55 protein-coding genes and 3 pseudogenes (2 of these 58 only partly in view) are annotated in these 55,214 nt (G+C 61.7%); 31 read left to right on the forward strand and 27 right to left on the reverse strand.

What is annotated here, in order from left to right; genetic code table 11:
* From glcF to yghX, 3 genes are all read left to right on the forward strand, one after another.
* Positions 1-865 carry the 3' portion of a glycolate oxidase subunit GlcF gene (gene glcF, locus AC3IX1_RS16265; protein WP_489384947.1) on the forward strand. The gene continues 353 nt to the left of window position 1, outside the view, so the window shows 865 of its 1,218 coding nt (coding positions 354-1,218); its start codon lies beyond the left edge, outside the window; its stop codon occupies positions 863-865.
* 19 nt (positions 866-884) lie between these two features.
* Complete coding sequence (locus AC3IX1_RS16270) at positions 885-1,286, forward strand: heme-binding protein (protein ID WP_489384948.1); 402 nt, start codon at positions 885-887, stop codon at positions 1,284-1,286.
* A gap of 152 nt (positions 1,287-1,438) precedes the next feature.
* Positions 1,439-2,326: a YghX family hydrolase gene (yghX, locus tag AC3IX1_RS16275; protein ID WP_489384949.1), complete on the forward strand. Its 888-nt coding sequence runs from the start codon at positions 1,439-1,441 to the stop codon at positions 2,324-2,326.
* A gap of 143 nt (positions 2,327-2,469) precedes the next feature.
* Here yghX and AC3IX1_RS16280 read toward each other — a convergent pair whose 3' ends face one another.
* Complete coding sequence (locus AC3IX1_RS16280) at positions 2,470-3,123, reverse strand: peroxiredoxin (RefSeq protein WP_489384950.1); 654 nt, start codon at positions 3,121-3,123, stop codon at positions 2,470-2,472.
* A gap of 123 nt (positions 3,124-3,246) precedes the next feature.
* Complete coding sequence (locus AC3IX1_RS16285; RefSeq protein ID WP_489384951.1) at positions 3,247-4,191, reverse strand: aldo/keto reductase; 945 nt, start codon at positions 4,189-4,191, stop codon at positions 3,247-3,249.
* Between the two features lie 129 nt (positions 4,192-4,320).
* On the opposite strand from AC3IX1_RS16285, the gene AC3IX1_RS16290 reads away from it, so the two are divergent.
* From AC3IX1_RS16290 to AC3IX1_RS16300, 3 genes are all read left to right on the forward strand, one after another.
* A complete protein-coding gene (locus tag AC3IX1_RS16290; protein WP_489384952.1) occupies positions 4,321-5,109 on the forward strand; it encodes an alpha/beta hydrolase in 789 nt (262 codons plus the stop codon).
* A gap of 147 nt (positions 5,110-5,256) precedes the next feature.
* Positions 5,257-5,886 carry a hypothetical protein gene (locus AC3IX1_RS16295; RefSeq protein WP_489384953.1) on the forward strand — a complete coding sequence of 210 codons (630 nt, stop codon included), beginning with the start codon at positions 5,257-5,259 and terminating at the stop codon, positions 5,884-5,886.
* Positions 5,887-5,905: 19 nt separating this feature from the next.
* On the forward strand, positions 5,906-6,544 hold the full coding sequence (locus AC3IX1_RS16300; RefSeq protein WP_489384954.1) for a helix-turn-helix transcriptional regulator: 639 nt from the start codon (positions 5,906-5,908) through the stop codon (positions 6,542-6,544).
* 2 nt (positions 6,545-6,546) lie between these two features.
* Here AC3IX1_RS16300 and AC3IX1_RS16305 read toward each other — a convergent pair whose 3' ends face one another.
* A complete protein-coding gene (locus AC3IX1_RS16305; RefSeq protein ID WP_150752846.1) occupies positions 6,547-7,434 on the reverse strand; it encodes a LysR family transcriptional regulator in 888 nt (295 codons plus the stop codon).
* Positions 7,435-7,525: 91 nt separating this feature from the next.
* On the opposite strand from AC3IX1_RS16305, the gene AC3IX1_RS16310 reads away from it, so the two are divergent.
* The 8 genes from AC3IX1_RS16310 to AC3IX1_RS16345 all read left to right on the forward strand — a co-directional run bounded on the left by AC3IX1_RS16310 (position 7,526) and on the right by AC3IX1_RS16345 (position 16,348).
* The gene (locus AC3IX1_RS16310) at positions 7,526-8,968 is read left to right on the forward strand and encodes an aldehyde dehydrogenase family protein (protein WP_489384955.1); all 1,443 of its coding nucleotides are present in this window, start codon (positions 7,526-7,528) and stop codon (positions 8,966-8,968) included.
* A gap of 13 nt (positions 8,969-8,981) precedes the next feature.
* Positions 8,982-9,968 (forward strand): dipeptidase, encoded by a 987-nt coding sequence (locus AC3IX1_RS16315; protein ID WP_489384956.1) that lies wholly within the window; start codon positions 8,982-8,984, stop codon positions 9,966-9,968.
* Positions 9,969-10,074: 106 nt separating this feature from the next.
* A complete protein-coding gene (locus AC3IX1_RS16320; RefSeq protein ID WP_489384957.1) occupies positions 10,075-11,628 on the forward strand; it encodes a BCCT family transporter in 1,554 nt (517 codons plus the stop codon).
* A gap of 26 nt (positions 11,629-11,654) precedes the next feature.
* Positions 11,655-13,370 (forward strand): hypothetical protein, encoded by a 1,716-nt coding sequence (locus AC3IX1_RS16325; RefSeq protein WP_489384958.1) that lies wholly within the window; start codon positions 11,655-11,657, stop codon positions 13,368-13,370.
* A gap of 1 nt (position 13,371) precedes the next feature.
* A complete protein-coding gene (locus AC3IX1_RS16330; RefSeq protein ID WP_489384959.1) occupies positions 13,372-14,094 on the forward strand; it encodes a DUF3726 domain-containing protein in 723 nt (240 codons plus the stop codon).
* 29 nt (positions 14,095-14,123) lie between these two features.
* Entirely contained in the window at positions 14,124-14,498 is a 375-nt protein-coding gene (locus AC3IX1_RS16335; RefSeq protein ID WP_150752852.1) for a RidA family protein, read from the forward strand.
* 190 nt (positions 14,499-14,688) lie between these two features.
* Complete coding sequence (locus AC3IX1_RS16340) at positions 14,689-15,549, forward strand: CAP domain-containing protein (RefSeq protein ID WP_489384960.1); 861 nt, start codon at positions 14,689-14,691, stop codon at positions 15,547-15,549.
* 388 nt (positions 15,550-15,937) lie between these two features.
* Positions 15,938-16,348 (forward strand): GFA family protein, encoded by a 411-nt coding sequence (locus tag AC3IX1_RS16345; protein WP_489384961.1) that lies wholly within the window; start codon positions 15,938-15,940, stop codon positions 16,346-16,348.
* Between the two features lie 189 nt (positions 16,349-16,537).
* On the opposite strand, the gene AC3IX1_RS16350 is transcribed toward AC3IX1_RS16345, so the two are convergent.
* Together AC3IX1_RS16350 and AC3IX1_RS16355 are read right to left on the reverse strand one after the other, a co-directional pair.
* A complete protein-coding gene (locus tag AC3IX1_RS16350; RefSeq protein ID WP_489384962.1) occupies positions 16,538-17,170 on the reverse strand; it encodes a Vgb family protein in 633 nt (210 codons plus the stop codon).
* A gap of 35 nt (positions 17,171-17,205) precedes the next feature.
* Positions 17,206-18,426 (reverse strand): helix-turn-helix domain-containing protein, encoded by a 1,221-nt coding sequence (locus tag AC3IX1_RS16355; protein WP_489384963.1) that lies wholly within the window; start codon positions 18,424-18,426, stop codon positions 17,206-17,208.
* An 84-nt stretch (positions 18,427-18,510) separates the two neighbouring features.
* Here AC3IX1_RS16355 and AC3IX1_RS16360 point away from each other — a divergent pair, with 84 nt between their 5' ends.
* Entirely contained in the window at positions 18,511-18,630 is a 120-nt protein-coding gene (locus tag AC3IX1_RS16360) for a DUF899 family protein (RefSeq protein WP_489384964.1), read from the forward strand.
* A gap of 2 nt (positions 18,631-18,632) precedes the next feature.
* Positions 18,633-18,851 (forward strand): annotated as a pseudogene (locus AC3IX1_RS16365) (DUF899 family protein); the annotation flags it as partial.
* A gap of 12 nt (positions 18,852-18,863) precedes the next feature.
* Here the strand turns inward: AC3IX1_RS16365 and AC3IX1_RS16370 are convergent.
* The 3 genes and pseudogenes from AC3IX1_RS16370 to AC3IX1_RS16380 all read right to left on the reverse strand — a co-directional run bounded on the left by AC3IX1_RS16370 (position 18,864) and on the right by AC3IX1_RS16380 (position 21,168).
* Positions 18,864-19,160, reverse strand: coding sequence for a hypothetical protein (locus AC3IX1_RS16370; protein WP_489384965.1), 297 nt, complete (start codon positions 19,158-19,160; stop codon positions 18,864-18,866).
* 33 nt (positions 19,161-19,193) lie between these two features.
* Positions 19,194-19,727, reverse strand: a complete 534-nt coding sequence (locus tag AC3IX1_RS16375) for a molybdopterin-dependent oxidoreductase (protein ID WP_489384966.1) — start codon at positions 19,725-19,727, stop codon at positions 19,194-19,196.
* Between the two features lie 77 nt (positions 19,728-19,804).
* Positions 19,805-21,168, reverse strand: a pseudogene (locus AC3IX1_RS16380) (OprD family porin).
* A gap of 335 nt (positions 21,169-21,503) precedes the next feature.
* On the opposite strand from AC3IX1_RS16380, the pseudogene AC3IX1_RS16385 reads away from it, so the two are divergent.
* Positions 21,504-21,626: pseudogene (locus AC3IX1_RS16385) on the forward strand (G/U mismatch-specific DNA glycosylase); the annotation flags it as partial.
* A 152-nt stretch (positions 21,627-21,778) separates the two neighbouring features.
* Here the strand turns inward: AC3IX1_RS16385 and AC3IX1_RS16390 are convergent.
* Both AC3IX1_RS16390 and AC3IX1_RS16395 read right to left on the reverse strand, forming a co-directional pair.
* Entirely contained in the window at positions 21,779-22,861 is a 1,083-nt protein-coding gene (locus AC3IX1_RS16390; RefSeq protein WP_489384967.1) for a sterol desaturase family protein, read from the reverse strand.
* A 77-nt stretch (positions 22,862-22,938) separates the two neighbouring features.
* A complete protein-coding gene (locus tag AC3IX1_RS16395) occupies positions 22,939-23,601 on the reverse strand; it encodes a hypothetical protein (RefSeq protein WP_489384968.1) in 663 nt (220 codons plus the stop codon).
* Positions 23,602-23,752: 151 nt separating this feature from the next.
* Here AC3IX1_RS16395 and AC3IX1_RS16400 point away from each other — a divergent pair, with 151 nt between their 5' ends.
* Positions 23,753-24,124 (forward strand): DUF3302 domain-containing protein, encoded by a 372-nt coding sequence (locus tag AC3IX1_RS16400; protein ID WP_150725365.1) that lies wholly within the window; start codon positions 23,753-23,755, stop codon positions 24,122-24,124.
* 3 nt (positions 24,125-24,127) lie between these two features.
* On the forward strand, positions 24,128-25,087 hold the full coding sequence (locus tag AC3IX1_RS16405; RefSeq protein WP_489384969.1) for an HlyD family secretion protein: 960 nt from the start codon (positions 24,128-24,130) through the stop codon (positions 25,085-25,087).
* A gap of 539 nt (positions 25,088-25,626) precedes the next feature.
* Here the strand turns inward: AC3IX1_RS16405 and AC3IX1_RS16410 are convergent.
* From AC3IX1_RS16410 to AC3IX1_RS16450, 9 genes are all read right to left on the reverse strand, one after another.
* Positions 25,627-27,135 carry an aldehyde dehydrogenase family protein gene (locus AC3IX1_RS16410; RefSeq protein WP_489384970.1) on the reverse strand — a complete coding sequence of 503 codons (1,509 nt, stop codon included), beginning with the start codon at positions 27,133-27,135 and terminating at the stop codon, positions 25,627-25,629.
* Positions 27,116-28,189 carry an aminoglycoside phosphotransferase family protein gene (locus AC3IX1_RS16415; protein ID WP_489384971.1) on the reverse strand — a complete coding sequence of 358 codons (1,074 nt, stop codon included), beginning with the start codon at positions 28,187-28,189 and terminating at the stop codon, positions 27,116-27,118. The genes AC3IX1_RS16410 and AC3IX1_RS16415 overlap by 20 nt, the downstream gene beginning before the upstream one ends.
* A gap of 5 nt (positions 28,190-28,194) precedes the next feature.
* The gene (locus tag AC3IX1_RS16420) at positions 28,195-28,539 is read right to left on the reverse strand and encodes a cupin domain-containing protein (RefSeq protein WP_489384972.1); all 345 of its coding nucleotides are present in this window, start codon (positions 28,537-28,539) and stop codon (positions 28,195-28,197) included.
* A gap of 187 nt (positions 28,540-28,726) precedes the next feature.
* Positions 28,727-29,095 (reverse strand): cupin domain-containing protein, encoded by a 369-nt coding sequence (locus tag AC3IX1_RS16425; RefSeq protein ID WP_489384973.1) that lies wholly within the window; start codon positions 29,093-29,095, stop codon positions 28,727-28,729.
* On the reverse strand, positions 29,088-30,371 hold the full coding sequence (locus AC3IX1_RS16430; protein ID WP_489384974.1) for a nucleotide disphospho-sugar-binding domain-containing protein: 1,284 nt from the start codon (positions 30,369-30,371) through the stop codon (positions 29,088-29,090). Before AC3IX1_RS16430 ends, AC3IX1_RS16425 begins: the two co-directional genes overlap by 8 nt.
* A 32-nt stretch (positions 30,372-30,403) precedes the next feature.
* The gene (locus tag AC3IX1_RS16435; protein ID WP_489384975.1) at positions 30,404-31,483 is read right to left on the reverse strand and encodes an ABC transporter ATP-binding protein; all 1,080 of its coding nucleotides are present in this window, start codon (positions 31,481-31,483) and stop codon (positions 30,404-30,406) included.
* The gene (locus tag AC3IX1_RS16440; RefSeq protein WP_489384976.1) at positions 31,476-32,282 is read right to left on the reverse strand and encodes an ABC transporter permease; all 807 of its coding nucleotides are present in this window, start codon (positions 32,280-32,282) and stop codon (positions 31,476-31,478) included. Before AC3IX1_RS16440 ends, AC3IX1_RS16435 begins: the two co-directional genes overlap by 8 nt.
* Positions 32,279-33,139, reverse strand: a complete 861-nt coding sequence (locus AC3IX1_RS16445) for an ABC transporter permease (protein WP_489384977.1) — start codon at positions 33,137-33,139, stop codon at positions 32,279-32,281. The genes AC3IX1_RS16440 and AC3IX1_RS16445 overlap by 4 nt, the downstream gene beginning before the upstream one ends.
* 82 nt (positions 33,140-33,221) lie before the next feature.
* Entirely contained in the window at positions 33,222-34,277 is a 1,056-nt protein-coding gene (locus AC3IX1_RS16450; protein WP_353741056.1) for a polyamine ABC transporter substrate-binding protein, read from the reverse strand.
* Between the two features lie 199 nt (positions 34,278-34,476).
* On the opposite strand from AC3IX1_RS16450, the gene AC3IX1_RS16455 reads away from it, so the two are divergent.
* The 4 genes from AC3IX1_RS16455 to AC3IX1_RS16470 all read left to right on the forward strand — a co-directional run bounded on the left by AC3IX1_RS16455 (position 34,477) and on the right by AC3IX1_RS16470 (position 38,635).
* On the forward strand, positions 34,477-35,409 hold the full coding sequence (locus tag AC3IX1_RS16455; RefSeq protein ID WP_489384978.1) for a GntR family transcriptional regulator: 933 nt from the start codon (positions 34,477-34,479) through the stop codon (positions 35,407-35,409).
* A gap of 100 nt (positions 35,410-35,509) precedes the next feature.
* Positions 35,510-36,793, forward strand: coding sequence for a nucleotide disphospho-sugar-binding domain-containing protein (locus AC3IX1_RS16460; RefSeq protein WP_489384979.1), 1,284 nt, complete (start codon positions 35,510-35,512; stop codon positions 36,791-36,793).
* 71 nt (positions 36,794-36,864) lie between these two features.
* Positions 36,865-38,262, forward strand: coding sequence for an NAD(P)/FAD-dependent oxidoreductase (locus tag AC3IX1_RS16465; protein ID WP_489384980.1), 1,398 nt, complete (start codon positions 36,865-36,867; stop codon positions 38,260-38,262).
* Positions 38,263-38,275: 13 nt separating this feature from the next.
* Positions 38,276-38,635 (forward strand): cupin domain-containing protein, encoded by a 360-nt coding sequence (locus tag AC3IX1_RS16470; RefSeq protein ID WP_489384981.1) that lies wholly within the window; start codon positions 38,276-38,278, stop codon positions 38,633-38,635.
* Here the strand turns inward: AC3IX1_RS16470 and AC3IX1_RS16475 are convergent.
* The 6 genes from AC3IX1_RS16475 to AC3IX1_RS16500 form a co-directional block, all read right to left on the reverse strand.
* Positions 38,632-39,699 (reverse strand): GGDEF domain-containing protein, encoded by a 1,068-nt coding sequence (locus tag AC3IX1_RS16475; RefSeq protein ID WP_489384982.1) that lies wholly within the window; start codon positions 39,697-39,699, stop codon positions 38,632-38,634. The genes AC3IX1_RS16470 and AC3IX1_RS16475 overlap by 4 nt on opposite strands.
* A 241-nt stretch (positions 39,700-39,940) precedes the next feature.
* The gene (locus AC3IX1_RS16480) at positions 39,941-40,981 is read right to left on the reverse strand and encodes an ABC transporter substrate-binding protein (RefSeq protein ID WP_489384983.1); all 1,041 of its coding nucleotides are present in this window, start codon (positions 40,979-40,981) and stop codon (positions 39,941-39,943) included.
* A 35-nt stretch (positions 40,982-41,016) separates the two neighbouring features.
* On the reverse strand, positions 41,017-42,186 hold the full coding sequence (gene argE / locus AC3IX1_RS16485) for an acetylornithine deacetylase (RefSeq protein WP_489384984.1): 1,170 nt from the start codon (positions 42,184-42,186) through the stop codon (positions 41,017-41,019).
* The gene (locus AC3IX1_RS16490; RefSeq protein ID WP_489384985.1) at positions 42,179-42,853 is read right to left on the reverse strand and encodes a DUF1028 domain-containing protein; all 675 of its coding nucleotides are present in this window, start codon (positions 42,851-42,853) and stop codon (positions 42,179-42,181) included. Before AC3IX1_RS16490 ends, argE begins: the two co-directional genes overlap by 8 nt.
* 10 nt (positions 42,854-42,863) lie before the next feature.
* Entirely contained in the window at positions 42,864-43,274 is a 411-nt protein-coding gene (locus tag AC3IX1_RS16495; RefSeq protein ID WP_003201555.1) for a RidA family protein, read from the reverse strand.
* Positions 43,274-44,635, reverse strand: a complete 1,362-nt coding sequence (locus tag AC3IX1_RS16500; RefSeq protein WP_489384986.1) for a flavin-containing monooxygenase — start codon at positions 44,633-44,635, stop codon at positions 43,274-43,276. The genes AC3IX1_RS16495 and AC3IX1_RS16500 overlap by 1 nt, the downstream gene beginning before the upstream one ends.
* A 274-nt stretch (positions 44,636-44,909) precedes the next feature.
* Between AC3IX1_RS16500 and AC3IX1_RS16505 the strand changes: the two genes are divergently transcribed.
* Together AC3IX1_RS16505 and AC3IX1_RS16510 are read left to right on the forward strand one after the other, a co-directional pair.
* Positions 44,910-46,286 carry a pyridoxal-phosphate dependent enzyme gene (locus AC3IX1_RS16505; RefSeq protein ID WP_489384987.1) on the forward strand — a complete coding sequence of 459 codons (1,377 nt, stop codon included), beginning with the start codon at positions 44,910-44,912 and terminating at the stop codon, positions 46,284-46,286.
* Positions 46,283-47,461: a trans-sulfuration enzyme family protein gene (locus AC3IX1_RS16510; RefSeq protein WP_489384988.1), complete on the forward strand. Its 1,179-nt coding sequence runs from the start codon at positions 46,283-46,285 to the stop codon at positions 47,459-47,461. Before AC3IX1_RS16505 ends, AC3IX1_RS16510 begins: the two co-directional genes overlap by 4 nt.
* Positions 47,462-47,634: 173 nt before the next feature.
* Here the strand turns inward: AC3IX1_RS16510 and AC3IX1_RS16515 are convergent, their stop codons facing one another.
* On the reverse strand, positions 47,635-48,249 hold the full coding sequence (locus AC3IX1_RS16515) for a hypothetical protein (RefSeq protein ID WP_489384989.1): 615 nt from the start codon (positions 48,247-48,249) through the stop codon (positions 47,635-47,637).
* Positions 48,246-49,688, reverse strand: coding sequence for a PAAR domain-containing protein (locus tag AC3IX1_RS16520; RefSeq protein ID WP_489384990.1), 1,443 nt, complete (start codon positions 49,686-49,688; stop codon positions 48,246-48,248). Before AC3IX1_RS16520 ends, AC3IX1_RS16515 begins: the two co-directional genes overlap by 4 nt.
* 431 nt (positions 49,689-50,119) lie before the next feature.
* Here AC3IX1_RS16520 and AC3IX1_RS16525 point away from each other — a divergent pair, with 431 nt between their 5' ends.
* From AC3IX1_RS16525 to AC3IX1_RS16550, 6 genes are all read left to right on the forward strand, one after another.
* Positions 50,120-50,971 (forward strand): putative selenate ABC transporter substrate-binding protein, encoded by an 852-nt coding sequence (locus tag AC3IX1_RS16525; protein WP_489384991.1) that lies wholly within the window; start codon positions 50,120-50,122, stop codon positions 50,969-50,971.
* Positions 50,968-51,765, forward strand: coding sequence for a phosphonate ABC transporter ATP-binding protein (locus AC3IX1_RS16530; RefSeq protein WP_489384992.1), 798 nt, complete (start codon positions 50,968-50,970; stop codon positions 51,763-51,765). Before AC3IX1_RS16525 ends, AC3IX1_RS16530 begins: the two co-directional genes overlap by 4 nt.
* Complete coding sequence (locus AC3IX1_RS16535; RefSeq protein ID WP_223503024.1) at positions 51,759-52,586, forward strand: PhnE/PtxC family ABC transporter permease; 828 nt, start codon at positions 51,759-51,761, stop codon at positions 52,584-52,586. Before AC3IX1_RS16530 ends, AC3IX1_RS16535 begins: the two co-directional genes overlap by 7 nt.
* The gene (gene phnE / locus AC3IX1_RS16540) at positions 52,583-53,350 is read left to right on the forward strand and encodes a phosphonate ABC transporter, permease protein PhnE (protein WP_489384993.1); all 768 of its coding nucleotides are present in this window, start codon (positions 52,583-52,585) and stop codon (positions 53,348-53,350) included. The genes AC3IX1_RS16535 and phnE overlap by 4 nt, the downstream gene beginning before the upstream one ends.
* A gap of 425 nt (positions 53,351-53,775) precedes the next feature.
* A complete protein-coding gene (locus tag AC3IX1_RS16545) occupies positions 53,776-54,165 on the forward strand; it encodes a hypothetical protein (RefSeq protein WP_489384994.1) in 390 nt (129 codons plus the stop codon).
* Positions 54,166-54,251: 86 nt separating this feature from the next.
* Positions 54,252-55,214 carry the 5' portion of an acyltransferase family protein gene (locus AC3IX1_RS16550; RefSeq protein ID WP_489384995.1) on the forward strand. It continues 240 nt past the right edge of the window, so only the first 963 of its 1,203 coding nucleotides appear in the window; it begins with the start codon at positions 54,252-54,254; its stop codon lies off the right edge, out of view.

A 55,214-nucleotide genomic window follows, 5' to 3' on the forward strand; every position in this document is an offset into this window, starting at 1 on the left:
GTTGCGGCAGACCGTGCCGCATCCAGAGCTGTTCAAGAGCCTGGTCAATAGCGGTCAGGTGTTCCGCGCGCTGCTGCCCGGCACCCTGCAAAGTAAATTGCCGCGCAATGTACCGCCGGCCAAGCCGCGCCCCACGACCCTGCGTGAGCGTCAGGTGCTGATGCTCGAAGGTTGCGTGCAACCCAGCCTGTCGCCCAATACCAATGCCGCGGCGGCGCGGGTGCTGGACCGGTTGGGGATCAGCGTCATCGCGAGCCGCGAAGCCGGTTGCTGCGGCGCCGTGGACTACCACCTGGACGCCCAGGCCGCCGGCCTCGACCGTGCCCGGCGCAACATCGACGCGTGGTGGCCGGGCATCGAAAAAGGCGCCGAGGCGATTGTGCAGACGGCCAGCGGTTGCGGCGCCTTCATCAAGGATTACGGCCACCTGCTCGCCAGCGACCCGGCCTATGCCGACAAGGCGAAAAAGGTCAGCGAACTGGCCCGGGACCTGGTGGAGGTGTTGCGCGACGAACCGCTGGAAAAGCTCGGCATCCACGCCTCGCAACGCCTGGCCTTCCATTGCCCCTGCACCTTGCAGCACGGGCAGAAACTCGGCGGTGCCGTGGAAGCGCTGCTGACCGGACTCGGTTTCAACCTGACCTCCATCCCCGACGGACACCTGTGCTGCGGTTCGGCGGGCACCTATTCGCTGACCCAGCCCGAACTGTCGCGACAACTGCGCGACAACAAGCTCAACGCCCTGGAAAGCGGCCATCCCGAGGTCATTGTCACGGCCAACATCGGCTGCCAGTCGCACCTCGACGGCGCGGGCCGAACCCCGGTGCGGCACTGGATCGAACTGGTCGAAGCCGCCCTGCCTTAACCGAACCCTGGAGATGCCCATGAACCGCAAAGCCGTCCTGAGCCAGACCGAAGTCAACCAGATCATCAAAGCCGCCCGCGCCGAGGCACAGGCCAATCAATGGGCCGTAACCATAGTGGTGGTCGATGACGGTGGCCACCCGCTGGCCCTCGAACGCCTCGATGGCTGCGCGCCCGGCAGTGCCTACATCGCCACCGAAAAGGCTCGCACTTCAGCCCTCGGGCGGCGCGAATCGAAAAGCTATGAAGACATGGTCAACGCCGGGCGCTACGCTTTTCTGTCAGCACCCTTGCTGACTTCGCTTGAGGGGGGCGTGCCGATTGTTTTCGATGGCCAGGTGATTGGCGCTGTTGGGGTGTCTGGTGTTAAGCCCGAGCAGGATGCGCAAGTGGCCAAGGCCGGGGCGCAGTGCCTGGAATAAGATTTTGGCATCACCATTTCCCCCCTGTAGGAGTGAGCCTGCTCGCGATCGCGGAGTGTCATTCAACGTAGGTTTCGCCTGATATGGCGCTATCGCGAGCAGGCTCGCTCCTACAGGGGTCCGTGTTAAACCAGTCGAAAGGAGTTGCAGCAATGCCCCGTCTAACTGCCAAAGACTTTGCCCCCGAACTGCTGGAACTGTACGACTACTACGCCCACGGCAAGATCAACCGCCGGGAGTTTCTCGACCGCGCGGCGTTGTTCACCTTCGCAGGTTTGACGGCTGGAGCCCTGCTCGCCGCGCTAAGCCCCAATTATGCACTGGCCGAGCAGGTCGCGTTCACCGATCCTGACATTCTTGCCGAGTACATTACCTACCCGTCGCCCAAGGGCCACGGCCAGGTTCGCGGTTATCTGGTGCGTCCGGCCAAGGCCACCGGCAAAGTGCCGGCGGTGGTGGTCGTGCACGAAAACCGCGGGCTCAATCCCTACATCGAAGACGTGGCCCGGCGGCTGGCCAAGGCCGGTTTCATCGCCCTGGCCCCGGACGGCCTGAGTTCGGTCGGCGGTTATCCGGGCAATGACGACAAGGGCCGCGAGCTTCAGGCCACGGTCGACCCGGAAAAGCTGATGAACGACTTTTTTGCGGCCGTCGAGTGGATGATGAAACACCCTGCCGCCAGCGGAAAAGTCGGCATCACCGGATTCTGCTACGGCGGTGGCGTGACCAACGCCGCTGCCGTGGCCTATCCGGAACTGGGTGCCGCCGTGTCGTTTTATGGTCGCCAGCCAGCGGCCGAGGACGTGCCCCGCATCAAGGCACCGGTGATGCTGCACTACGGCGAGCTGGATACGCGGATCAACGAAGGCTGGCCCGCCTACGAGAAAGCGTTGAAGGCCGGGGGCAAGACCTATGAGGCCTACATCTACCCGGGCTGCAATCATGGTTTCCACAACGACTCCACACCGCGCTTCGACGAGGAGGCGGCCAGGCTGGCGTGGGAGCGGACGTTGGGGTGGTTTAAAAAGTATCTGGTTTGAATAGAAGTCCTGGGCCCGCAGGACTGGCCCCATCGCGAGCAGGCTCGCTCCTACATTGGGCTTCTGTCGAACACAGATTTTGTGTTCACTGAAGTTCCCTGTAGGAGCGAGCCTGCTCGCGATGGCGGTCTCACTGCTGGTAACTACTTCGGCTGAGCCACCGTCCGCAGATACGGTTTCAGGGTCTTGAAGCCATCCGGGTATTTCTTCTTCGCGTCTTCGTCAGACACCGAGGTCGGGATGATCACGTCTTCACCCGGCTGCCAGTTCACCGGCGTGGCGACGGTGTGTTTGGCGTTCAGTTGCAGGGAGTCAAGCAGGCGCAGCACTTCATCGAAATTGCGCCCGGCGCTCATCGGGTAGATCAGCATGGCCTTGACCTTCTTGTCCGGGCCGACGATGAACACCGAACGCACCGTGGCGTTGTCCACCGCCGTGCGTGCGCCGCCGCTGGCATTGGGGTGGATCATGTCGTAAAGCTTGGCCACCACCAGGTTTTCGTCGCCGATCAGCGGGTAGTTCACCGCCGTGCCCTGGGTCTCGGCGATGTCGCCCACCCAGCGGTTGTGGTCACTGACCGGGTCGACGCTGAGGCCGAGGACCTTGGTGTTGCGCTTGTCGAATTCCGGCTTGAGTTTGGCCAGGTAACCCAGTTCGGTGGTGCACACCGGGGTGAAATCCTTGGGGTGGGAAAACAGGATGGCCCAGCCATCGCCGATCCATTGGTGAAAATTGAGGGTGCCTTCGGTGGTGTCGGCGGTGAAATCCGGTGCTTCGTCGCCAATACGGATAGCCATGTTCGATCTCCTTGCAGTGATGGACAGGGACGCCGTCAGGGCAGCGAATGCACTTCCCGCGGCATGGACGCGAATCAGTATAGGAGAGGTTCGACGACTCGCCGCAACGGGTTGAACGCCTCGCTAGCCCACCAGCGCAATCAATTGCTGACGCTGGGCATCGGTGAGCATCGGGCCGAAACCGGCGCGGGCATTTTCCGCCATGTAGCGCGGGTTGCCGGTGCCGGGAATCACGCAGGTCACCGCCGAATGCGACAGCAGGAACTTCAGCGCCAGTTGCGGCCAGCTCTTGACCCCGACTTGCGCCGCCCAGCCTGGCAGCGGTTTATCTTTCAGTTTGGCCAGCAAGCCGCCACCGCCAAACGGCCGGTTGCAGATCACCGCCACGCCCCGCTCGCGGCACAACGGCAGCAGGCGTTTCTCGACGCCGCGATCATCCAGGGCGTAGTTGATCTGCAAGAAATCCAGTGGCTCGGCCTTGAGTACCGCTTCCACTTCTTCATGGGCCGACGCCGTGTAATGGGTGATGCCGATGTAGCGGATGCGCCCTGATTCCTTCCAGTGGCGCAGAGTCGGCAGGTGCGTCTGCCAGTCCAGCAGGTTGTGGATCTGCATCAGGTCGATCCGGTCGGTCTGCAACAGGGCGAAGGATTGTTCCATCTGCGCGATGCCTTCTTCGCGGCCCCGGGTCCACACCTTGGTGGCCAGGAACGCCGGCGAGCGCGGCTCATGGATCGATAGCAACTCGCCGTTGGTCTGTTCGGCGCGACCGTACATCGGCGAGCTGTCGATCAGCTTGCCACCCTTGTCGAACAACGCATCCAGCACCGCGGGCAAGTCTTTGTACGCCGGTTGCGAAGGCTCGACGTCAAATCCGCGATAAGTGCCCAACCCTACGATCGGCAAGGACTCGTTGCTGGAAGGAATGGCGCGGGTCTGCATGGTCTTGCCTCCTGTTCCCGTCGACGGCTCGGGTTGTGCACCCACCGGACCGAAGGTGAAGACCGCCGAAGCACCGGCAGCCAGCGTGAGTACTTCTCTACGGGTGTAACCCTCAGGATGGCTCATAAAACATTTCTCACCAGTCGCCGGGGTCCGGGCTGTTGCGCCGACACCCCGGATACCCCGCGCCAAGGGTCGATTGACTACACTCAGAAAGCCTTGCAGCGCCAGCCACTTTCAAACCCCGAGGCGTCAATGCCGCCCACTAACGTTAGTCGAATGTCGCGCACCCTGTTGTTACTCGTCGTCATCGTCACTGCGCTGTACCTGGCGCTGTGCGTGGCGCTGTTTGTGTTTCAACGGGCGCTGATTTATTACCCGCAACCGCGCGCCATCGGGACCGCCGCGACGCTGCTGACCCTGCCGGTCGCCGACGCGCAGGTGCTGGTTTCCGTCCGTCCTCACGATGGCCCGAACGCACTGATTTATTTTGGCGGCAATGCCGAAGACGTCTCGCGCAACTTGCCCGCCTTCTCCCAAGCCTTCCCTGACTACGCGCTGTACCTGCTGCATTACCGGGGTTATGGCGGCAGTTCCGGCTCGCCTTCCGAAGAGGCCATTGCCCGCGACGCCATCACCTTGTTCGACCAGGTACATGCCAGCCATCCGCATGTGGCGGTAGTCGGCCGCAGCCTGGGTTCCGGGGTAGCCGTGCGCCTGGCCAGCGAACGCCCGGCCGCGCGACTGGTGCTGATCACGCCCTACAACAGCCTCGAAGGGCTGGCCGCCCGTCAGTTCCGCTGGTTTCCGGTGCGCTGGTTGTTGAGGGACAAATACCCGTCCTGGCAGTACGCCGCCCGTATCACGGTGCCCACACTTTTGATCGCGGCCGAGCATGACGAAGTGATTCCGCGCCCGAGCACCGAACGTTTGTATACACACTTCGCCAAAGGCGTGGCGTCACTGCGGGTGATACCGGGGACGGGGCATAACACGATCAGTGACAGCCCTGAGTACTTGAAGGCGCTGGGGGATGGGTTGTAACGGCAACACCCCTCGCCACAAACAGCAATATCTCTATCAACAACAGGCTATGACCGTTAATCCGAGAATTCACCAACACTCAATAAAAACATATTTTCATGCCTATATTGATATTGTCGAACGTTCCCACTCTCTGAGGGTGCCGTCATGAATATCAAAACCCTGGCTTTGCTCCTGCTGGCTTTATGTGCGCAACCGGTCTGGAGCCAGACGCCTGCCGCCTCTCCCGCCGCTGCCGACAGCCCTGCGCTGACCACGCGCCTGGCCGAGCGTGACCTTTGGGTCGAACACATTTTCTGGATCAGAAACTACGCGTTGGCCAATCAATCCGCCGACAAAAAGCAAGCCAAAGTGGCGGCGGACCAGGTGGTCGACAACGCCACCAAAATCGCCAACAGCATCGCCCCGCTCTACGGCCAGCCGGCGGCGGATCAACTGCTCAAGCTGCTTGCTGGCCATTGGGGCGCGGTGAAACACTACAGCGATGCCACGGTCGCCAAGGACACCAAGGGCAAGCAGGCCGCCGTCACCGAGCTGACCGGCAATGCCAAGGCCATTGCGGCTTTCCTGGCCGGCGCCAACCCTTATCTGCCTGAGGCCACTCTGGTCAACATGCTGTCGGCCCATGGCGGTCACCACATCGCCCAGATCGATGAATTTGCCGCGCACGATTACGCTGGCGAAGCCCGCACCTGGGCGATGATGCGCATGCACATCCTGGCCCTGGCCGACGCCTTGACCGGTGCGCTGGTCAAGCAATTCCCGGACAAGTTCTGATATCGCGCGAGGGCACACCATGCTGGAAGGACTGGGCCGAACACAGCAGGACCTGCTCAATGCGCTGCTGCACCATGGGGGCGGCATGAGCATTGACGAGTTGGCTGAACATCTGGCTGTCACGCGCACCGCGATCCGCCAACACCTGGCGGCGCTGGAGCGTGACGGCCTGGTGCTGCGCGGCGATACTCGTCCGACGGGTCGTCGCCCTGAGCAGCTGTATCGGCTCACCGACCACGCGCGGGAGCAGTTCCCTCGCCACTATCAGCTACTGGCCAGCGTATTGATTGATGAAGTGGCGGGCATCATCGGTCCTGAAGCCCTGACTTCACTGATGCGCAGCATGGGCCGTAAGCTGGCTTCGGACCTGGAACAACAGGTCGTGGATGAAGCCAGGATCGTCCAGCACATGAACCAGACGGGCTACGAGGCCGAGGTGTTTTTTCGTTCAGGCGGCACCCCGGAAATCGTCGCGCATAACTGCGTGTTCCATCGCCTGGCCGCCGAGCACCCGGTGGTCTGCGAACTGGACCTGGCCTTGATCGGCGCATTGGGCGGCGGTGAAGTCGAGCACAGCGAGTGCATGGTGCGCGGCGGGCATGTCTGTCGCTTCAGGTTGCGACCGAGTGAAACTCCGGAGCCACCACTGGAACACTGACCTTACAGATCGACCATCTGCATGTTCGCTTTGAGAAAGCCCATCAACTCGGCTGCCGCTGGCGACAGGCTATGCCCCTTGCGGCACAGAATGCCGATCTGGCGTTCCAGCCGCGGTTCTGAAAGCGGTAGGAACGTCAGTTTCTCATTGCCCTGTGGGAACGCCAGAGACGGCAGCGTCGTGATGCCAATGCCCTCTTCAAGCATCGCGATCAGCGAAATCATGTTGGAGACGAACAGCAGACTGCTGTCCAGCAACCCCGCCGCTTCCGTGCCCGCGAGCAAGCGCGAGGTGCCATTGCGCACCAACGGATAGGCTTGCAGGCTCGACCAATGCAATGCCTCGCCTTTGGCCACCAACGGATGATCGTGGCGGCAGACCACCCCCACCCGATCACTCAGGATCGGCACGAACTCAATGTTTTCGTCCGCCGCCCACACGCTGCTGATCGCAAAATCCACCTGCCCCTGGACCAACAACTGCTGCACGCTGTCGGCATTGCCGTCCTGCATGCTGATCTGCATTTTCGGGTGCTCGCTGACAAACCGTGCGAGCAGATGTGGCAACAACCGACTGGCCACCGACGGCACCGTAGCGATGCTCACCTGACCGATTTCATGCCGTGCCAGCAAACTCACTTCGCGGGCGATGCGGTCGTGATGCGCCAGCAAATCCTGGAACAGCGGCAAACAGTGCTCGCCGAATGGCGTCAGTTCGGTTTTGCCGCCCTTTTCGAACAAGGGCTGGCCGAGTTTCTGCTCCAGTTCGCGCACAGCCAGGGACAGCGCCGGTTGCGTGCGATAGGCCTGCCTTGCCGCGCCGTGGAAGCTTTTCAGCTGGGCAACCAGGACGAAATAGCGCAGTTGGGTAATCTTCAGCTCGGGAAGCACGGTAAGTTTTCCTTATCATTTCATATTTATTATTAATTTTTATTTGCAGACTAATACTCTCAAGATGGGGCCAACGCAATCGGAGGTTCCCATGGCACTGCAACCCTACAAAAACTACATCGGCGGCAACTGGTGCGAAGGCCAGGGCGTCATCGCCAACCACAGCCCTTCGGATGTTCAAGACCTCATTGGCCATTACCACCAGGCCAGCGCCGAACAGACGCTGGATGCCATCGCCGCCGCCCGCGACGCCCAGCCGCAGTGGGCCGCCAGTGGCCTGGAACAGCGCCAGCAAGTATTGATGGCCATCGGCAACGAGTTGATGGCGCGCAAGGAAGAACTCGGCGAACTGCTCTCCCGGGAAGAAGGCAAACCACTGGCCGAGGGCATCGGCGAAGTCAATCGCTCCGCGCAGTTCTTCCACTACTACGCCGCCGAAGTGCTGCGTCAGATGGGCGAGACAGCCGCCTCGGTACGCCCCGGCATCGAGATCGAAGTCCAGCGTGAACCGGTCGGAGTGATCGGCATCATCACGCCGTGGAATTTCCCGATGGCCAGCGCCGCGTGGAAGATTGCCCCAGCCCTGGCCTTCGGCAACGCCGTGGTGTTCAAACCGGCAAACCTGGTGCCGGCCAGCGCCTGGGCCCTGACTGAAATCATCAGCCGCCAGGCCTTGCCCACCGGCACCTTCAACCTGGTCATGGGCAGCGGCGCTGTGGTCGGCGAAAGCCTGATCCAGTCCGCCGACATCGATGCGTTGACCTTCACCGGTTCCCTGCAGACCGGTCGCCGCGTCGCGGTCGCCACCGCCGGCAATCTGGTGCGTTGCCAACTGGAAATGGGCAGCAAGAATGCCTTGGTGGTGCTCGATGACGCCGACCTCGAAATCGCCGTGGAATGCGTGTTGAACGGCGCCTTTTTCGGTACCGGGCAAAAGTGTACGGCCTCTTCGCGTTTGATCGTCTGCGATGGCATCCATGACCGGTTCGTCGAGGCATTGGTGGCACGCATGCGTCAACTGAAAGTCGGTCATGCCCTCGGACAAGGGGTACAGATCGGCCCGGTGGCTGAAGCCCGGCAACTGGAGCAGAACCTTCATTACCTGCAACTGGCCAAAGACGAAGGCGCGACCCTGGTCGAGGGCGGCGAGTTGCTGAACCTGCAACCGGCCGGGCACTACATGCGCCCCGCCCTGTTCACCAACACCCACAACACCATGCGCATCAATCGCGAAGAGGTTTTCGGGCCGATTGCCTGTGTGATCCGGGTCAGCGATTACGAACAAGCCTTGTCCGTGTTGAACGATACCGAATACGGCCTCACCGCCGGGATCATCACCCAGTCGCTGCGTTATGCCAGCGACTTCAAGCGCCGTGCCCACACCGGTTGCGTCATGGTCAACCTGCCCACCGCCGGCACCGATTACCACGTGCCGTTCGGCGGCCGCAAAGCCTCCAGCTTCGGGCCGCGCGAGCAAGGGCAGTACGCCCGCGAGTTCTACACCGTGGTCAAGACCACCTACGTGCGTCCTTGAACAGGAGATCACCATGCACGACTTATTGATGATCGACGGCCTGCAGTATTCCCACTGGAACGAAGAGATCTTTCGCCAGATGCAGGCCGGTGGCCTGAGCGCGGTGCACGCCACCATCGCCTATCACGAGAACGCCCGGGAAACCCTGTCGCGCATCGGCGAATGGAACCGGCGCTTCGAAACCTGGCCCGAGCTGATTCGTCCGGTGCGCGAGGCTTCGGACATTCGTCTGGCGCATCAGGAAGGCCGCGTCGGGATTTTCTTCGGTTTCCAGAACTGCTCGCCGATTGAAGACGACATCAGCCTGGTGGAAGTTTTCCGTCAGCTCGGTGTGCTGATCATGCAGCTCACCTACAACAACCAAAGCCTGCTGGCCAGCGGCTGCTACGAGACCGAAGACAATGGCATCAGCCGTTTCGGCCGCCAGGTGATCCGCGAGATGAACCGCGTCGGCATGCTGATCGACATGTCCCACAGCGCCGAGCGCAGCACCCTGGAAGCCATCGAGTTGTCGAGCCGGCCGGTGATCGTCTCCCACGCCAACCCATCGAGTTTCCACGCGGCCAAACGCAACAAGTCCAACGCGGTGTTGCGCGGCATCGCCGAGTCCGGTGGCCTGCTGGGTTTCAGTACTTACCCGTTCCACCTCAAGGGCGCGTCGGGCTGCACCCTGGAATCGTTCTGCGACATGGTCGCCAGCACGGCGGAGCTGATGGGCGTCGAACACATCGGCATCGGCACCGACCTGTGCCAGCAACAACCCCTGCAAGTGCTCGAATGGATGCGCAACGGGCGCTGGAGCAAAGACAAGGATTACGGCGAAGGATCAAAGGACAACGCCAACTGGCCGGCACCGTTGCAATGGTTCCGCGACAGCCGGGATTTCCCGGTCATCGCCCAGGGCCTGCGCGACCGTGGCTTCGCCGATGACGAGGTACGCAACATCATGGGACTCAACTGGCTGCGCCTGCTGGAAAACGCTACGACGGCGCAAAACTGACTCTTGATCGACACCGTGAGGACAGCATGAAAAATAACAACAATAACCTCCCGTTCATCTCCCCGACCGGCGATGCACAGCCCCAGGCGCGTATTTTGGAGGCATCATGAAAACATCCGACTCCCTACAAGCCGACGTCCAGCCACTGGACCTTGCACCGCCGAAAAAAGACATCGACTGGCCGCTGTTTTTAATCAGTGGCGGCTTCCTCGGCGCCTTCCTGATCGCGGCACTGATCGACATCGATGGCGTATCGCTGTTGGTGAACACGCTGTTCGCCTGGTCGACGAAGTTCTTCGGGCTGTACTGGCAGATCCTGATGCTGGCGACCTTTGCCATGAGCCTGATCATCTGCTTCAGCAAGTGCGGGCGCGTCAGGCTGGGCGGCGTCGATCAGCGGCCCGATTCCAGCACCTTCAACTGGATCGCCGTGATCATGTGCGCCCTGCTCGCCGGGGGCGGCGCATTCTGGGCGGCAGCGGAACCAATGATGCACTTCGCCAGCCCACCACCGTTGTTCGCGGGGGTGCAGCCTCACACCGAAGCCGCCGCACACGCTGCGCTCGCGCAATCGTTCGTGCACTGGGGCTTCCTGGCCTGGGCAGTGCTGGGCAGTCTGCTGGCCATCGTGCTGATGCATTTGCACTACGACAAAGGCTTGCCACTGGCACCGCGCACCCTGCTCTATCCGTTGTTCGGTGAGCGTGCGCTCAAGGGACCGATCGGCACGCTGGCGGACGCCACCTCGATCATCGCCGTCGTCGCCGGCACCATCGGCCCGATCGGTTTCCTCGGCCTGCAAATCAGCAGTGCGTTGCACTCGGTCTGGGGCATTCCCAATGACCTGATGGTGCAGTCCATCACCATCGTGCTGGTCACGGTGATGTACACCACGTCCTGCCTGGTCGGGCTCAAGGGCATCCGTTTCGTCAGTGAAATCAACGTCTGGCTGATGATCGGCCTGGCGGTGTTCATGGTGCTGCTGGGGCCCACCGTTTTCATTCTCGGCGGTTTTCCCACCGCGTTCGCCTTGCACCTGGAGCAGTTCATTCCGATGACCCTGTTCCGCGCCGATCCGAAATGGCTCGACTGGTGGACGGTGTTCTACTGGGGCTGGTTCATTGGCTACGCGCCGATGGTCGCCCTGTATGTGGCGAAGATTTCCCGTGGCCGGACCATCCGCGAAGTGATCATGACCCTGTCGATCATCGCCCCGCTGGTGACCATGTTCTGGTTCACCGTGGTCGGCGGCGCTGGCATCGGCATGGAATTGCAGTCGCCAGGCATCGTCACCGCCCACGGCGCGCAGCCCGAAGACCTGCTGCTGGGTGTGGCCCAGAACCTGCCCCTGGGTGGACTGATCTCGGCGCTGTTCCTGTTCCTGAGCTTCATTTCCGTGGCCACCAACGGCGATGCGATGGCGTTCACCGTGGCGATGGCCATGTCCCGCAATGACAAACCGAAACCATGGCTGCGTGCCTTCTGGGCCATCGGCATGGGCCTGGCCGCGGTGGTGTTGATCACCATTGGTTCGGGCGGGGTCACGGCCCTGCAATCCTTTATCGTAATTACTGCCGTACCGGTTTCACTGCTGATCCTGCCGTCGCTCTGGGATGCACTGCGCATCGCCCGGCAGATGGCTCGCGAACAGGCAGTCTGATGATGATGAACAGTTCAGGAATCGCAATGATGTCGCACACCGACACGGATACCTCTTCGGCCTTGCGGCCCGCCGCTCGGGTCATGGACCTGGAGCGGCTGGGCAGCCACTTTCAAAGCCGCTTGAGTTTCGTGCGCAGCAGCGTGCGGCGGATGATGAACGAGCAGTGGCGCATCCAGCGCACCTGCTTCGATCTGGATGCCGAGGGCTTCGGTACGGCGATCTACCGCATCGACACCGCCAGTGCCCACTATCACTGTGTGATTTTCTCCATGTACCTGCCGCCGGAAAAGCGCAGCGACCGGGTCATCGCCGATCAGTGGGATGTCACTTTTGTTCTGCTCACCGGCAATGTCGATGAGCAGCAATTGGCTGACCTGCGGCGCAATGTGCCGTTGCAGGAAGCCGGGCGTTTTGATTCGCGCGTGCTGGTGCTGTCGCGGGCCAACCGCAGCCTGCGCAACTTCGAACGCTTCCTCGAAGCGCTGGCCGAAGGCTGTCAGCCAGACCCGCGACAACTGGCCGAGGTCGGCTACCTGTATCGCACCACCGCGGTGTACGGCAACGGCAAGTTCGGCATCGCCGACTTCAGTTGCCTGCAAGGCACTGCGGACTTCACGCAACCCTTCAGCGCCCAGATGTTTACCGTGTACCTGTTGCGACATTTCAGCATCGAGCAGATCGAACACATGGCCCGGGCGCGCAACCCACAGCGGGCGGTGGGCCTGGACCCTGCCCTGCAGCGTTACCTTGGGGTCGGCAATTCCACGGGGCTGGGCATGGCGCCGTTCCTGATCAATCACCCGCAACTGGTCAACCAATGGCTGTGGGCCAGGGAAACCGCACTGGCGCAGGTTGTGGCGCAAGCGGCTGACGTTCCTCATGCCCAGCGCTTTCAGGCGTTGCTGCTACGGGCCCGCCAGCACTTGCAGCAAACCAGCACCGAGGACCAACGGCAAAGCGACATCGACCAACAGACGCTGGTCGATCTCGAACAACTGGCCGAGTGGTTCACGGGCCAGTCGGTCAACGCCGGGTCGTGGTCGCGCCTGCAAGCCTGGGCCGAAGTGAACGTCGGCGCCGGCTGCCAGGAACTGCTGGTCAGCCTGCTGCTGGAGTTGTACCCCGAACAGGTCGATCCGCTGGCCGAGCAGATGTCGGTCAACGAGGGGTTTCGCCTGAACGCCGAGATGCCATTGGATGAGCTGTGCGATCTGATCGAGACCAAGTACCGCTGGGCGCTCGACTACGACTTGAGCGGCGCCGAGGCCAACCACTTTTTCTGGTATCGCTCGGCGGAAAAGGAAGAACCACGCCTGGGCGAACGGGCCATGGAGCCAGGCGCCGAGAAGGAAATGCAGTTGGGGGTCGCGCACAACATTCAACGTTGTCATCGCGCGCTGCTTGCCTACCGCGAGCAACACCCACGGCAATTGACCGCGCACTTTCTGCTGGCGCTGCCGCAGTTCAAAGGCACTGTCTGCCGCCTGCAAGGCATGGCCCGCTGCACCTTCGGGGAGATCCGCGCCAACCTGATGGACCGCGGCATGCTGCCGATCCACTTGCTGCGCTGCAAGCTGGCGTTCTTCGGCGCCGGCAAGTTCGACCCCAAGTCCAGCCGCTGGGTGCGCATCACCTTGTTTCAGGGGGCACCGCTGGTCAGCGAGATCGGCCAGCCGTTCCCCGACGACTGGAACTTTGCCGTCATGCCTGAACTGACCAACGCTGCCGGAGCACTCTGAAATGCGTGTATCGCTCAATGAAATCCAGGTGATCTGCCGCAAGGCCTTCGAAGGCATCGGCTTTGCACCCGGTGATTGCGACGACGCCGCCGAGATGATTGCCAGGCTGCAACAGCAAGGCCTCGACGGTATCGGTGCGCTGAAAAAGGCGTTGGACTTCCTTCACGATGAAGTCGATCGCCCCATCGAAACCTGCTACGAAGACGCCACGCAACTGACCCTCGATGCCCATGGCCAGAGCGTGTTGCGCTGCGCCGCCCAGGCCATCGAACTGGGGGTAGGCAAGGCCTTGCGCGGCGGCAGTGCGCTGATCCGCGTCCGCCATTGCCACAACCGCATCCTGCTGCTGGGCTATCTGGCGCGCTGTGCCGGAGAAGGTCTGAATTTTTGTGTGTACTGGCGCGATGCCCGGCAGGAACTGGTGGCCACCTTCAGCGCCGGGAACACCCGCCCGGCCTTGCGGGTGTATGACCTGCCGCAACCGGCGCAGGGCGACGAGCAAAGCATCAACGTGCTGATTTCCAGACACTTCGCGCTGCTGCCACGCCTGAGTGCCGAAGACGCGGCCCCGACGCTTGAATTCAGTCAGCCAACACCCACGGGCGGGCTGCAGGTCAATGATGAAGTCTGGGCCCAGTTGAAAAAACTGGGTGAACGGGTGCTGGTGGAAAGCACCGAAGAATCCCGTCGCCGTGGAGCCGGTGAAGGCAGCGACGCCCGGTAAAACCCTCAAACCCGCATCAGGAATCATCAATGAAACAGGCGATCAAAACCGACCTCTTTGCCTCGCGCGCGCCATTGGAATGGGCGGTTGTCGGCAACGGCACGCTGTACACCGCGCAAATCCCCATCGACCGCCAGGGCCAAGTGGTGAGCGGCGGCATCGAAGCACAAACCCGGCAGACCCTGGACAACCTGCGCCATACCCTGCAAGCCGCCGGCAGCTCGCTGGACGCGGTCACCCAGGTGCTGATCTACGTCACTGACCGCAGCTACCTGGCAACCGTGAATGCGGTCTACGCCGAGTACTTCCAGGCACCCTACCCTAACCGCGCCGCCATGGTCGTGGCGGGCCTGGCCCGGGAGGAAATGCTGGTGGAGCTGGTGGTTTACGCCTGCATGGACTGATCCGGCCCAACGCACGGCCCCTGTAGGAGCAGGCTCGCTCCTGCAGGGGCAGACCAATACCCTTCGTCGGACATTCGGCTCCGGCAATAAACAGGTTCACGCCCGCCGTGAACCTTGTTTCAAGGCACCAGTCATAGCCCAGCGCTTTTCCCCACTTTCTTCGTTGTCATCTCATCAGAGTTGTCCGTCCATGCGCCAAACAGCCGTTGCCTTGCGCTTTTCTTCGCTGTGCCTGTTTTCCCTGCTCCCCGTTTTTGCAAGCCCCGCCCACGCCGATGGGCAACGGCAACTGGTAGACGCCATCAACGACTATCGCGCCCATCCGCAACGCTGCGACCGGCGGCCGACGCAACGCTTATCCCCCCTGACGCTCAAGTCGAACCTGGCCCTGCCCGTTGGCTATGGCGGTGGGTTGCGGGACCGGTTAAAGGCTTCCGGCTATCAGGCAACCATGGTGCGGTCGATCCGCGTGGTGGGTGCACGGGACGCCGAAGAAGCCTTCGACATGTTCCAGGACGAGCACTGCGCCGCGCTGCTCGACAACCAATACGCCGACATTGGCGTCAGCCGCGCCGGGAGTGAGTGGCAAGTGGTGCTGGCCCGGCCGGTGCTCGACGGGAAAACCGGCGATCCACGCAGCGCCGCACAGGCGTTGCTGGCGCAGGTCAACGCCGCCCGGGCCAAGCCGCGCATGTGCGGTCGCCAGCGGTTCGGCGCCGCGCGGCCGCTGTCCTGGAGTGCAGCCTTGGGCTCCGCAGCACAAAGCCACAGCAAGGATATGGCCTACGGCAACTATTTCGCCCACCAGGACCCCGACGGTGACATGCCCTCCGACCGCGCCAGGGCCGCCGGCTACCGTGGCCGGCAGATCGGTGAAAACATCGCCGCCGGACAAGGTTCCCCCAGCAAGGCCATGGCCGGCTGGCTCGCCAGCCCCGGGCACTGCGCCAACCTGATGAACCCGATGTTCACCCAGGTCGGTGCCGCTTACGCCGCCAACGCCCGCAGCGACAACGGTGTTTACTGGACGATGCTGTTTGGCGCGCCTTGAGCCGCCGGCCAGACCCACCTTACGGGCATTAAAAAGCCCGCACTGGGCGGGCTTCGCGAGTGAATGTAACAAGTAGGTGGCCGGTGCTGGTCTCCGGCTTACAAGGTTTATCAGGCCTCCCACAAAAGAGCCGTGAAACTGTAATGGAACTCTTCTGCTTCACACGGCATAAGGGCTGGATCCCAGCGCGGGGATCTTTCTAACCGTGTACCCTTCGGAACGCGCCCCACGTCTCCTTGCTATCCTTTTGCGCATCAGTCTGCGTCTTCACCTACAGGATTGAGGATAGCAAAACAGAAACGATTGCCAATGGGTCTTTTAGACCGATTTCGACCAGCAGAAAACATGGCAGGACGGAAAAATACTATCGATCCAGGGATGACTTTACATGGATGAGTTTCACCACGGCAGTTGCCTCTGCGGCGCCGTCAAATATCGCTTGTCGACCGAGCTGAAAGCCGTCACCCATTGCCATTGCAGCCATTGCAGCCAATGCCGAAAGGGCCATGGGGCTGCGTTTGCAACCTATGGGAGCGCGCCCGCCTCGGCGCTGACCATCATGACCGGCGCAGATTCGCTGCAGGTGTTTGAATCGTCCAGAGGTGTCACGCGGCAGTTCTGTTCCCGCTGCGGATCTTCACTGTTCTGGACTGACTCGACAGGAGCGTTTTCCGAGTGGGTTTCGGTTGCCCTCGGCACGCTGGATACGCCGCTACGCCCAAACAAGCAAAAACATGTTTGTGTCGGTTCGAAAGCGGATTGGTATGACATCAACGATCAGCATCCACAAACGGACTGAGTGGCTGGAGCGAGCCCCACAGAGTGAGCTGTGTCGTACACATCTTTCGCGTTCGCTGAAGATCCATTGTGGGAGCGAGCCTGCTCGCGATAGCGTCAAATCAGTCAACATCGAAGTTGCCTGACACTCTGCAATCGCGAGCAGGCTCGCTCCCACAAAGGTTGTACCTGGTGACCTGGCAGCAGCGCCTCAGGCAGGCCGACGCACCACCCTCACCTTGCCGCTATCGCCGCCACCGCAGAACAACCGCTCGCCGCCATCGGACTCGAGCCCCGACACGCCCACGCCTTCGGGCATTTTCAGGCTCTGCAGCACTTCGCCCGATTGCGGATCGATGCGGCGCAGCTCGCTTTCATCGCCTTCCCACGTACCGTGCCACAGCGCGCCGTCCACCCAGGTCACGCCAGTGACGAAACGGTTGGATTCGATGGTGCGCAGGATCTTGCCGTTCTCGGGGTCGATCTGGTGGATCTTGCGTTCGCGGTACTGGCCTACCCACAACGTCCCTTCGGCCCAGGTCAGCCCCGAATCGGTGCCTGCGCCGGGGGCAGGAATGGTCGAGAGGATACGACCGGTGCGGGGGTCGATCTTGTGGATGCGGTCTTCGGCGATCTGGAACAGGTGCTCCCCGTCAAACGCGGTGCCGGCATGGGCAGCGACATCGATCGAGCCCAGCACCTTGCCGCTTTCCGGGTCCAGGGCGTTGATTTTGCTGTTGCTTGCGAACCAGACCTTTTCGCCGTCCCAGGTGACGCCGCACACATGGTCGACATCGGCAAACGGGCCATATTCACGAATGATTTCAGCAGTTGCGTGTTTCATCTGGCATTCCTCGATGGGGGTTGGTGGCGTTCATCCTAGCCACCGGGCAGCGGCGCCGGGAGTAACAAGGTCGTCGCGAATCCCGGAACGGGCGGCGTCATCCAGCGTCGCGCGCGACCACGGCCAAACCACTGCACCTTGCCCTGCTCCGCCAATGTATCGAGCGCCCGTTGCACCGTGCGCTGGCTGGTACCCAGCGCCAATGCCAAGGCGGAACTCGACCACGACTCGCCATCGGCGAGGCAGGCCAATACCCAGGCAAATTTTTCCTCGACCGGTTGCGCCAGTGTCACCACCTGCGTACACACCGGCGATTGCAGGGCATAACCGCGTGCCGTTGCGATGACGTCGGCCAACGGCTTGAGTGCTTTACGCAGCCTGCCGATTTCCACCCGAAGCCGCGCGCGATGGGATTCATCCGAGAGTTTCAAACGGAACGCCCGGGTGATCAGCGTTTCCCGCGTAACGTCGGCGGGCCACGCCTCGGCCAATGCGCGGGCGAGTACGAACAGGATCGGCCTTGTAGCGAGCGACACCGACATGCCACAGCCGTGCACAACGTACCGGCAGGCATCCACCACCAGTGACGTTGAACAGAACAACGCTTCAACGTCATCGAGCAACAGCGGCCGTTCTTCACCCTGGGCAAACAGGTGTGCCGCGGGGGCATCGAGCAGACGCACAGCGTGCTCGACCTCAGCCATCAGCGCGGCAATCCCGGTTTGACCGGCAGCCTGACCGACCCTCTTCAACGCCTCCCGCGCTTCGTGCGATTGCAAGCGTCGAATGGCGATCCCCGCCAGCACCAGTTCATGGGTTGCCCGCAAGGCCGGCGGCAATGGTCCGGGGTCGAGTTCGGCCAGTAACTGCTGTGCCTCGTCGAGCTGCCCGATCAACAGCAAACGGCGGATTTGCAGATAGCGCGCATGGGCGGCATTGACCCGGTCACCGTGGTGTTCCAGGGTGACCCGCGCCGTTTCGAGCGCCTTGACCGGCCAGCCGAGCTCCCGCGAAGCCAGGGCGATTTCGGCCTCGGCCACCACACAGCGCGCCCGGGCCAGCACTTCCCTTGGCGCAAAGGCCCGTTGCGCACGCTTGACCAGCGCCCTGGCCCGCACCAGGTCGCCCAGTTGCGCCATGGCGATACCGCGCAGGGCTAGCGCCGGCGCATCGTCGCGCAAGGCCACGCGGTCCAGTGCGCCCAGCGGATTGCCCGCCGCCAGCGCCTGTGCGGCTGCCGCGATCATCGAGTCCATGGAAATCCCGCCACGCTTGTCACTCCCATCATTTGACACCCGGGTTTAGTCTAAATCACGACCTTTCACCAGGAGCGTACAACGATGAACACGCACGCAATCGCGACCCGGGAGCAATGGCTGGCGGCACGTTTGCAACGGCTTGAAGCGGAAAAGGCCCTGTCCCGACGCAGCGATGAGGTGGCCAGATCCCGGATCCGGTGAAACAGTTCGCCGCGACCTGTGGCACCGATGCACCGACCTACACCCGCGACCGGCCAGGGCTGAGCACGTTCGTGTTGGAAGACGGCGAGATCTATCACACCTATTCCACCTACGCACGGGGCCTGGACGGATTGTGGAGCATGTACCAATGGCTCGACCGCGCGCCCAAGGGCCGCAATGAAACGGGACCCTGGTGGCGTCGGCATGATGAGTACCGGTGAGCGCCAGCGGTATCACTGACCGCCGATGAAGACGTCCGCCAGTTTGTCCACCAGCGCCGGCTTGGTCTGCGAGACCCAGCGCCGGGTCGCCCATTCCTGCCATTCCTCGGCACGGTCCAGGGTGTAGCGCGGCACAAAGTCGCCGAGGAACCGGCCCAGGTTGTGCAGCGTGACGTCATGGCCGGCGTTGGACATCTGCTCCAGCAAATCCCTCAGGGCCACTTCGAATTCAGGTGGCCACTGTTCGCCGGCCAACACCTGCTCGACCGTAGAATGTCGATCAAAGCCAAGCGAATTGCACACTGGCATTGGCATATTCCTCCGTAGGCGTTGTGGATGGAGTCAGCCAAAGATGCTGCACAGTTCAATGCTGCACAGCCACTTCACTTGACGAGCCCCGGAATGACGATCGCTTCCCGAGACCAATGAAAGGTGTTCTCCGAGCTCCGTCTGCCCGTGCGAATGTTGTCGGTACACCACCAGCACCGCATCGCCCACGTCGGTATTGATCAGTTCGTTCCAACTGAACAACGCGACATAGCCGTCACTGGCACGCGCCACCACATAGGCGCGCTTCCAGCCTTTGGGGTCATCACTCTTCAACCCGGCCTTGAGGACAATTTCCCGCAGCAACACCCCGCGATAGCCCTTTTTCTGTGCTTTTTGCGCATTGCCCTCGCAGGTATTGCTGGTCAGTCTCACCCAGTCATAACCCGGCATGGCTTGCAGGTCGGCCACGCTCAGGTACAGCGGGTTCTGCACTTGCCCGACCACCTCCAGTGTCTGCTCAGCCACATTGATGACCGGGCGCGACAACAACACGGGTTTGGCGCTGGGGCGAACAAGGCTTTGCACAGTCGAAAAAATGGAACGCATGGCGATGCTCCTCTCGGGGTTGACCAATCACCTGACGGTCCTGGGCTGCCCACCGGCAGCCCAGGACCGTCAGATGCTTAAAGCAGCGGCAGGCTGTAGCTGAGGATCAGGCGGTTTTCATCCAGGTCGCTGCTGGCATTGCCACGCAAGCTGGCGTTACGCCAGGAAATGCCCACGCCCTTGAGTGGACCGCTTTGCAGCGCGTAGTCGATCCGCAGGTCGCGCTCCCACTCTTTGCGGTCACCGGCGGCGGAGTCGATGTTGTCGCCGCTCAAATAAGTGACCACGGTCTTGAGCCCCGGCACGCCAAGCGCCACGAAGTCATACCCGTATTCGGCCAGCCAGGTGCGCTCGCCGGCACTGAGGAACTTGCCGATCTGCCGGTCGGTGATCAGGTACGCAGTGGCGCCGTCGCCCTGGTTGACGAACGGGAACGCGCTGTCGCCGGAGACTTGCTGGTAGCCGGCGCTGAAGGCATGGCCACTCAGGCTGTAGGTGAACAGGGCACTCCAGGTGTTGTTGTCCACCTCACCGGCGTGGGTGTCGCCCGCTTTCCAGAAACCGCTGCTTTTGTAGCCTTGGGCACGTCCGGCCGCGTTGCCGTTCTTGCCATCGGCGCTGCTGTTGAAATAGCGCAAGTCAGTCTTCAGCGCGCCGGGGCCGATGGCCATTGTGTGGATCAGGCCGAGGAAGTGCTGTTGGTAGAAATCTTCGAGACTGCCGTAGTAGTACTGGGCGGTCAGGTCCTTGGTGATCTTGTAGTCGCCGCCGGCGAAGACGAAGGTGTCCGAGTCGGCCAGGGCGGTGCTGGCCGGGGTACCCGCGGGGCGCGTCGCGCCACCGATGCGCAGGTCGATATCGTCGGTGGAACTGCGGGTCTTTGTGCTTTGCAGTTGACCGGCGGTGAGGGTCAGGCCGTCGATTTCGCTTGAGGTGATCTGCCCGCCTTCGAAGGTTTGCGGCAGCAGACGACCGTCGTTGAAGTTGATCACCGGCAGCTTGGGCTGCAGAGTGCCAGGCGTGCTTCGGTCTTGGAAATGCGTACTTTGCCGGTCACGCCGCCTTTGGAATACTCATCGACCGCATGGCCGTCGCTGTCCGTGGGAAACAGCGCCCCCGGCGTGCGGTCGATACCGGCCTTGCCTACGCGACCGCCGCTGTCCAGTTTCAGGCCTGTCATGGCGATAGCGTCCAGGCCAAAACCGACGGTGCCCTGGGTGAATCCGGAGATCACGTTGAGTTGCAGCCCCTGCCCCCACTCCTTGGCCTGGCTGGTGTAGGCGGCATTGCCCACCTTGCCCTGGCTTTCCCGGTTGTCCGAATTGAAATAGAAATTGCGCAGGTTCAGCGAGGCCTTGCTGTCTTCGATAAAACCAGCGGCGATGGCCTGGTGGGTCAAACCACCCAGGGTGATGGCCAGGGCCAGGGGTTGCAGCTTCATTGTGTTTACTCCAGTGCGGGTCTCTTGTTTCTTTTTTTGGGGGGGCGTCCATGGACCTGATTCCCTCGTGACCTGACGTATTCGCCCATCGCTATATATTTTTGTATATAGCGATGGGCGAAATTTACGGCCTGCAAGTCTGCAAGCGCCGTCAGTGCTACGTGATTGAGGCTCGGAAAAAGATCGAAACAGGTCTGGCGGCCTGCATCTTTCTAGAAGCTGACTTTTAAGTCAATAAATTTAACAGGTGAGATTGGTAGTCGAATGGCGCGTTTGATCACGCCTGCTACATGTTTTGGATTCAGTTCCTCAAGCCAATATCCCCGGCAATACACGGCAATGCTTCGGTCTGAATCCAGCCCAACCCCAGCGGGAGAAACTGTGCGTTCAGCCTCGAACAACTGGTCACGGCCTACCGCGAACTGCGCCTGGCCGTGGACGAACAGCGGCGGGTGTAATCACGCCGGCGGAATCGTCGCCAGCATGCCGATCAGGATGGTCAACAGCAGAAAACCGCCGAGAAAAATCGTCATCTTGGCCATGGGGCCTCCCACACTATGAATTGGCGGTACAGGGGCGGCATGTGCCGCCCCAACGGCGTACCGAAGACTTATTGTGGGCTGGCCGCTGTATCCGTTACAGAGGCAGATTGCGCTGAAAAATACGGATCAGATCCACTTTCAGGCTGTGCTTTCGGGGGTTTCCCAGAGAGGAGTTTGCGCGCGATGTCCACAAACGGCGTGACGATCAGCCCCTGCAGCGTCAGGTAACGCTCATGATCCTGCTCACCGGTGCCAAACTGGATGGACTCGGGTGTGGACCGGGTGACGTAGAGCGTGCCGAACATCCAGTCCCACAGTGACAGGTTGATGCCGAAGTTCTTGTTGAAGTGTCGCGGCGCATCGCTGTGATGAATCTGGTGTTGCGCCGGGCTGCTCAGCACCCGCTCCAGCACCGGTCCGAAGGAAAGCCAGACGTGGCTGTGTCGCAGGTTGGCCGCCAGGGCATTGAAGATGAACACCATGTAGGTCACGCCAAACAAGGTATAGCGGCTGATCTCCCCGCCACAGACGTACCAGAAGACACCGGCAAACGCGCCGACGCAGATGATGTCCGTGAGCTTTTCGACCACCTCTTCCAGAAAGTGCACCCGGCTGGCCGTCGCCGGCACCAGCACGGGCGCCGAATGATGGACTTTGTGGAAGGCCCACAGGTACCGCGAATGGAAAGCGCGATGACCCCAGTAATGGCTGAAGTCCTTGACCAGAAATACGCCCAGCCCATAGAGCAGGGTCAGCGCCAGGTGCTCCTCCACTTGCGTACGCGCGCCCCACAGGTTGGTGAAGAACGCGATGTAGTCCGCTGAACGCAAGACGTACGGATCCACCAGACCGACGATGGGCAGCACCAGGGCAACCTTGAGGATGGCGAGTACGAAGTAGTAGCGGTAGTCGAGCAGCGCCGAGCGATGCAGGTACACCCGGCGGCCGCCGATGAACTGCCCGAATGAGCGCGCGTCGGTCAGGCCCCGGGATTTTCGGTAGCGGAACAGGCAGTAAGCGACACCGTAAGACATGCAGAGAAAGGCTAGACCGAGTCTGCCGTTGAAGTCGAAAATGCCCAGGAACTGCCGGGTGACCGGCTCGATCACCCATTGGGATAAATAAAGATGGATTGTGGCAAGAACATCCATACCGGGCTGCCCGACGTAAATGGAAGGGCAATAGTAAATGAGAATGAGTCTTTTGTGTGTTGAATTATGACCGGTTGTCAGCCGCCCAGCGCAATGATTGCAAGGATCAGCACACCCCCGGTGGCGGCCAGGATCACCCCACCCTGCCATTGCGTGGCGCCAGCGTATCTGGCGAGCATCCAGCCTGCGATGAACAGCACCACGAGCCCGATCAGGTTGGACAGGCGGATGGCGAGTGCCGTCTGATCGAGCAGTATGAACGGCACCACCAGCGGAAATGTCGAGCCCACGACCAACAGGAAAACACCGAGAGCGCCCTTGAAGTCGTTCCAGCCGAGGCCGGCCCTGATCGGCAAGGGGGGCTGCTCGAGCAGCCGCCGGCGCAACAACTCCAGGCCCTCGCTGCCGGCTGCCGCCGCGAATTGCAACGGCAACACTTGCGCAACGAGCGCCTGACCGGCAGTGGCGTCCGCGCCATTGCGCAAGGCCATGTACAGTTTGATCCTGCGCGTGCGCTCGACCAGTGCGCGCAACAGGTACATGACCGCATCGGCCAGTCCCCAGGCGAGATTGCAGCCAAGCGCGGCAATCATCATCGTGCGTTCGGCTGCCTGGTCTGCCGTGGCCACGCTGATGGTGCCAGTGAACGTCATGGCCATCAGCAGGCCGAAAATCACTTCGGTAATGCGCTCGACAGGGTCAAGTACAGGCGCCCTCTCGAATCGACCATTGGTTGGCATGAATTCACCTCGTCGGAGTGTGCTTGCACGATATCGGTCGACGCTTCAGCCAGGCACCGGTTGTTCCGGCTGGATACCCGCATCCCCGTCAAGTGTAGATTGAACGGCTACACTCAGGCGCACACGTTATCCGCTTCAAGAGGAGTGGTTCATGCTTGATTACTTCGCCCTGGGCCTGCTGGTCTTTGTCGGGCTTGTCCTGTTTTACGGGATCATTCTGCTCCACGACATCCCCTATGAAATTGCCGTCCACCGCAACCACCCTCACCAGGATGCAATCCACGCCACCGGCTGGGTCAGCCTGTTCACCTTGCACGCGCTGTGGCCGTTCCTGTGGATCTGGGCGATGGCCTATCGAGAGGACCGGGGCTGGGGTTTCAGTGACGGACATTCAGCAAAAAGTCATGTGGTTCACCTCGAACAACAGGTGGCCGAGTTGCAAGGCCGGATCGAACGCCTGGAGGCAGCAACGGGCACGACCCAGAACCGGGTGCCAACGGACAATCTCGGCGAGGGCATTTGAGCCATGGATCTCTTACTCATTCTGACGTATGCCGCTCTGTGCGTAGCCATCTTCAAGATCTTCCGCATCCCCCTGAACAAATGGACGGTGCCCACGGCGGTGCTGGGCGGGATCGTGATTATCGGCGCGCTGATTTTCACGATGAACTACAACCACCCCTACTCCGAGGTGGCGCGTTCCTATTTCGTATCGGTTCCGGTGATTCCCGTGGTCAGCGGCCAGGTGATCGACGTGCCGGTGAAGACCAACCAGCCCCTGGAAAAAGGCGATGTGCTGTTTCGCATCGACCCCGCGCCTTTCGAATACCGGCTCAAATCCCTCAAGGCACAGCTGATTGCCGCCCAGGCCGATCGCGCCCGGATCACCGAGCTGATCAAGCGTAATTTCAGTACCCAACGCGAACTGGACATTGTGGTCGCGCGCAGTGATGACCTGAAGGCACAACTGGACAACGTGCAGTACGAACTCGACAACACCACCGTCCGCGCGCCGAGCAAAGGCTTCGTCACCCACGTTTCGTTGCGTCCGGGCATGATGGCGACCAAGTTGCCGCTGCGCCCTTCGATGGTCTTCATTCCCGCCGAAGGGCATTACTTCGCGGCGTGGATGCGGCAGAACAGCCTGTTGCGCCTGACAGAAGGCGACGAGGCCGAAGTCGCATTTGACGGCATTCCCGGGAAGGTTTTCGAAGGCAAGGTCAAAACCGTCGTTTCGGTCATCGCCGAAGGCCAGGTTCAACCGTCGGGCACGCTGATCGGCTTCACCGGTTCACCACCGGCCGGCAGGGTTCCGGTGATCATTGAAATCACCGATCCCGACTATGCCCAGTACGCCGAGCAGATGCCCGGCGGCGCCTACGGCCAGGCGGCGTTGTACAGCCAGCATTTCCATCACATCGCGATGATGCGCAAGATCCTCCTGCGCATGGCCGCCTGGATGAACTACATCTTTCCGTTCCACTAACCGGCAGCATCGGCAACTGGCTCAATCCTTGAATTGGGTCGGTTGCCGGTTCAGCGAACCGGCCTGATTTCGTAGGCAAAAGGTGGGAGGAAGAAGGCCAGACAGTGGTTCGCACCATTGTGGTGCTGGAAGAATCGACAGGAAGGAGCGAGGCAGCGAGGGTCGGCGCTAAATAATCCAGTACAACAGCAGGCTAGAAGCAATCCAGTGAGACGCCTGGACCACCCCCCATGCCAGCAGGGCGCACATCAACAGGTAGCCCGCAAGGAACTTGTACATCGCGTCCCTTTCCATGCAACCCTCCCGGCTTTACAGCCATACAGGGCGTTCAATGCCAACGCGTAACCAATACGACGTCCGTCTCGCCCGTATAGGCTTCGATTGCCAGAATGGTTTCCAGTTCCACAGGCGTACAAATCGGGAAAAACCTTGGGCAGCGGCGAATGCATGCGCGTGCCCTGCCCGGCCGCGAGAATCACCGCCAGGGTCGGCCAGCCAATGTTGTCATTCATCGTGATCCTCCTGTGTGCATCCCGGCTTCAAGCCGGATCGCGATAGAACACGTCGTCGGCGTAGGGATACCACCAGTCCTGGATCTTCGGCTGGTGGTCGATGATGACCATTTTCGAACGGCGGAACGCTTCCAGCCCCTGACGCCCGAGTTCGCGCCCAAGCCCGGACATCTTCCAGCCACCGAACGGCAGCGCATCGTTGTCGATCAGCGGATTGTTGACCCAGACCATCCCCGCCTCCAGACGCTCGGCGGCTTCCATGGCTTCGGCCAGATCCGTGGAAAACAGCGAGGCACCGAGGCCGAACGGCGAGTCGTTGGCCAACCGCACCGCCTCATCGAAATCGCTGACCCGGCAGATCGCCGCTACCGGGCCAAAGCACTCTTCCTGCAGAATCGCCATGTCGCCGGTCACGCCGGTGAGGATGGTCGGCTCATAGAACCAGCCGACGCTGTGCCCGGGCGGAATCCGCCCGCCACACACCACTGTCGCGCCCTTGGCCACGGCGTCATCGACCAGGCGCATGACCTTGTTGCGCGCTGCCTCGCTGACCATCGGCCCGATCTCCGAGCGCTCAAGGCCATGGCCGATGCGCAATGCGCGAGTGCGCTCGGCGAACTTCGCGACAAATTCGTCATGGATTTCATCGACGACGTAGAAGCGTTCCGCCGAAGTGCAGATCTGCCCGCTGAGGTGAAACGCTGCTGTCACCGCCCCCGCCGCTGCCACGTCCAGCGGTGCATGCCTGGAGATGATCAGCGGATCGCTGCCACCGGCCTCGATCACGCAAGGTTTCATCCGTTCGGCGCAGGCCACGGCCACCGCTTTGCCCGCCGCCACGCTGCCGGTGAACGCCACCGCGTGGGTCTGCGCCGACTGCACCAGCAACTGCGCGGTGACCGCATCGCCCGGCACGCAAGACACCAGCCCCGGCAACAACACGGTGAAATGCTCCATGAACTTGAGGGTGCACAGGGTCGTGGCTTCCGCCGGCTTGATGATGCAGGCATTGCCCGCCGCCAGGGACGCGGCGACCGTCCAGCACATCAGCAGGATCGGAAAGTTGAACGGCATGATGTGCACGCTGACGCCGTACGGCTCGTAACGCACATGCTGGAACGAACCGATCTGCGTGGTGCCGGCGACCTTGCCGGCATCGTCCCGAGCCATCTCCGCGTAGTAGCGAAAGATCGGCGCGCAGTTGGCCAGCTCGCCCATGGCCTCGGGAAACGGCTTGCCCATTTCCAGGGTCATCAGGCGGGCGACTTCACGGTTGCAGGCCAGGTTCTGTTCGATGGCATTGGCCAGTTGATGCAGGCGCGCGGCGCGGCTTTTGGCATCCACTACGCGCCATTGTTTTTGCGCGGCGGTGGCGGCATCGGTGGCGGCTTGCACATCGGCTTCGCCACACACGCCGACTTGCCCGACCGCTTGCAGGGTCGCCGGGTCGAGCACTTCGCGCACACGGCCATCGGTCAGCGGCAGGAATTCAGAATTGATGAAACGCAATGCGGTGTCAGTGTTGAACGTGGCCATGGGATGATCCTTGAACCAATCGATAAGGGGTTTCACGCAATGTCGCCAGGGTCTCGGCGGGCAGTTGATCACGCCAGCCCGGCACGTGCCGGTCGAGCCATTGGCGCAGCGGCGCAAAGGCCTCGGCGTCCAGGGCGCGGACAAACAAACCGAGGGTGCGCGGCAGGTGCGCCAGGTAACCGTGCTTGCCGTCACGGCCGGCCAGGCGCACGAAAATCCCCAGCACCTTGGCGTGACGCTGGGCGGCCAGGCGCCGGTAATCTTCGAGAAAACCCGGCGCATCCAGCTCCGGGCGCTGCAACAGGTAATGGCTGAGCAGTGCTTCCCGCAGCGCCTCGGGCACATCGCGCCGGGCGTCTTCGAGCAGCGACATCAGGTCATAGGCCGCCGCCCCGACCAAGGCGTCCTGGAAATCCAGTAAGCCGCAGGCCGCGACGCCTTCACGGCCTTGCAGCAGCATCAGGTTGTCGACATGAAAGTCGCGCAGCACCAGGGCTTCGCGGCGTTTTGCGACATCGCGACAGGCATCGGCGAACAACGCCAGATACTCATCTCGCACGTTCTGCGCCGCGTCCTTGCCGATCAGCAGCGGCACGTACCAGTCGATAAACAACGCGTACTCGTCCGCCAGTCGCTGCCCGTCGTAAGGCGCCAGTTCCGTGCCTGGCGCTGCGCGATGCAAGGCCACCAGCGTATCGACCGCCAGGTGATACAACGCCGACTCCGAATGCCCGGCCAGCAGCAGCCGGGTATAGGTGTCGTGACCGAAATCCTCGATCAACGCCAGCCCCGCCGCCTCGTCCACCGCCAGCAAGGCGGGCGCAGACAGGCCCAGCCCGTGCAACTGCCGGGCGATCCGCACGAACGGGCCGATCGGCTCACTCTCAGGCGGCGAATCCATCAGCAACAGGCCGGCGCCGTCGAGGCGGAAGTAACGCCGGGTCGAAGCATCCACCGGCAGGGCGACCAGCAAGGCTCCGGCGAACCCGGCGCGGGCCAGAAAGGCGGCGCGCTGGTCTTCACGGGTTGGCAATGACGCCAGTGCATCTGTCATGGCAGTCACCGGATCATGTAGACCTTTCTGATGGTCTCGTGGACGGTGCACACACCCTTCCAGTCCTTGCCGAAGAAGGCGGCGGTGTCCGGCTTGATCTCGATCACTTCGCCGGACTCGTGGACGTAGGTGCAGCGACCTTCGAGAAAGTGGCAGAACTCGTCGCTGGTCACATGGCAGAACCACTTACCCGGGGTGCAGATCCAGATGCCGCATTCGGACTGGCCTTCGGGGCCTTTGTGCAGCACCACGCCGCAGACACGGGATTCACCTTCAAGCATGGTCGGGATCACGCCCCAATCCTTGACGTCGGTAATGCTCAGCGGGTCGTACAGAAACGGGGTAGTCATGTGTTGCTCTCCAAAAAAATCAGTTCAAAAAGGTTCATCACATAACCTGTGGCGAGGGAGCTTGCTCCCGTTGGCCTGCGCAGCAGGCCCCGCTTTTCAGGGCAAGAGCTGGGGGCAGCTTCGCTACCCAGCGGGAGCAAGCTCCCTCGCCACAGGTCCAGTGTCAGGTTCAGGTCCGGTGTCAGGCTCAAGCCAGCATGTACACGTTGCGCAGGGTTTCCCGGACGTGGCATTCGCCGGTCCATCCGGCCGGGAACAGCACCAGGGTGTTGGGGCGCACTTCGATCACTTCGCCGTTGTCGTTACGGTAAGTGGCGTGCCCCGCAATGAAATGGCACAGCTCGTCCCGGGGAATCGACAGCCGCCAGCGACCGGGGGTGCATACCCACAATCCGCTTTCCGGGCTGTTGTTCGGGCCCTTGAAAAGCAAGCGCCCGCTGGAATGCGAGACACCTTCGATGGCGTCGCTCTGCACGCCCCAGTCCACCAGGTCAGTGCGGCTGCTGACGGCATCGAGGTACGGCGTGATACCCGCCGTGGTGGATGAATCAGGCATCGTTGAGCACCTTGTCGAGAATCGCGGCCGCGTCTTGCGGCCCCTTGCGGGATTGCATCTGCGCGCTGGTGCGCTGCAGGCGTTGGCGCATCGCCTCGTCGTTGAGGCACGCGTGGAGTTTTTCCGCGAGCTGTTCTTCGCTCCATTCGTAGCGATCGAGCTTGAAGCCGTGGCCGCTTTCTTCGGCGCGCATGGCGTTGTCGTGACCGTCCCAGACGTAGGACATGACAATCGCCGGTTTGCCGAAAAACAGGCACTCGGTGAAGCTGTTGTTGCCGCCGTGGTGGATCACTGCGTCGACCTGGGCAATCACCGACGGCTGCGGGAACCAGTTGGAAATCTGCACGTTGTCCGGCAGGTTCGTGTACTCATCAAGGTGCTCGCCGACATTGAACAGCGCCCGGTAAGGCAGCTTGCCCACCGCATCGATCAGGCGCTTGAGCAACTCGACATCGCCGGAACCGAGGCTGCCGAAACTGGCGTACAGCAGCGGCTTGTCGTTGTTCGCGCGGAACTGCGGAATCTCGTAGGGCGTGTCGTGGCGCACGCAACCCTGCAGGTAATGGAAGCGCTCGGCGGGCAACGGATGGCGGCGGTCGAACTTGACCGCATCCGGGTACAGCAGCAGGTTCATGAACGGAGAGGCTTCAAAGAAGGTCCCCAGCGGATAGGGCTGCTCGCCATGGGCTTGCAGGAACTGGTTGAAGTCCTCGTGGATCGGCCCGACCACTTCTTCGAAGCGCTGGCGAAACTCTGCGTGACCCGCCTTGTCGTCGATGCTCATGCCCGACAGGTGCGGCGGGATATCCGGGTCTTCGATCTCGTTTTCCGAACAGGAAATGATCCGCACCCACGGCTTGCCGTACTGCTTGATCGCCGGGAACAGGATCACGTTGTCGACGCAGATCAGGTCGGGCTTGACTTTGTCCAGCACCGCCGGCAGGTCCTTTTGCGCCCACTTGGCGGTTTCGACGATGGCCGCCCAGCATTCCTTGACGTAGTTGTCGATCTGCTCCAGCGGTGACCTGCGGAAATTCGGAATGTGGCCGTTGATGAAATCCACCCAGTAACGAGCCATTTCTTCGGCCGGCATCGGCGCCGACATGTTGACCATGTGCTCTTCGAAACCATAACCGGCGTAGACACCGCTCATGCCCGGGTCGGTGAGGAACACCGCTTTGTGCCCCAGGGCTTCACAGGCCTGTGCGATACCGACTGAGTTCAGCGCCGGGCCGTAGGCGGCTTCGGGGAAGAATGCGATCACTTTCTGTTTCATCGAGTGCTGCTCCTGCCTGGTCTTTTTATTGTTCAGCGTGTCAATACGCGGGCATGCCGGGGCTGCCAGCCCAGCCGGATGGTCGTGTCGATTGCAAAATGGGCGAATTCAAACTGCGAGGACGGCACGCGCACGATCAACGGTTTGTCGCTGAGGGGGGTCTGCACGTGCAGATTGGTGTCGAGGCCGTGATAGGCGACTTCGACGATCTTGCCGCTGACCTGATTGGCGCAATCGCCGCCCTGCTCCACCAGTACTTGCAGGCGTTCGGGGCGAACCACCACGGCGACGGATTGGCCGGTCATCAGCGGCGCGTCGGTTTCGACGCTCAGCTCCTGGCCGTTGACCCGCACCGAGTGCTGGCCCGAGCGCACGCCTTCGAGCAGGTTGCTGACGCCGATGAAGTTGGCGACAAAACGGCTGTTGGGGTTTTCGTAGAGTTCGGACGGGCTGCCGCACTGGCAGACCTTGCCGCCATCGAGCACCGCCATGCGGTCGGACATCACCAGGGCTTCTTCCTGGTCGTGGGTGACGATGATGAAGGTGATGCCGCTCTCGTGTTGCAGGCGCTTGAGTTCCAGCTGCATCTTTTCCCGCAGCTTCTTGTCGAGGGCGCCCAAGGGCTCGTCGAGCAGCAACACCCGCGGGCGTTTGACCAGCGCCCGAGCCAATGCCACCCGCTGACGCTGGCCACCGGAAAGCTGATCGGGTTTGCGCTCGGCCAGTTCGCCGAGCTGCGCGGTGCTCAGCACTTCATCGACCCGGCGCCGGATTTCGGACTCAGGCAAGCGCTCCATTTCCAGGCCGTAGGCGATGTTCTTGCGCACGGTCATGTTGGGAAACAGCGCGTAGGACTGGAACATCAGGTTCAGCGGACGCTTGTTGGCCGGCAACGGCGAGATGTCATTGCCGTCCAGGTAGATGCAGCCCCCGCTGGGGGTCTCGAAACCGGCGAGCATGCGCAGCAGCGTGGTCTTGCCGCAGCCGGACGGCCCGAGCAGCGCGAAGAACTCGTTCTCGCGGATGCTCAGCGACACCTCGTTGACCGCCAGACCGTTGCCATAAGACTTGCTGACCTTATCCAGGATCAGTACCGCGGAAGAGTTATTCATGGGTGCGAGGAGCCTTGTTGAGACGCTGCGAAGCCAGCAGCGCGGTGATGCTGACCAGTATCACCAGCGTCGCCAGAGCGTTGATTTCCGGAGTGACGCCGAAGCGGATCATGGCGTAGATCTGCATGGGCAACGTGGTCGAGGCCTGGCCGGAGCCTGAGTTGAAAAAGGCGATGATGAATTCGTCCACCGACAGGGTGAACGAGAGCAAACCGCCCGCCAGCACACCGGGGAAAATCACCGGCAACAGCACCCGGCGCAAGGTGGTGAACCAACTCGCACCGAGGTCGATCGAGGCTTCGAGGATCGAATAGTCGAAGTGCTTGAGCCGCGTGCGCACCACCGCGCAGACGAAGGCGATGTTGAATACTGCGTGGCTGATGATGATCGAGTGCAGCCCCAGGCCGACCTTGAGCAGGTTGAAGAAGCTCAGCAGCGCAATCGCCAGCACGATGTCGGGGATGATCATCGGTGCCATCAGCAAGGTGTCGACCACCTGGCCTTTGTCGTTGCCCTTGCGGCGCAACTCGATGCCCAACGCCAGGAACGTGCCGAGCACGCAGGCAATCAAGGTCGCCGACAAGGCAACGATCAGAGTGTTGAGCGCCGCCGACAGAATCGCCGTGTTGTGCGCCAGTGCCGCGTACCATTTCAGCGATACGCCGCCCCAGGCGGTGGGCAATCCGGATTTGTTGAACGACAGCAGGATCAATACCAGGATCGGTATATAAAGGAAGGCGTACACCAGCCCCAGGTGCGAGCCCAGCACGGTGCCGCTGACAGAACGAGACTGACTCATGAGCGCGCCCCTTCTGCACGACGGGCCACCAGGGCCTGGATGAACAGCAGGATCAACATGATCGCGATCAGGAAGAAGCTCAGCGCCGCACCGAACGGCCAGTCCCGCGCCGTGAGGAACTGCGAATAGATCAGGTTGCCGACCATCTGCACCTGCTTGCCGCCCAGCAGGTCGGCAGTGATGAAGTTGCCGATGCTCAGCACGAATACAAACACCGCGCCCGCCGCGATACCCGGCACGCTCAGCGGCAGGATGATCCGGCGAAAGGTCATCCAGCCTGAGGCGCCGAGGTCTTTCGAGGCATCCCACAATTCGTTGTTGATCCGCGACAGCGAGGAGAAAATCGCCAGGATCACAAAGGGTATGTAGTTGTAGACCAGCCCCAGCACCACGGACGATTCGGTGTACAGCAGGCTGATGGGTTCGCCGCTGTAGCCGAGCATTTGCAGCAGGCGGTTGATCAGGCCTTCGCGGTTGAGCAGGACGATCCAGGCGTAGGTGCGGATCAGGTAGTTGCTCCAGAACGGCAGCATCACCAGGAACAGATACACCGCCTGACGCCGCCGTGGCGCCCGGGCAATCGCATAGGCCGCCGGGTAGCCGATCAACACCGCAAACACCGTGGCCAGCCCGGCGATTTTCGCCGACTTGAGCAGGATGCCCAGGTACAGCGGATCGAACGCACGCTGGTAGTTTTCCCAGGTGAACAACCAGTCGATGCCGCCATAGGCGCCGCGTTCAACGAAGCTGTAGACCAGCACCAGCACGCACGGAATCACCAGAAACATCAGCAGCCAGCCGAAGCCGGGCGCAAGAAGCCAGGCCGACAGACGCCTGTCAGCATGCAAAGCACTCATTACCCATATCCTCCCGCCTCAGGACAGAGGCGGCTTGCGAGCGTGGCGAGGCATGCCGGGCATGCCTCGGATCGACGTGGCGTTAGTTCTGCGCCGCCATGATTTCGGTGACGGCGCGGGTGTAGGCCTTTTGCGTGGTGCCGCCCAGGTCGCGCAATTGCTCCATCTTCACCAGCTCGCTCGGCGTCATGGTCAAATTGGGGTATTGCTTGAGCAGGTCCGCGGACAACCCGGCCATTGCCGCCTGGTTGGGGACTTTGTAGAGGATGTTTTCAGCGACCCAGGCGTGGTTTTCCTTGGCCAGCATGAAGTTGATGAACTTGAAGGCTTCGTCTTGGTGCTTGGAGCTCTTGAGCACCACCATGGTGTCCACCCACAGGTCGGAACCTTCCTTGGGCACCACGAACTTGATCGCCGCGTTGGCCTGGGTGCCGTAGTTACACCAGCCGTCCCAGGCGTGGGCCATCAGCGATTCGCCGGAGGCCAGCTTGGAGTAGAAGGTGGTGTCGTCGAAGGAAAGGATGCGTTTCTTGGTGGCGATCAGTTGATCGCGAACCGCGGCGATTTGCGCGGGGTCGCTGTCGTTGACCGACCAGCCCTTGGCGAGGAAACCGGCGCCGAGCATCCAGCGGTCGGTGGCGAGCATCGTCACCTTGCCCTTGAGGGCATCGCTCGGGTTGAGCAGCTCGTTCCAGCTCTGTGGCGCCGGCGTCACCTTGTCGGAGCGATAGCAGATGCCGGTGGTGCCCCAGGTGTAAGGCACGGAGAACCGGTTGCCCTGGTCATATTCCAGATGCGTGGCTTCGGGGTAGAGGTTTTTCAGGTTGGGGACCTTGACCGGATCGATGTCCGCCAGCAGCCCCTGTTTGTGCAGGACTTCGGCGAAGGGCGAGGAGACGAACACCACGTCGTACCCTTCACCACCGGACGCCATCAGCTTGCCCATGATTTCTTCATTGGTGGCGTGCAGCGCCTTGTCGACGTCCACACCGCTGGCAGCCTTGAACTTCTCCAGCGCATCCGGGGCCATGTAGCCGTCCCAGATGGAAATCACCATGTCTTTCGCACTTGCAGCCTGTGAAGCGATTGCCAGGGAAACGGCCAATCCCACGCACAGAAGATCATTCAGCTTGCTCATAAATACTCACCCGACGATTGTTTATTGTTGTGTTCGAAGGCAGTACGGCAAAACGAAAAACGATTACTGGTGTTTTTTTTTAGAAATTAGGACCAGTATCAAAAGATGTCAACGCATTTTTTCCAGCCTGACGATTGGCCAGCGCATGACATAAGATGGGCAACTGAGTCCGACAGCGGATCACAACGAGAAAAGACGCTTGAGCACGACAGCCGAAAAAAAACCGCGCACCAATCACCTGGAACTGGCCCGGCGCATCCTCGAGCACACCCAGGAAAGCGGCCTGGTGGCCGGCGACCCGGTGGCCGAACAGGCCCTGGCCCGGACCTTCCAGGTCTCGCGCACGCTGATTCGCGGCGCGCTGAAAGTGCTGCTGGAAGAAAACCTGCTGAGCCACGAAGCCGGCAAGGGTTACCGATTGCTGGCCTCACCGGCGGGCCAGGCCTTCAACGCTGCCTTGCCGCAAGCCGAGGAAGAAGAACTGGCCGCCTCGGTACTGCGCGACCGCATGGCCGGGCGTTTGGGCGACAGCATCAGCATCAGCGAGCTGATGCGCCGCTACGACATCGGCCGGCCGGCGGCACAAAAGGTCCTGCAGCAATTGAGCGAAAGCCAGGCCATCGAGCGCGGCCCCGGCCAGTCCTGGCTGTTTCGCCCATCGCTGAACAGCCTGGCCGCCCTCGAAGAAAGCCTGAAGTTCCGCCTGATCCTCGAGCCCGAAGCCCTGCTCAGCCCCAGCTTCAACGCCGACCCGCAACGCCTGGCGCTGTTGCGCAGCGCCACGCAAAGCCTGCTCGCGCGCCCCGTGGAAGACTTCGACATCCAACAGTTTCGCGAACTGGACATCAGCTTCCACGAACTGCTGGCCCAGAGCTGCGGCAACCGCTTCATCAGCGATGCCCTGCTCCAGCACCAGGGCCTGCGGCGCCTGCCGAACCTGCTGCCCTCGGTGAGCGTGCACCGCCTGCAGGAAGCACTGCGCGAACACCTGCAAATCATCGCGCAGATCGAACGCGGGCAGATGGAGATCGCCGCCGACCTGCTGCGCCTGCACCTGCGCCTGAGTGCCGCGCAACGCCCGCAGACCGCCAACCGTGGCATCCCGCAAAGCCATCTGTTCGGGCGTCGCTAAACAGCCCGCAAAAACATGGTGATTTTTTTCTGAAAATAAGACAGCATCCAAAACACCTTCAGGAGCGGCGGGGCTGACCCGCCATGGACAGTCCCTCGCCATGCAAAAACAAAAACTGATCGCCCTGTTTCCGGAAGCCAGTTTCGGCGCGGCCTTGAACTGCATTGGTATCGCTCAGTCGCTGCGTGAGCTGGGCGCCAAACCGGTGTTCATCTGCCATGAACATTTCCAGGGGCTGTTCGCCGAATACGGTTTCGACGAGTACCCGATTCCGCAGGTGAGCCCGTTGTCGGCGGCGGAACACCAGCACTACTGGGAACGCTTCATCGAGCGCAGCATTCCCTACTTCGATCAGACCCCGCTGGCACAGATCGACAGCTACGTGGCGCCGGCCTGGGAAGCCATCATCGACACCGCCATCGAAGCGGAAAAACCCTTGCAGCAGTTGCTCGGTCGCCTCAAGCCCGACGTGATCGTGCTCGACAACGTGGTGATGTTCCCGGCCATCGCCAATGCCGGCTGCCCGTGGGTGCGGGTGGTGTCCTGCGCGGAAACCGAACTGCCGGACGCCGCTGTTCCGCCGTACCTGTCCGGATGCCTGGCCAGTGACACCCAGGCCTGCGAGCGATATTCCGAGCAGTACCTGAAGGCTGTCGCACCGGCCCATGAACGCTTTTCACTATTTCTCCTCGGCAACAATACGGCGCCGTGCCCAGCGGGGCAGTTCCTCACCGACTCGCCATGGCTGAACCTGCTGTTGTCACCGACGCCAGTACGCTATGAGCGCCAGCAACCGCTGGACCCGCAGTGCTACGTGTACCTCGACGGTTGCGTACGCCGCGAAGCGCCGTACATCGTCCCGGACTTTCCACGGCACAACGACGCGCCGCTGATCTACCTCAGCTTCGGCAGCCTCGGCGCCGCCGACACCGGGATGATGAAGCGCCTGATCAGCACAATCGAAACCTTGCCGTACCGCTTCCTGGTCAACGTCGGCGCCTACCGCGACATGTACACCACCGTGCCGGACAACGTGTACCTCGACAGCTGGTTTGCCCAGCCGGCGGTACTCAAGGAATGCCAGTTGTTCATCCACCACGGTGGCAACAACAGCTTCTGCGAGGCGCTGTACTTCGGCCTGCCGTCGCTGATCATTCCCTATTGCTGGGACGGCCACGACAACGCCGCCCGCGCCGAGGAAGTCGGCGTCGGCCGCTACCTGCCACGCTTTGCCGACCCCCTGGCCGCCCTGCCCGCCGCCCTCGAACAACTGCTGGCCGACCAAGCGATGAAACAACGCCTCAAGTCGTTCAGCGAGCGCATGCAGGCGACCCGCGGCACCGAGATTGCCGCGCGGGCAATTCTTGCGCTTCCAGACCTCTAGCCATAACAACAAAAAACCGTCGGACAACCGAACGCAATCGTCGCTGCCCGACACACCGCCGGAGTTTCAGCATGAATGCCCCACCGCGTCTCGATGCGCTCGACCACGTCCTGCCCCATCCCTTCTGGCAGGACACCGTCATGCCGCCCCCCGCTGCACCTTCCGTAGCCGGAACGGTGCAGTGCGACCTGGCCGTGGTCGGCGGCGGATTCACCGGATTGTGGACGGCACTGCTGGCACGCCAGCGCAACCCGGGCATGAGCATCGCGATCATCGAGGCACGCCGTTGTGGTGGCGAAGCCAGCGGACGCAATGGCGGTTTCTGCGCACCGAGCATTTCCCATGGTGTGTCCAATGCACTCAAGCGCTGGCCGGATGAAGCAGATCAACTGATCCGCCTCGGCCGGCAGAACCTCGATGAGCTGGCCGCCGACCTCGATCGCTTCGGCATGCAGGTCGAGTTCGAACGCCAGGGCAAACTCAACGTCGCGGCCCGACCGTGGCAGGTCGACGGCTTGCGCTCAATGCAACGCAACTACGCGCACTTCGGCATTGACTGCGAATGGCTGGAAGGTCGCGAATTGGCGCAGAAACTTGACTCACCTGCCTATGCGGCCGGCCTGTTCGAACCCAACTACGCCCTGCTCAACCCGGCGAAAATGGCCGCCGAACTGCGCCGCGTTTGCCTTGAACAAGGGATTCAGTTGTTCGAAAACAGTCCGGTGCTGCAACTGAGCGCAGACAAAGACAACCTGCGTCTGCGTACGGAAAGCGGCGAAGTGACCGCTGGCAAAATCGCCCTCGCCACCAACATCGCCCCGCCATTGCTCGGCCATCTGGCATCGAGCGTGATCCCGGTCTACGACTACAGCCTGGTCAGCGAACCCTTGAGCGCCGTGCAGTTGCAGGCCATCGGCTGGACCGGGCGCTACGGCATCGCCGACGCCGGCAATCAGTTCCACTACCTGCGCAAGACCGCCGATAACCGCATTCTCTGGGCCGGTTATGACGCCATCTACCATTTCGGCGGGCGCCGCGACGAAGCCCTGACCCAGCGCCCGCAAAGCTTCCAGCGCCTGGCCGAACAGTTTCAACAGACTTTCCCGGCGCTGCGTGATGTGCGCTTCAGCCATGCCTGGGGCGGCATCATCGACACCTCCGCGCGCACCACGATGTTCACCGGTTGCGAACACCAGGGTCGCGTCGCCTATGCCTTGGGCTTCACCGGGCAAGGGGTGTCCGCCAGCCGCTTCGCCGCGCTGAACATGCTGGACCTGCTGGCCGGCGAGCGCACCGAACGCACCGAACTGCTGATGATTTCCAAGGCGCCGTTCCGCTTTCCGCCCGAACCCTTGCGTTATGTCGGCGTGAAACTGGCCCAGCGTTCTTTGGCGCGAGAGGACCGCGACGGTCACCGCGACCTGCTGCTCAAGACCTTCGATGCCTTTGGCATCGGTTTCGATTCCTGATCCGGAGACCACCATGTCCACAGCCCTGCCCCGGCACGTCATCGACTTCGCCAGTGACCTTGCCCCCCGTGAAATTGAAATCAACGACCCGGCCGTGGTCGATGCGCCTTATCACAGCAAGAGTTGGCGGCACTTTGTGCAGCCCGGGAAAAACGCCGTGGCCGGCATCTGGGAGGCGGGACCGCACCGCGAGCGTTGCCAGTGCGATTACGACGAGCTGTGTCACATCCTCGAAGGCAGCGTGCGCCTGACCGATGCCGAGGGCGTCGCGCGCACGTTCGGCCCCGGTGACTCCTTCGTGGTCGCCAGCGGATTCAATGGCACCTGGGAAAACCTCACCACGGTGCGCAAGGTCTACTTCATCCTCGGCTAAACGGCCCCGACCGCTACATCAGGCTGCTGACGCACCTGATTGCGCCCATTGCGCTTGGCCTGGTACAACGCGTCGTCGGCACGGGTCAACAGGCTTTCCGGTGTGTCGCCGGGTTGTGCATGGGCCACGCCGAACGACGCGGTGATGGTGTCCAGCACCGTGTCGGTGCCCCGGGCCTTGACCCGCAGCGACTGGATCTTCAGGCGCAGGCGCTCGGCAAAAGCGCCCCCGGCGGCCAGATCCGGGCAATCCTTGAGCACCACACAGAACTCCTCGCCGCCGTAACGTGCCGCGAACGCTTCGCCGGGCAGCGAGTCGCGCAACACCCGGGCGACATGCTGAAGCACGCGGTCGCCCAAGGGATGGCCGTACTGGTCGTTGAATTGCTTGAAGTGGTCGATATCCAGCATCACCAGCGCCACACCCGTCGCCACGTTGCTCAGGGCCTTTTCAAGCTGGCGGTTGAAGGTGGTGCGATTGAACAACTCGGTCAGGCCATCGAGGGTCGCGGCCAATTGAGCGCGTTCGAGTTTGTCCCGCAGGCTCTTGATTTCATGCTGCGCCGACTGCAACTGGGCGAGGAAATGCTCCTGCTGTCCCTGCATCAGCCGGGTGCTCTGTTGCAGCTCGCTCAGGATACTCGGCAAACGCTCGCTGGCGGGCTCTTCGAGCATCTGCAGGTATTGGCCCAGGCTGGCCTGGAAGTTCTGGTTACCCCTCACGCTGCGCGAAACATCGCGCTCCATGTCGTCGACCAGGTTGATTGCGTCCTGCTGCCCGGAGCGGGCGTCCGCCAGTTCATCGCGGATGATGTACTCGCGAAACAGTTTGGCGGCCGACTCCGGCGGGAAACAGTCGAAGTCGTTGACCACCCGGTCCAGATGCCGGTTGAGCTCCGGCTCCTGGCCCTTGCTGTAGGTGTACCAGAGTGCGTAATGCACCGGGTTGGGCGGAATGTTGTGACGAACCATCAGCGGCACTGCCTGTTTGAGCAATGCCGCGGCCTCGCGGGAGTCTTCTGGATACAGCGCTAGAACAGTCGCACGCGTGTCTGATTGGCTCATGGTTTCACTGTGATTGTTATCATTGGCGTTTGGAAAACTCGCTGAGCATAGCGATACGCCCGGCAAACGACCATCCCGAATTACACAATCATTGCAACCCGGTACGCCCGAGGTATTGCACCCAGCTTTTTTGTAGGAGCGAGCCTGCTCGCGATGGCGGTGTATCAACCAACGACGATGTTGGATCTGATGGCCTCATCGCGAGCAGGCTCGCTCCCACAGGGGTTATGTGGTGTCTGTATCAGCGCGCAGCCCAGGCATTGAAGCGCTGTTCAAGCTCCTCGCCATGGTCGACCCAGAACTCCGCGTCCACGGCCCGGGCGCCGGCCAGGTTGGCTTCGGCGGTCGGCAGTTGGTCCTGCACGTCCTTGGGCAGCAATGGCAGGGTCTGGCGATGCACCGGCCCGTAGGGGATGGTTTCCGAGAAGACTTTTTGCGTCTGCGGCTGGCTGGCGAACGCGATGAAGTTTTCCGCCAATGCCTTGTTCGGCGTGCCTTTGACCACCGCCCAGTATTCCGGGTCGTACAGGCTCTGCGGCCAGACGATGCTCAGCTTCATGCCTTCCTTCTGCGCCGAGGCAATCCGGCCGTTATAGGCCGCGCTCATCACCACGTCGCCGGCGATCAGCCACTGCGCCGGCTGTGCGCCCGCCTCCCACCACTGGATATTCGGCTTGATCTGGTCGAGTTTGGCAAAGGCCCGTGTCACGCCTTGCGGGGTCTTCAAGACCTTGTACACATCGTCAGCCTTCACGCCATCGGCCAGCAGCGCGATTTCCAGGGTGTACTTGGCGCTCTTGCGCAGGCCGCGCTTGCCCGGGAAGTCGGCGACATTCCAGAAGTCCGCCCAGGACTGCGGCGCCTTGGCCTGCTTGCTCTGGTCATAGGCCATGACCATCGACCAGACGTAAGTGGCCACCCCGCACTCGGTTAACGCACCCGGCACGAAGTTCGCCGAATCACCGAAGCGCCCCGCATCGAGCTTCTCGAACAGGCCCTCCTCGCAGCCGCGCAACAACTCGGGGCTTTCGACTTCCACCACGTCCCAACTGGTGTGGCCGGCCGAGACCATGGCCTTGATCTTCGACAGTTCGCCGTTGTATTCCCCGGCGATGATGTTGCCCGCGCCACTGGCGTTGAAGGGCTGGAAGTAGGCCTTATCCTGGGCCTGTTTGGTGGCGCCACCGAAGGAAATCACGGTGAGGTCCTGGGGGGCCGCCCACACGCTGGCACTGAGCAACGCCAGGGTAAACGGAACACTGCAACGCAAGGATCTGGACATGGATCGCTTCCTCGGGTCTTGTCGACCCATTGTTGTTATGGGTGTTCGGATTCACTCAAGTACGCAGCCAGGCGATCCATCAAGCGGTCACAGGCCGCCATCTGTTCGACGCTGACAAACTCATCGGGCTTGTGCCCCTGGTCCATGCTGCCGGGACCGCAGACCACCGAAGGGATGCCGGCCTGATCGAACAGCCCGCCTTCGGTGCCAAAGGCCACGGTGCTGAACTCGTCGCTGTCGCACAGCCGGGCAATCAGCCGGGCCGCAGCGCTGTCGGCGGGCGTCGCCAGGCCGGGATAGGCGGAGATTTTTTCGAAGCGGATACCGGTAGCGGTGTCCACGGCCTGCATGGCCGGCAGCAACGTCTGCTCGGCGTAGTCCTGAAGTTCATCGACGACCACTTGCGGGGCGAAGTCCGGCAAGGCGCGGATCTCAAAATCGAAACGGCAGTCCGCTGGCACGATATTCAGCGCCGTACCGCCCTGGATCACTCCGACCTGCACGGTCGAGAACGCCGGATCGAAGCGTTTGTCGTGCAATTGCGGGCGAGCCAGGGTGGCGCCGATGTCGCCCAGCCGACCGATCAGGCGCGCGGCCTGCTCGATGGCGTTCACCCCATAAGGCGCGTAGGCCGAATGACAAGCGGCGCCGCGTACGTGGCAACGCATCGCCAGCTTGCCCTTGTGGCCAAGCACCGGCTTGAGTTCGGTCGGCTCGCCGATAAGACACAAGGCCGGGGCCGGGATACGTTGAGGCAGCACTTCCAATAAGCCGCGCACGCCGAGGCAGCCGACCTCTTCGTCATAGGAAAACGCCAGGTGCACCGGGCGCTTCAAAGGGCGGGCCAGAAACATCGGCACGGCCGCCAGCACCGAGGCCAGATAGCCCTTCATGTCCGCGGTGCCGCGCCCATATAGCTTGCCGTTCGCCTCGCTCAGGCTGAACGGCTCGACTGTCCAGGCCTGACCGTCCACCGGCACCACATCGGTGTGACCGGACAGCACGATGCCGCCGGCCACACGCGGGCCGACCGTGGCCAACAGATTGGCCTTGGTCCGCTCGGCGTTGTAGATCAGCTCGCAATCCACGCCCAGTTCGTGCAGGTAATCACGCACAAACTCGATCAGCTCCAGGTTCGAGTCGCGGCTGACCGTGGCGAACCCGATCAACCGCGCGAGCATGGCGCGGCTGCGCAACTCACTCATCGCCGGGCACTCCATAGGCGGGGGCCAGGGTCGGATTGAGGGCGCGGGTCAGGTAGTCCTGCAATTGCGGCTCGTAGGCCGTCCACAGTTTGCCCAGCTCGCCAATCGGGTTTTCATCGGCCCAATCCACCCGCAGGTCGACAACCGGCCAGGTCAGGTCACCGACCACCGACAGCGCCGCCGAGTGCACTGCGCCGGCTTCGCCACCGGCATCCTGCCCGGCCTGCAAGGCATTCATCAGCCGGGTGGCGAGGCAGCCTTCGCTGTTTTCAAAGGCCGCGACCATCGCCTCGATCACCCCACTGTTGGCCAGCAGGTTGCCGGCCGCCACACATTGGTCACCGGCCAGCGCATTGTTGATGCCCAGCGCATGGTTGCCACTGAACACCGCCGTGCGCCCATGGGCATCGACCACCGCCACCTGGCGGTATTGGCTGTAGCCGTTGCGGGTCAACGAATGGTCCAGCGCCTGGGGCGGCGCCGAGCCGTTGGCCAGTTCATCGAGGATCTGCGGGCCGAGGGCCGGCAACGTGATGTTCTGGCTCGACACCGCGCCGACACCGGCACGCAGCCACGGGCAGCGCGCGCCGACGGCAATGCTCGAGGAGCTGATGGCAATGCCCAGCTGGCCAGTCTCGGCGCAGCGACCCACGATGGAAAAAGTCATGGCGAATTCCTTATTCAGGGATGACAGCGATCACATCGATTTCCATCAGCCACTGCGGCTGGCCGAGGGCACTGACCACCAGACCGGTGGAAATCGGAAACACGCCCTTGAGCCACTTGCCGACCTCCTGGTACACCGGCTCGCGATAGCGCGGGTCGATCAGGTAAGTGGTGGTCTTGACGATGTGGCTCAGGTCGCTGCCCGCCTCTTCCAGCAGTTGCTTGACGTTGCGCATGGCCTGCTCGGCCTGGGCGCGCGGATCACCGAGGCCCACCAGTTGGCCGTTGAAATCGGTGCCGACCTGACCACGCACATACACGGTGTTGCCGGCGCGTACGGCCTGGCACAGGTCGTTGTCCAGCGTCTGGTTCGGGTAGGTGTCTTTGGTGTTGAACATGCGGATGCGGGTATGAGTAGGCATTAACGAACTCCCATGAGGCTGGCTTTCTGAAGAGGTGCACGGGCGGCGTCGGCTTGACGCTGGGTCGCATCCCGATAGTTGAGATAGGTGTGCTGTTTAACGATGTGATCGGCGATATGCTTGGCGTCGTGCCAAACGCCCCAGATAAACGCGGAGCCGCGACGGGACTGCCACGGCAAACCAACGAAGTACACGCCGGGCTCGGCCGACACGCCGCGCTGGTGCTGCGGTTTGCCGTTTTCCTTGAAGGCATCGACCTTCAGCCAGTTGTAGTCGGTGGAGTAACCGGTGGCCCAGATGATCGTGGTGACACCGGCCTTGACCAGGTCGAGCTCGAGAATCGGCCTGGTCACGCAGTCCGGATCGGCCAGCATGGCCCGGGCTTCCGGCTCCAGTGGCAGGTCGAGGCCGTTGCGTTCGATATAGGCGTCGGCCTTGTCGAGCAGTGCGAGGTAGTTTTCATCGCCGCGGCGGATGTTGTCGGCGAGGTTGTCTTCAAAGCTGACCACGGCGCCATTGAACGATTGGGTCAGGCCGACCAGGCTCATGCCTTGATGGGCCAGTCGGCGGAAGTCCACGGTGTGGCCGCCACGGGCACCGCTCACGGCGATGGTCACGTGTTCCTTGCCCGGTTGCATGGCTTCGGCATCCCACTCGCCCAGCACCCCCAGCCACCAGCAGAAATCACGGTTGCGATAGGCACGGGGCGGACGATCGTGGGCGCCTACCGACAGGTAGACCTGCTTGCCGGAACGTTGCAGTTCATCGGCGATCTGCACGCCCGAGGAACCGGCGCCCACCACCAGCACCGCACCTTCGGCCAGTTGCTGCGGGTTGTAGTACTGGGCGGAGTGAATCTGGGTGATGCCGGCGATTTCGGGAGCGATTGGCGGAATGGCCGGACGCTGGAACGGGCCGGTGGCGACCACCACGTGCCGGGCCTCGATCACGCCATCAGAGGTTTCAACGGTGAAACCGGGACGGTCGATGTTACGTTCGACTTTCTTCACGTCCACGCCGGTACGGATCGGCGCGTTGAACTTGCGGGCATAGGCTTCGAAGTACTCAGCCACCTGCTCTTTCCCGGCGAAGGCATCCGGGTCCAGACCGTCGAATTCCAGCCCCGGGAAGCGGTCGTGCCAGGCCGGGCCGTTGGCTACCAGCGAATCCCAGCGACCGGTGCGCCAGGCTTCGGCGATACGATTGCGCTCCACAACGAGGTGCGGCACACCGAGCTTGCTCAGGTGTTCACTCATGGCCACGCCGGCCTGGCCGGCGCCAACAACAAGCGTATCAATTGCGGTTTTATCAACTGTCATGGCTGTGCACTTCTGAAAGGTGGTTTGATTCAGGTCGGTCATGGCTGCCGCCTCGATTCTGATCACTGTTGTTCTTCTGCTGCCGCTATTGGTGTCAGGGTGTTGGCCGCATTCTGTTCGGAGCCGGGAATTAGCGAAATTATGTTTTTTGTGGTCGCTGGCGAGGAAAAAGCGTCGAGGCGACCGGTTGGCTGTGCAAGGTTGCGGACAACCCGATCCCGGCCTATGGTCCAAGCGATGCAATACCCGCGACCGGCGCGAAGACCCGGCGCGGATTGCTGTCCATCCAGTGCGGATTCACGCAAGGAGTGATGACATGCCCGACAATTCCCGTCCTGCCGTGCTCGAACTGATTGGCAATACCCCGCTGGTGCGCGTCAGCCGTTTCGATACAGGCCCCTGCACCCTGTTTCTCAAACTCGAATCCCAGAACCCCGGCGGTTCGATCAAGGACCGTATCGGTCTGGCGATGATCGATGCCGCCGAACGCGATGGCCGCCTGCGTCCCGGCGGCACCATCGTCGAAGCCACCGCCGGCAACACCGGCCTCGGCCTGGCCCTGGTCGGTCGCGCCAAGGGCTACAGGGTGGTGCTGGTGGTGCCGGACAAGATGTCCACCGAGAAGGTCTTGCACCTCAAGGCCATGGGCGCCGAGGTGCACATCACCCGCTCCGATGTCGGCAAGGGCCATCCCGAGTATTACCAGGACGTCGCCGCACGGCTGGCGGCGGAAATTCCCGATGCGTTCTTCGCCGACCAGTTCAACAATCCCGCCAACCCGCTGGCCCACGAATGCAGCACCGCGCCGGAGATCTGGGCGCAAACCCAGCATGATGTGGACGCCATCGTCGTCGGCGTCGGTTCGGCCGGCACCCTCACCGGGCTGACCCGCTTCTTCAAACGGGTGCAGCCGGACCTGGAAATGGTCCTGGCCGACCCCGTCGGCTCGGTGATGGCCGAATACAGCCGCAATGGCACCCTCCCCACCCCCGGTTCGTGGGCGGTGGAAGGCATTGGCGAGGACTTCATTCCGTCGATTGCCGACCTGTCCAGCGTGCGCCACGCCTATTCGATCAGCGACGAAGAAAGCTTCGACCACGCCCGCCAACTGCTGCGCGCCGAAGGCATTCTCGGCGGCTCGTCGACCGGCACCCTGCTGGCCGCCGCCCTGCGTTACTGCCGCGAACAGACCCAGCCGAAACGGGTGGTGAGCTTCGTCTGCGACACCGGTACGCGTTACCTGTCGAAGGTCTACAACGACCAGTGGATGAACGATCAGGGTCTGCTGCAACGCAAGCACTACGGCGACCTGCGCGACCTGATCGCGCGACGTTTCGAGGATGGCCGGGTGATCAGCGTCGGCCCCGACGACACCCTGCTCACCGCGTTCCAGCGCATGCGTCTGGCGGATGTCTCGCAACTGCCGGTGCTGGTGAATGGCAAGCAACTGGTCGGCGTGATCGACGAGTCCGACATCCTGCTGGGCGTGCATGAAGACGTTGCGCACTTTCGCAAGACCGTCTCCAGCGCCATGACCGACAAACTGCAAACCCTGTCCCCCGGCGCCTCACTGGCGGATCTGGAGGCAGAACTGGGCCGTGGACTGGTGGCAATCATTCAGGATGCCTCGGGCTTCCACGGCCTGATTACCCGAACCGACATGCTCAACCATTTGCGGAGATCCCTGCCATGAGTCAGCACGATGAAAATGCCCCGCCACGGGGCTTCGCCACCCGCGTGATCCATGCCGGGCAAGTGCCGGACCCTTCGACCGGGGCGCTGATGCCGCCGATCTATGCCAACTCCACCTACCTGCAACAGAGCCCCGGGGTGCACAAAGGCCTCGACTACGGGCGTTCGCACAACCCGACGCGCTGGGCGCTGGAGCGCTGCGTGGCCGACCTCGAAGGCGGCACCCGGGGCTTTGCCTTCGCTTCGGGGCTGGCGACCATTTCCACCGTGCTGGAACTGCTCGACGCCGGCTCGCACATCGTCTCGGGCAATGACTTGTACGGCGGCACCTTCCGCCTGTTCGACAAGGTGCGCCAGCGCAGCGCCGGGCACCGCTTCAGCTTCGTCGACCTGACCGACCTGGCGGCGTTCGAGGCATCCCTGCAAGACGACACCCGCATGGTCATGGTCGAGACCCCGAGCAATCCGCTGCTGCGCCTCACGGACCTGGCCGCCATCGCCCGCACCTGCCGCGCGCGCGGCATCATCTGCGTGGCCGACAACACCTTCGCCAGCCCGTGGATCCAGCGCCCGCTGGAACTGGGATTCGACATCGTGCTGCACTCGACCACCAAATACCTCAACGGCCACTCCGACGTGATCGGCGGCATCGCCGTGGTCGGGCAGAACGCCGAACTGGCCGAGCGCCTGGGTTTCCTGCAAAACGCCGTCGGCGCCATCGCCGGCCCGTTCGACGCCTTCCTCACCCTGCGCGGGGTCAAGACCCTGGCGCTTCGCATGGAGCGCCATTGCAGTAACGCACTGGAACTGGCGCAGTGGCTGGAGCGCCAACCGCAAGTGTCGCGGGTCTACTACCCCGGCCTGCCCTCGCACCCGCAACACGAACTGGCCCAACGGCAAATGCACGGTTTCGGCGGAATGATCTCCCTCGACCTCAACAGCGACCTGGCTGGCACCAAACGCTTCCTCGAGAGCGTGCAGATCTTCGCCCTGGCCGAGAGCCTGGGCGGAGTGGAAAGCCTGATCGAACACCCGGCGATCATGACCCACGCCACCATCCCACCCGCCACCCGCGCAGAGCTGGGGATTGGCGACGGGTTGGTGCGGTTGTCGGTGGGGGTTGAGGATGTGGAGGATTTGCGGGCTGATTTGGCTCAGGCGTTGGCGCGGATGTAATAAATCCCTGTAGGAGCGAGCCTGCTCGCGATAGCGGTGGATCAGTCGGCAATGACGCAGATTGACACTCCGCTATCGTCGGAACGCCGCCCGGAGCAAGCTCGCTTACAACGGGTGGTGATATTTCAGGCGTTTTTGCAAGTCTTCAACCGGCAACGGCTGGCTATACAGGGTCAAGGGTTCGTCCACGGCGTGGCCAGTGCCAGTGTGATGAGGTAGCGCTCTTCCGTGGGGCGCTTGTTGTCCTTGAAACGATGAACCACCAGCATCACCTGATACTTGTCTCCCGCATGCCAATAGGAGGTGCCGCCCTTGTTCACGTCGCGCAATCGGGCTCGCCATTGCGGCGTGTCGGCGAATGGTGGATCTTCCTCGATTCGGATCGGGGTCCAGCCGGCTGCGCGCAATTGGTCTTGCAGATCCAGCACGACCTTGAGGGTGTCATCGAGCAATAGCGGCTCGATTTGTGGGGACATGCGGACACTCCTCACCTTCTCGTCAGTAAAACTCACGGTAAAGAATCGGGCCAAAGGGGTTACAAAGCTGAATTGAGGGTCTGTGAAACGAAGACGGGCATCTGACTTGGGAACGTTGAACCATGATTGGCCCGGTATGGCGGGGTCGATACTTGCGCTGGAGCGCTGGCGCATGGCCTCGTAAGGCTCGCCAATCACCAAGGCGATTTCCGGTTCGTCCGATAGCATTTCAATCGCTGAAAGCGTCAGGAGGGATGTGATAGCCAGTACCAACATGCCACGCCGCCAGCCCAGGCGGTGCATCAGATTCATCGTACACCCCCACCCGAGGCGATATCCCGAATCGATTGCTCAATCAGATGGCGTTTGTCGCTATGCAGCAGCTCATCAAACTGCTTCGCCGCTCTGAGCACGAAGGCCATGCGCTGATTGACATCGGCCAGGTTGGCAATGGGGTTGTCGCCAAAACCAATGGTGCGTCCGTCATCGACGGGGCGGCACTGGCTGGCCAGGGTCAGTTCGATGGCCTGAGCGGCCCCGGAGGGCAAGTTGGTGACGTAGGAGGCATGGTTGCCGCGCAGCAACCATTTCATTCCGCTATCGTTGTACATCGCCGGTTGCAAGATATTGACCTGTTCGTGCTCGGCAAGAAGTGCGACGCTTTCCGCGATATTACCCGCCTCAATCGCCTCAAACGCCAGGAGGATTTCCTTGTAGTCAGTCCCGAACCTCAGCCTTTCCTGCCCCACCGGCCACAACACCGAATGCTCGCCACTCCCATAGATGTCCTTCCGTGAAGCCAGACAATCCTTCAACGCCGCCAACCCCCGCTCCTTGTAGAACACATGCAATGGATACACATCCAGAAACAGCGTGGTATTGCCCATCGCCAGCATTTCGTAGACGAACCGGTACAGCCGTTGTGCGTACGACAGCGAGTCGTCACCAGCACCGAGGGTGCCGCCCGGCACCGGGTTGTCACGGTTGGCCTGTTCGTAGTCGCGCTGGCGCTGTTCGAACTCGCGTATTTTCGCCCGTTTTTCCCGCTCGCTGCCGCTGAGCAAGCCCACCAGTCCTTGTCTGGCGCTGTACTTCAGGTGCTCTGTAGCCTGGTATTCGGCCTGGATCCTGTCGATCGATTCGGCCGCGTGCAGCAAGCCGCAGCCCACCTGCTTGGAGGCGAAGGCGGCCAGGCCGGCCCACTGGAAACGCGGGTCGTGGCGCCACAGCTGGGCGTAGGCGGCGTTGATCGCCTGGTTGCGTGCCTTGGGGTCGGTAATCAGTTGACCGCCCGGCGCCACGATGTTTTCGACTCGCTGTTGATACCCGCGCCAGAAGTTCTCGCAGACCCGGCCCTGCCATTCGCTGAAGGTCGGGGCGGAGGGTTTCGGCGTCGAGGTAAAGCCGGCGTGGCGATTGCCGGGGGCGGAGGGAGTTTCCGGTTGAGAGGCCGTCCGTGGCGCCGGGGCCTCTTCGTTGCAGTAAGTGGTATCGAGCACGGATGGAATCAGTTTGGCGTTGCAGGGGCAACTGCTGAAGCTGTCCAGCGTGCCGGCCAGCAATCTGCCGTGACTTTCGATGTGTGAAATGCCACTGACGATGACGTAGATCCTGTTGTCCTTGCCGCAGGAAACCGGGTCCCCGGCACACGCGGCGGCAAAGTCAAACATCATCAGGTAGCAATCGGCATCCAGCACCTTGCCGCCGCAGGTGGTCCAGTCATCCTTGCGGATGAAATATCCCTCTGTCATTGCTTGAATTCCCTGTCTGTTGACGACTTGTGCGGGCACTCAGTGCACCCGCCAACAAGCAAATTGCGTCTGCTCCTGAGTGAAAACGGGGGCACGGCAATGCGCGGCGCACAGGTTTAACGCAGGGGAAATACACGTAAATAGGACGTTTCCGGGATGTATGTAGGAAATGGAGAATCAATCGCCTTCTGCTACGGTCTTCCGGCGAAAAGTGTGAAGGAAACCGTATTTTCCCAGCCTGCACGCGTAATCGTTAACGTGCATCGTCGGAGCGCCGCCCGGAGCAAGCTCGCTCCTACAGGTTTTGCTGGTCTGGCACGCAAGACTCCCTATAATCGCGGCGTTTTCGTCTACCCTCACGAAGCGTCGTGCAGCAATCAGCTTGTGCGGGGCGCATCGACATTTTTCCGCTATTGAACCGGAGAACTTCCATGCTCAAACGTACCCTGGCATTGGCCGTCGGCCTGACCCTATCCTTTTCCACCCTGCTGGCACAGGCCGCCGACACCCTCAAGGTCAGCGCCATTCCCGACGAAGCCCCCACCGAACTGCTGCGCAAGTTCAAGCCCCTGGGCGAGTACCTGGAGAAGCAGCTGGGCATGAAGGTCGAGTTCGTACCGGTGTCCGACTACCCGGCGGTGGTCGAGGCCCTGGCCACAGACCGTATCGACATGGCCTGGCTGGGCGGCTTCACCTTCGTGCAGGCGCGTTTGAAAACCGGCAATGCCATTCCATTGGTACAGCGTGAGCAGGATGCGCAGTTCACCAGCAAATTCATCACCGCCGACCCGGCCGTCAAGTCGCTGGCCGACCTCAAGGGCAAGTCGTTTGCCTTCGGCTCGGTCTCGTCGACGTCGGGCAGTTTGATGCCGCGTTATTTCATGCTCAAGGACGGCATCAAGCCTGAAACCTACTTCAGCCGTGTCGGCTACTCCGGCGCCCACGACGCCACCGTCGCCTGGGTTCAGGCTGGCAAAGTGGATGCCGGCGTGCTGAATGCCAGCGTCTGGGAAAAACTGGTCAAGGCCGGCAAGGTCGACACCGACAAGGTCAAGGTCTTCGCTACCACGCCGGCCTACTTCGACTACAACTGGACCGTGCGCGGCACCCTCGACCCGACCCTGGCCGCGAAAATCAAGGCGGCCTTCCTCGCGCTCGACCCGGCCAACCCGGAGCAAAAGGCGATTCTGGACCTGCAAGCCGCCAGCCGTTTCATCGAGACCAAGCCTGAGAACTACAAGGGCATCGAGGAAGCCGCGCGCGCTGCCGACCTGCTGAAATGACACTGCATCTGAACCAGGTCAGCCTCACTCACGGCAATGGCGTGCGTGCGCTGCATGAGATCGACCTGCACATCGCTGCCGGTGAGCAGGTCGCCATAATCGGCCCGTCCGGTGCCGGCAAGTCGAGCCTGCTCAACGTGCTGGCCACCGCCCTGCGCCCGGACGACGGCGCGGTCGAAGTACTCGGTGAGCACGCCTGGCAGCTTGGCGCCCGACAGCGCCAACGGCTGCGGGCGCGCATCGGCCTAGTGCATCAGGCGCCGCCGCTGCCACCGCGCCAGCGAGTGGTCACGGCGGTGCTGGCCGGAAAGCTGGGGCAATGGGGGTTTGCCAAAAGCCTGCTGAGCCTGCTGCATCCGGTGGATGTTCCGGGCGCGCGGGCGGCACTGGTCAAGCTGGACCTGGGTGACAAGCTGTTCGCCCAGTGCCAGCAGTTGTCCGGCGGCCAACTGCAGCGTGTGGGCATTGCCCGCGTGTTGTACCAGGCACCCGAAGTGCTGCTGGCCGATGAGCCGGTGTCGGCAATGGACCCGGTACTGGCCGGGCACACCCTGTCGATCCTCTGCCGCCACGCCCGGGAACACAAGGTGACCCTGGTCGCCAGCCTGCATGCGGTGGAACTGGCCCTGACGCACTTCTCGCGCATCATCGGTTTGCGTGACGGTCAGGTCCTGTTCGACCTACCCGCCGGCGACGTCGACCACGATTTGCTCGACAGGCTCTACGCCAATGAGCAACTGCTGTCGCCACCCGTTCCGGTGGCGCCCTTGAGCCTGCAGATTCCACGATGCTGACGCGCGATACACGAGACCCGGCCACCCTGCCCCGCCTGCTGCTCAGTCTGTTGGCGCTTGCGCTGCTGTGGCCGGGTATCCATTTCAGCGAACTGGACCTGGGTGTGCTGCTCCAGGCCGACAGCCAGAGTGAGATGGGCCGGTTTGTCTCAGCCTTCTGGCCGCCCGCCCATGGCGAAGAGTTCTTGCAGTTGCTGTGGCAAGCCACGCTGCAGACCCTGGCCATCGCCACCGCCGGCATGGCTTTGGCTTTACTGTTGGCCGTGCCTGCCAGCTTGTTGGCCAGTCGAGCGCTGTCGTTGTCCGCAGCTTCGCGCAGTGGTCGCCCGAGCGCTCTCGGCCGACTGTTGCGCTGGCCCGTGCGCGGGTTGCTGATCTTCCTGCGCAGCGTGCCGGAAATCGTCTGGGCCTTGCTGTTCGTGCGCGCCGTCGGCCTTGGCCCGACAGCCGGGGTACTGGCCATTGCCATCACCTACAGCGGCATGCTGGGCAAGGTCTACGCGGAAATCTTCGAGTCGGTCGACCAGCGCCCGGCCCACTCACTGCTGCAAGCCGGCAGTGGCCGGTTGGCGGCGTTCTGCTACGGCATCCTGCCCAATGTCGCGGCGGAGTTGCTGTCGTACACGGTGTATCGCTGGGAGTGCGCGATCCGCGCGTCGGTGGTGATGGGCTTCGTCGGTGCCGGCGGGCTCGGCCAGCAGATCGACCTGTCATTGCGCATGTTCGCCGGCGGTGAAGTGGCGAGCATGTTGCTGACCTTTTTCGTCCTGGTGTTGTTCGCCGACCAGATCAGCCGCCTGTTGCGCTGGAGGTTCGCATGAATCGCCTGATCAACCTGCTGCTGATCCTTTGCATTGGCGCGGCGGTCATCGCTTCGTTCCGCTATCTGGGCATCGACCTCGGCGAACTGGGTGGCAGCGGTAACCTGAAGCAGATGGGCGCCTACGTGCTGCGTTTTCTCAGCCCGGACCTGAGCGCCGGCCATCTGCAAGCCATCGGCCGTGGCGCAGTGGAAACCATGGCCATGTCGGCCCTCGGCACCCTGCTCGCGGCGGTATTCGGCCTGGTGCTGGCACTGCCGGCGGCCGGGCGTTTCGGCTGGCCGTTGCAGAGTGCGTCGCGCCTGGTGCTGAACGCCCTGCGTGCCATTCCCGAACTGGTGTGGGCCGCGCTGATGGTGCTGGCAGCCGGACTCGGCCCCAACGCCGGGACCCTGGCACTGGCCATGCACACCACCGGGGTGCTGGGCCGATTGTTCGCCGAAGCACTGGAAAACACCCCGCCGCAACCGGCCGAAGCCATCCGCTTGCAGGGCGGCAACGTCGTCTGGGCCTTCTGCTACGGCACCCTGCCCAACCTGTTTCCGCAGCTGCTGGCGTACATCCTGTACCGCTGGGAAAACAATATTCGCATGGCCAGCGTGCTTGGTTTTGTTGGTGCTGGGGGGTTGGGGCAGATGCTTTATGTCAGCCTCAGCCTGTTCCTGGAGGCCCAGGCTAGTACGGTGATTTTGGCGATGTTGGTGCTGGTGTTTGCTGTTGATGGGTTGAGTAGTTGGAGTCGGCAGCGGTGGGTTAAGGCTTGATGGGGAATAGGATAGATTTGGTCAGCTGATTGCATTCGAGCTGAGCAACCATTTGTATGGAGTTGACTGCCGCGCTTATGGATATGACCGGCAGAAAACGACCCAATATGCCGTTGGTCAAAGGCAAAAATCAGACAATATCTGCCTGTCGCCAAGGGTTGTAATCGGCTGGTCAAGTCACCTTCCGTAAGAACACGCTGTGCGCAAAGCGAACGTCATCCCGAAGGTAATCCGAAGCAGCCAAAAGAGCTGAGTCAAACTGCCTAGACAGGACACTCAACGACGCCCATAGCAACAACCAGTACCGCAAGCTAGAATCGGGGCCTCAGGCATTCCAGTCCCTTTGCAACGCACGCTCTTGCAAGCGGTAATTACCGCCTTCCTTTCGCCTTAGCGGGCAGGAGATGCTTAAGCAGTCAGAACCAATGAAACACATCAAACTACTCGCCATATTCACCTTACCAACCATCCTAAGTGCTTGCCAATCGGGAGAAGATGATGCGCTTATTGTCCTCGATCAGCATGACCGGGCGACCATTTCGTCCTCCGTCAGTGACCAGCAAGTCATGTTTTTTGGTACATACAAAATTGAGCAAATGAGCCATAGCCATTCTGTAGTGATAACGGCGCAGTGCGGTACCTTGAGGTTCATCTATCAGCGCCCCCAGGGTTTGCGCATACAGGAGGACGAGGTGACCAACGAGTCAGCCTATCTGTGCGGTCTAGGCACACAGGCGAGTAGTAAAGTTTGGCATTTGGCCTTGAAGCCTTTGACTGGCCCATCCATGATGCCACCAAGCAACTGGCCTAATTAGCTCGGCGATTCCCCACGTCAAATTACTAAAACAGGCAACCAAAATCTGGCTGCAGTCCTGTATTGGCACAAAAATAAGAGAGATAGATGAATCTTAGAAAAAATATTGAAATTGAATATTTGCGCGGGATAGCCATCGTTATGACGGTGGTAACGCATTCAAATCTGCTCTTGCCGTTCCATGCAGGATTCATGGAGAAGCTGTTTAACATCTATTCTCCCTGGACAGGTGTAGATTTGTTTTTTTGCATATCGGGGTACGTCGTCAGCAAGGCATACCTTGACTATTTCGACAAAAGTAAAGCTCAAGGAAAATTTGGAGTTGCGGCGGCATCCTTCTGGATCAGACGTGCTTACCGTCTTCTTCCTACTGCCTGGTTATGGGTGCTTATCCCCCTCGTCTTTTCGATATTTTACAATCAATCGAATGCGTTCGAGTCGTGGTTTTACAATCTACGCAGCTTCACAGCCATTGCTACATTTAGCGGCAACCTCGCGAACCAATACGGCTTACTTCTAGGCCCTAACTCAGTTTATTGGAGCCTGGCGCTTGAGGAGCAGTTCTACTTCGTTTTCCCCCTTTTTCTGCTATTGATAACTTCCACTCGATGGCGAGCAATAGCCTTGATCGCGCTAATAGCTGCCCAGTTTGGTTTAGATCGAAATGCCTTCGGCGCTCCTCCAGCAGGCATGCTTTTCTCATTTCGCCTAGATGCCATGATGTGGGGGATTCTGTTGTGTTTGTTTACGCGCACGACTTTGTACAGGGAGCTTGAGCCAACTGCACTCGGCACCAGTCTACTCAAGCGATTTACTTTGACCGTGTTTCTCCTTTACATGCTGGGCGCTATTGCCGGGCAACTAATGGCAATCCCAATTGCCGTAGGCCTGATTGCAATAAACGCCTTGATCCTAGTTTGGCTTGCAAGCTACCAAAACGGCTACATTTACTGCCCGTCGATGCTGAGCAGCCTACTTCAATGGTTGGGTTCGCGCTCCTACGCTCTATATGTCATCCATATGTTTGCGTACCACTTAAGTACGGAAATT

Source organism: Pseudomonas sp. KH_046_2, from assembly GCF_057838985.1.

Bases quoted from the DNA above. Each gene is read 5' to 3' on its own strand.
- AC3IX1_RS16270 (WP_489384948.1), top strand. From the start codon at position 885: ATGAACCGCAAAGCCGTCCTGAGCCAGACCGAAGTCAACCAGATCATC.
- yghX (WP_489384949.1), top strand. From the start codon at position 1,439: ATGCCCCGTCTAACTGCCAAAGACTTTGCCCCCGAACTGCTGGAACTG.
- AC3IX1_RS16280 (WP_489384950.1), bottom strand. From the start codon at position 3,123: ATGGCTATCCGTATTGGCGACGAAGCACCGGATTTCACCGCCGACACC.
- AC3IX1_RS16285 (WP_489384951.1), bottom strand. From the start codon at position 4,191: ATGAGCCATCCTGAGGGTTACACCCGTAGAGAAGTACTCACGCTGGCT.
- AC3IX1_RS16290 (WP_489384952.1), top strand. From the start codon at position 4,321: ATGCCGCCCACTAACGTTAGTCGAATGTCGCGCACCCTGTTGTTACTC.
- AC3IX1_RS16295 (WP_489384953.1), top strand. From the start codon at position 5,257: ATGAATATCAAAACCCTGGCTTTGCTCCTGCTGGCTTTATGTGCGCAA.
- AC3IX1_RS16300 (WP_489384954.1), top strand. From the start codon at position 5,906: ATGCTGGAAGGACTGGGCCGAACACAGCAGGACCTGCTCAATGCGCTG.
- AC3IX1_RS16310 (WP_489384955.1), top strand. From the start codon at position 7,526: ATGGCACTGCAACCCTACAAAAACTACATCGGCGGCAACTGGTGCGAA.
- AC3IX1_RS16315 (WP_489384956.1), top strand. From the start codon at position 8,982: ATGCACGACTTATTGATGATCGACGGCCTGCAGTATTCCCACTGGAAC.
- AC3IX1_RS16320 (WP_489384957.1), top strand. From the start codon at position 10,075: ATGAAAACATCCGACTCCCTACAAGCCGACGTCCAGCCACTGGACCTT.
- AC3IX1_RS16325 (WP_489384958.1), top strand. From the start codon at position 11,655: ATGATGTCGCACACCGACACGGATACCTCTTCGGCCTTGCGGCCCGCC.
- AC3IX1_RS16330 (WP_489384959.1), top strand. From the start codon at position 13,372: ATGCGTGTATCGCTCAATGAAATCCAGGTGATCTGCCGCAAGGCCTTC.
- AC3IX1_RS16335 (WP_150752852.1), top strand. From the start codon at position 14,124: ATGAAACAGGCGATCAAAACCGACCTCTTTGCCTCGCGCGCGCCATTG.
- AC3IX1_RS16340 (WP_489384960.1), top strand. From the start codon at position 14,689: ATGCGCCAAACAGCCGTTGCCTTGCGCTTTTCTTCGCTGTGCCTGTTT.
- AC3IX1_RS16345 (WP_489384961.1), top strand. From the start codon at position 15,938: ATGGATGAGTTTCACCACGGCAGTTGCCTCTGCGGCGCCGTCAAATAT.
- AC3IX1_RS16350 (WP_489384962.1), bottom strand. From the start codon at position 17,170: ATGAAACACGCAACTGCTGAAATCATTCGTGAATATGGCCCGTTTGCC.
- AC3IX1_RS16355 (WP_489384963.1), bottom strand. From the start codon at position 18,426: ATGGACTCGATGATCGCGGCAGCCGCACAGGCGCTGGCGGCGGGCAAT.
- AC3IX1_RS16360 (WP_489384964.1), top strand. From the start codon at position 18,511: ATGAACACGCACGCAATCGCGACCCGGGAGCAATGGCTGGCGGCACGT.
- AC3IX1_RS16370 (WP_489384965.1), bottom strand. From the start codon at position 19,160: ATGCCAGTGTGCAATTCGCTTGGCTTTGATCGACATTCTACGGTCGAG.
- AC3IX1_RS16375 (WP_489384966.1), bottom strand. From the start codon at position 19,727: ATGCGTTCCATTTTTTCGACTGTGCAAAGCCTTGTTCGCCCCAGCGCC.
- AC3IX1_RS16390 (WP_489384967.1), bottom strand. From the start codon at position 22,861: ATGGATGTTCTTGCCACAATCCATCTTTATTTATCCCAATGGGTGATC.
- AC3IX1_RS16395 (WP_489384968.1), bottom strand. From the start codon at position 23,601: ATGCCAACCAATGGTCGATTCGAGAGGGCGCCTGTACTTGACCCTGTC.
- AC3IX1_RS16400 (WP_150725365.1), top strand. From the start codon at position 23,753: ATGCTTGATTACTTCGCCCTGGGCCTGCTGGTCTTTGTCGGGCTTGTC.
- AC3IX1_RS16405 (WP_489384969.1), top strand. From the start codon at position 24,128: ATGGATCTCTTACTCATTCTGACGTATGCCGCTCTGTGCGTAGCCATC.
- AC3IX1_RS16410 (WP_489384970.1), bottom strand. From the start codon at position 27,135: ATGGCCACGTTCAACACTGACACCGCATTGCGTTTCATCAATTCTGAA.
- AC3IX1_RS16415 (WP_489384971.1), bottom strand. From the start codon at position 28,189: ATGACAGATGCACTGGCGTCATTGCCAACCCGTGAAGACCAGCGCGCC.
- AC3IX1_RS16420 (WP_489384972.1), bottom strand. From the start codon at position 28,539: ATGACTACCCCGTTTCTGTACGACCCGCTGAGCATTACCGACGTCAAG.
- AC3IX1_RS16425 (WP_489384973.1), bottom strand. From the start codon at position 29,095: ATGCCTGATTCATCCACCACGGCGGGTATCACGCCGTACCTCGATGCC.
- AC3IX1_RS16430 (WP_489384974.1), bottom strand. From the start codon at position 30,371: ATGAAACAGAAAGTGATCGCATTCTTCCCCGAAGCCGCCTACGGCCCG.
- AC3IX1_RS16435 (WP_489384975.1), bottom strand. From the start codon at position 31,483: ATGAATAACTCTTCCGCGGTACTGATCCTGGATAAGGTCAGCAAGTCT.
- AC3IX1_RS16440 (WP_489384976.1), bottom strand. From the start codon at position 32,282: ATGAGTCAGTCTCGTTCTGTCAGCGGCACCGTGCTGGGCTCGCACCTG.
- AC3IX1_RS16445 (WP_489384977.1), bottom strand. From the start codon at position 33,139: ATGAGTGCTTTGCATGCTGACAGGCGTCTGTCGGCCTGGCTTCTTGCG.
- AC3IX1_RS16450 (WP_353741056.1), bottom strand. From the start codon at position 34,277: ATGAGCAAGCTGAATGATCTTCTGTGCGTGGGATTGGCCGTTTCCCTG.
- AC3IX1_RS16460 (WP_489384979.1), top strand. From the start codon at position 35,510: ATGCAAAAACAAAAACTGATCGCCCTGTTTCCGGAAGCCAGTTTCGGC.
- AC3IX1_RS16465 (WP_489384980.1), top strand. From the start codon at position 36,865: ATGAATGCCCCACCGCGTCTCGATGCGCTCGACCACGTCCTGCCCCAT.
- AC3IX1_RS16470 (WP_489384981.1), top strand. From the start codon at position 38,276: ATGTCCACAGCCCTGCCCCGGCACGTCATCGACTTCGCCAGTGACCTT.
- AC3IX1_RS16475 (WP_489384982.1), bottom strand. From the start codon at position 39,699: ATGAGCCAATCAGACACGCGTGCGACTGTTCTAGCGCTGTATCCAGAA.
- AC3IX1_RS16480 (WP_489384983.1), bottom strand. From the start codon at position 40,981: ATGTCCAGATCCTTGCGTTGCAGTGTTCCGTTTACCCTGGCGTTGCTC.
- argE (WP_489384984.1), bottom strand. From the start codon at position 42,186: ATGAGTGAGTTGCGCAGCCGCGCCATGCTCGCGCGGTTGATCGGGTTC.
- AC3IX1_RS16490 (WP_489384985.1), bottom strand. From the start codon at position 42,853: ATGACTTTTTCCATCGTGGGTCGCTGCGCCGAGACTGGCCAGCTGGGC.
- AC3IX1_RS16495 (WP_003201555.1), bottom strand. From the start codon at position 43,274: ATGCCTACTCATACCCGCATCCGCATGTTCAACACCAAAGACACCTAC.
- AC3IX1_RS16500 (WP_489384986.1), bottom strand. From the start codon at position 44,635: ATGACCGACCTGAATCAAACCACCTTTCAGAAGTGCACAGCCATGACA.
- AC3IX1_RS16505 (WP_489384987.1), top strand. From the start codon at position 44,910: ATGCCCGACAATTCCCGTCCTGCCGTGCTCGAACTGATTGGCAATACC.
- AC3IX1_RS16510 (WP_489384988.1), top strand. From the start codon at position 46,283: ATGAGTCAGCACGATGAAAATGCCCCGCCACGGGGCTTCGCCACCCGC.
- AC3IX1_RS16515 (WP_489384989.1), bottom strand. From the start codon at position 48,249: ATGAATCTGATGCACCGCCTGGGCTGGCGGCGTGGCATGTTGGTACTG.
- AC3IX1_RS16520 (WP_489384990.1), bottom strand. From the start codon at position 49,688: ATGACAGAGGGATATTTCATCCGCAAGGATGACTGGACCACCTGCGGC.
- AC3IX1_RS16525 (WP_489384991.1), top strand. From the start codon at position 50,120: ATGCTCAAACGTACCCTGGCATTGGCCGTCGGCCTGACCCTATCCTTT.
- AC3IX1_RS16530 (WP_489384992.1), top strand. From the start codon at position 50,968: ATGACACTGCATCTGAACCAGGTCAGCCTCACTCACGGCAATGGCGTG.
- AC3IX1_RS16535 (WP_223503024.1), top strand. From the start codon at position 51,759: ATGCTGACGCGCGATACACGAGACCCGGCCACCCTGCCCCGCCTGCTG.
- phnE (WP_489384993.1), top strand. From the start codon at position 52,583: ATGAATCGCCTGATCAACCTGCTGCTGATCCTTTGCATTGGCGCGGCG.
- AC3IX1_RS16545 (WP_489384994.1), top strand. From the start codon at position 53,776: ATGAAACACATCAAACTACTCGCCATATTCACCTTACCAACCATCCTA.